The organism is Bartonella sp. B1098, assembly GCF_944896145.1.
Classification (GTDB): Bacteria; Pseudomonadota; Alphaproteobacteria; order Rhizobiales; family Rhizobiaceae; genus Bartonella.
The window spans coordinates 57,672-115,342 of record NZ_CALYLP010000004.1; the positions used below are offsets into that span (position 1 = coordinate 57,672).

The 57,671-nt window shown below is 40.6% G+C and carries 44 protein-coding genes and 4 pseudogenes (2 of these 48 cut by a window edge); 18 read left to right on the forward strand and 30 right to left on the reverse strand.

From position 1 onward, the window contains the following. The 6 genes and pseudogenes from NNJ85_RS07770 to tkt form a co-directional block, all read right to left on the reverse strand. Window positions 1-210 (reverse strand): annotated as a pseudogene (locus tag NNJ85_RS07770) (class I fructose-bisphosphate aldolase); its annotated part reaches 356 nt to the left of the window's first position; the annotation flags it as partial. A 162-nt stretch (window positions 211-372) separates the two neighbouring features. Further along, window positions 373-732: pseudogene (locus tag NNJ85_RS07775) on the reverse strand (class I fructose-bisphosphate aldolase); the annotation flags it as partial. A 24-nt stretch (window positions 733-756) separates the two neighbouring features. After that, complete coding sequence (locus NNJ85_RS07780) at window positions 757-1,788, reverse strand: class I fructose-bisphosphate aldolase (RefSeq protein WP_254474995.1); 1,032 nt, start codon at window positions 1,786-1,788, stop codon at window positions 757-759. Between the two features lie 119 nt (window positions 1,789-1,907). Further along, entirely contained in the window at window positions 1,908-3,101 is a 1,194-nt protein-coding gene (gene pgk / locus NNJ85_RS07785) for a phosphoglycerate kinase (RefSeq protein WP_254474997.1), read from the reverse strand. A gap of 558 nt (window positions 3,102-3,659) precedes the next feature. Beyond that, the gene (gene gap, locus NNJ85_RS07790) at window positions 3,660-4,667 is read right to left on the reverse strand and encodes a type I glyceraldehyde-3-phosphate dehydrogenase (protein ID WP_254474999.1); all 1,008 of its coding nucleotides are present in this window, start codon (window positions 4,665-4,667) and stop codon (window positions 3,660-3,662) included. A gap of 180 nt (window positions 4,668-4,847) precedes the next feature. Next, complete coding sequence (gene tkt, locus NNJ85_RS07795) at window positions 4,848-6,854, reverse strand: transketolase (protein ID WP_254475001.1); 2,007 nt, start codon at window positions 6,852-6,854, stop codon at window positions 4,848-4,850. Window positions 6,855-7,191: 337 nt separating this feature from the next. On the opposite strand from tkt, the gene NNJ85_RS07800 reads away from it, so the two are divergent. Then, window positions 7,192-7,467 (forward strand): DUF4164 domain-containing protein, encoded by a 276-nt coding sequence (locus NNJ85_RS07800; protein ID WP_005774573.1) that lies wholly within the window; start codon window positions 7,192-7,194, stop codon window positions 7,465-7,467. Window positions 7,468-7,495: 28 nt separating this feature from the next. Beyond that, on the forward strand, window positions 7,496-7,879 hold the full coding sequence (locus NNJ85_RS07805) for a cell division protein ZapA (RefSeq protein WP_254475003.1): 384 nt from the start codon (window positions 7,496-7,498) through the stop codon (window positions 7,877-7,879). 234 nt (window positions 7,880-8,113) lie between these two features. Here the strand turns inward: NNJ85_RS07805 and NNJ85_RS07810 are convergent, their stop codons facing one another. The 3 genes from NNJ85_RS07810 to NNJ85_RS07820 form a co-directional block, all read right to left on the reverse strand. Then, complete coding sequence (locus NNJ85_RS07810) at window positions 8,114-8,251, reverse strand: hypothetical protein (RefSeq protein WP_254475005.1); 138 nt, start codon at window positions 8,249-8,251, stop codon at window positions 8,114-8,116. Window positions 8,252-8,696: 445 nt separating this feature from the next. Further along, window positions 8,697-10,133, reverse strand: coding sequence for a pyruvate kinase (pyk, locus tag NNJ85_RS07815; protein ID WP_254475007.1), 1,437 nt, complete (start codon window positions 10,131-10,133; stop codon window positions 8,697-8,699). Further along, window positions 10,130-10,618 carry a DUF1036 domain-containing protein gene (locus NNJ85_RS07820; RefSeq protein ID WP_254475009.1) on the reverse strand — a complete coding sequence of 163 codons (489 nt, stop codon included), beginning with the start codon at window positions 10,616-10,618 and terminating at the stop codon, window positions 10,130-10,132. The genes pyk and NNJ85_RS07820 overlap by 4 nt, the downstream gene beginning before the upstream one ends. 276 nt (window positions 10,619-10,894) lie before the next feature. On the opposite strand from NNJ85_RS07820, the gene NNJ85_RS07825 reads away from it, so the two are divergent. Beyond that, window positions 10,895-11,155 carry a DUF2312 domain-containing protein gene (locus NNJ85_RS07825; RefSeq protein ID WP_005774567.1) on the forward strand — a complete coding sequence of 87 codons (261 nt, stop codon included), beginning with the start codon at window positions 10,895-10,897 and terminating at the stop codon, window positions 11,153-11,155. Between the two features lie 606 nt (window positions 11,156-11,761). On the opposite strand, the pseudogene rimJ reads toward NNJ85_RS07825, so the two are convergent. From rimJ to NNJ85_RS07845, 4 genes and pseudogenes are all read right to left on the reverse strand, one after another. Further along, window positions 11,762-12,325: pseudogene (gene rimJ, locus NNJ85_RS07830) on the reverse strand (ribosomal protein S5-alanine N-acetyltransferase). Window positions 12,326-12,875: 550 nt separating this feature from the next. Beyond that, complete coding sequence (locus tag NNJ85_RS07835; protein WP_254475180.1) at window positions 12,876-14,741, reverse strand: ABC-F family ATP-binding cassette domain-containing protein; 1,866 nt, start codon at window positions 14,739-14,741, stop codon at window positions 12,876-12,878. Beyond that, entirely contained in the window at window positions 14,741-15,127 is a 387-nt protein-coding gene (locus NNJ85_RS07840) for a glycine zipper domain-containing protein (protein ID WP_254475018.1), read from the reverse strand. Before NNJ85_RS07840 ends, NNJ85_RS07835 begins: the two co-directional genes overlap by 1 nt. A gap of 103 nt (window positions 15,128-15,230) precedes the next feature. After that, complete coding sequence (locus NNJ85_RS07845) at window positions 15,231-15,866, reverse strand: thiamine diphosphokinase (RefSeq protein WP_254475019.1); 636 nt, start codon at window positions 15,864-15,866, stop codon at window positions 15,231-15,233. A gap of 148 nt (window positions 15,867-16,014) precedes the next feature. On the opposite strand from NNJ85_RS07845, the gene NNJ85_RS07850 reads away from it, so the two are divergent. After that, the gene (locus tag NNJ85_RS07850; RefSeq protein WP_254475020.1) at window positions 16,015-17,607 is read left to right on the forward strand and encodes a M48 family metalloprotease; all 1,593 of its coding nucleotides are present in this window, start codon (window positions 16,015-16,017) and stop codon (window positions 17,605-17,607) included. 136 nt (window positions 17,608-17,743) lie between these two features. On the opposite strand, the gene NNJ85_RS07855 is transcribed toward NNJ85_RS07850, so the two are convergent. After that, window positions 17,744-18,655 carry an RNA polymerase factor sigma-32 gene (locus tag NNJ85_RS07855; protein ID WP_254475021.1) on the reverse strand — a complete coding sequence of 304 codons (912 nt, stop codon included), beginning with the start codon at window positions 18,653-18,655 and terminating at the stop codon, window positions 17,744-17,746. Window positions 18,656-19,239: 584 nt separating this feature from the next. On the opposite strand from NNJ85_RS07855, the gene NNJ85_RS07860 reads away from it, so the two are divergent. The 3 genes from NNJ85_RS07860 (at window position 19,240) to NNJ85_RS07870 (ending at window position 22,078) form a co-directional block, all read left to right on the forward strand. Then, window positions 19,240-20,826: a hypothetical protein gene (locus NNJ85_RS07860; protein WP_254475022.1), complete on the forward strand. Its 1,587-nt coding sequence runs from the start codon at window positions 19,240-19,242 to the stop codon at window positions 20,824-20,826. Window positions 20,827-20,847: 21 nt separating this feature from the next. Next, on the forward strand, window positions 20,848-21,189 hold the full coding sequence (gene fdxA / locus NNJ85_RS07865) for a ferredoxin FdxA (RefSeq protein WP_254475023.1): 342 nt from the start codon (window positions 20,848-20,850) through the stop codon (window positions 21,187-21,189). Window positions 21,190-21,493: 304 nt separating this feature from the next. After that, on the forward strand, window positions 21,494-22,078 hold the full coding sequence (locus NNJ85_RS07870) for a CarD family transcriptional regulator (protein ID WP_005774557.1): 585 nt from the start codon (window positions 21,494-21,496) through the stop codon (window positions 22,076-22,078). A gap of 893 nt (window positions 22,079-22,971) precedes the next feature. On the opposite strand, the gene rpmF is transcribed toward NNJ85_RS07870, so the two are convergent. Next, window positions 22,972-23,151, reverse strand: coding sequence for a 50S ribosomal protein L32 (gene rpmF / locus NNJ85_RS07875; RefSeq protein WP_005774555.1), 180 nt, complete (start codon window positions 23,149-23,151; stop codon window positions 22,972-22,974). A gap of 442 nt (window positions 23,152-23,593) precedes the next feature. On the opposite strand from rpmF, the gene NNJ85_RS07880 reads away from it, so the two are divergent. Beyond that, on the forward strand, window positions 23,594-24,496 hold the full coding sequence (locus tag NNJ85_RS07880) for a polyprenyl synthetase family protein (protein ID WP_254475024.1): 903 nt from the start codon (window positions 23,594-23,596) through the stop codon (window positions 24,494-24,496). A gap of 203 nt (window positions 24,497-24,699) precedes the next feature. Here NNJ85_RS07880 and NNJ85_RS09770 read toward each other — a convergent pair. Further along, window positions 24,700-25,865: pseudogene (locus tag NNJ85_RS09770) on the reverse strand (MFS transporter). Window positions 25,866-26,692: 827 nt separating this feature from the next. Beyond that, window positions 26,693-27,934 (reverse strand): flavodoxin-dependent (E)-4-hydroxy-3-methylbut-2-enyl-diphosphate synthase, encoded by a 1,242-nt coding sequence (gene ispG / locus NNJ85_RS07890; RefSeq protein WP_254475026.1) that lies wholly within the window; start codon window positions 27,932-27,934, stop codon window positions 26,693-26,695. Window positions 27,935-28,858: 924 nt separating this feature from the next. On the opposite strand from ispG, the gene NNJ85_RS07895 reads away from it, so the two are divergent. Beyond that, a complete protein-coding gene (locus NNJ85_RS07895; protein ID WP_254475032.1) occupies window positions 28,859-29,146 on the forward strand; it encodes a hypothetical protein in 288 nt (95 codons plus the stop codon). Window positions 29,147-29,839: 693 nt separating this feature from the next. Here the strand turns inward: NNJ85_RS07895 and NNJ85_RS07900 are convergent. Next, on the reverse strand, window positions 29,840-30,001 hold the full coding sequence (locus NNJ85_RS07900; protein ID WP_254475034.1) for a hypothetical protein: 162 nt from the start codon (window positions 29,999-30,001) through the stop codon (window positions 29,840-29,842). 35 nt (window positions 30,002-30,036) lie between these two features. Here NNJ85_RS07900 and NNJ85_RS07905 point away from each other — a divergent pair, with 35 nt between their 5' ends. Beyond that, window positions 30,037-30,477 (forward strand): EexN family lipoprotein, encoded by a 441-nt coding sequence (locus tag NNJ85_RS07905; RefSeq protein ID WP_254475036.1) that lies wholly within the window; start codon window positions 30,037-30,039, stop codon window positions 30,475-30,477. A gap of 902 nt (window positions 30,478-31,379) precedes the next feature. Here NNJ85_RS07905 and NNJ85_RS07910 read toward each other — a convergent pair. The 9 genes from NNJ85_RS07910 to NNJ85_RS07955 form a co-directional block, all read right to left on the reverse strand. Continuing rightward, the gene (locus NNJ85_RS07910) at window positions 31,380-32,384 is read right to left on the reverse strand and encodes an HlyD family secretion protein (protein ID WP_254475038.1); all 1,005 of its coding nucleotides are present in this window, start codon (window positions 32,382-32,384) and stop codon (window positions 31,380-31,382) included. Window positions 32,385-32,408: 24 nt separating this feature from the next. After that, complete coding sequence (locus tag NNJ85_RS07915) at window positions 32,409-34,040, reverse strand: MFS transporter (protein ID WP_254475040.1); 1,632 nt, start codon at window positions 34,038-34,040, stop codon at window positions 32,409-32,411. Window positions 34,041-34,064: 24 nt separating this feature from the next. Continuing rightward, a complete protein-coding gene (gene atpC, locus NNJ85_RS07920) occupies window positions 34,065-34,481 on the reverse strand; it encodes an ATP synthase F1 subunit epsilon (protein ID WP_254475042.1) in 417 nt (138 codons plus the stop codon). Between the two features lie 125 nt (window positions 34,482-34,606). Then, window positions 34,607-36,214 carry a F0F1 ATP synthase subunit beta gene (gene atpD, locus NNJ85_RS07925; protein ID WP_254475043.1) on the reverse strand — a complete coding sequence of 536 codons (1,608 nt, stop codon included), beginning with the start codon at window positions 36,212-36,214 and terminating at the stop codon, window positions 34,607-34,609. A gap of 19 nt (window positions 36,215-36,233) precedes the next feature. Beyond that, window positions 36,234-37,172, reverse strand: a complete 939-nt coding sequence (locus tag NNJ85_RS07930; RefSeq protein WP_254475044.1) for a F0F1 ATP synthase subunit gamma — start codon at window positions 37,170-37,172, stop codon at window positions 36,234-36,236. 20 nt (window positions 37,173-37,192) lie between these two features. Continuing rightward, window positions 37,193-38,728: a F0F1 ATP synthase subunit alpha gene (gene atpA / locus NNJ85_RS07935; protein WP_254475045.1), complete on the reverse strand. Its 1,536-nt coding sequence runs from the start codon at window positions 38,726-38,728 to the stop codon at window positions 37,193-37,195. Continuing rightward, complete coding sequence (gene atpH, locus NNJ85_RS07940; protein WP_254475046.1) at window positions 38,728-39,312, reverse strand: ATP synthase F1 subunit delta; 585 nt, start codon at window positions 39,310-39,312, stop codon at window positions 38,728-38,730. Before atpH ends, atpA begins: the two co-directional genes overlap by 1 nt. A gap of 698 nt (window positions 39,313-40,010) precedes the next feature. Further along, the gene (locus NNJ85_RS07945; RefSeq protein WP_254475047.1) at window positions 40,011-40,280 is read right to left on the reverse strand and encodes a hypothetical protein; all 270 of its coding nucleotides are present in this window, start codon (window positions 40,278-40,280) and stop codon (window positions 40,011-40,013) included. Between the two features lie 414 nt (window positions 40,281-40,694). Beyond that, entirely contained in the window at window positions 40,695-42,890 is a 2,196-nt protein-coding gene (locus NNJ85_RS07955) for a primosomal protein N' (RefSeq protein WP_254475048.1), read from the reverse strand. A 737-nt stretch (window positions 42,891-43,627) separates the two neighbouring features. On the opposite strand from NNJ85_RS07955, the gene fsa reads away from it, so the two are divergent. Further along, window positions 43,628-44,281, forward strand: a complete 654-nt coding sequence (fsa, locus tag NNJ85_RS07960) for a fructose-6-phosphate aldolase (protein WP_254475049.1) — start codon at window positions 43,628-43,630, stop codon at window positions 44,279-44,281. On the opposite strand, the gene NNJ85_RS07965 is transcribed toward fsa, so the two are convergent. Both NNJ85_RS07965 and leuS read right to left on the reverse strand, forming a co-directional pair. Continuing rightward, entirely contained in the window at window positions 44,278-44,892 is a 615-nt protein-coding gene (locus tag NNJ85_RS07965) for an LPS assembly lipoprotein LptE (RefSeq protein ID WP_254475050.1), read from the reverse strand. The two genes, fsa and NNJ85_RS07965, sit on opposite strands and share 4 nt — an antisense overlap. Next, window positions 44,879-47,533, reverse strand: a complete 2,655-nt coding sequence (gene leuS / locus NNJ85_RS07970) for a leucine--tRNA ligase (RefSeq protein ID WP_254475182.1) — start codon at window positions 47,531-47,533, stop codon at window positions 44,879-44,881. Before leuS ends, NNJ85_RS07965 begins: the two co-directional genes overlap by 14 nt. Window positions 47,534-47,697: 164 nt before the next feature. Here leuS and NNJ85_RS07975 point away from each other — a divergent pair, with 164 nt between their 5' ends. The 7 genes from NNJ85_RS07975 to NNJ85_RS08005 all read left to right on the forward strand — a co-directional run bounded on the left by NNJ85_RS07975 (window position 47,698) and on the right by NNJ85_RS08005 (window position 55,418). Then, entirely contained in the window at window positions 47,698-48,387 is a 690-nt protein-coding gene (locus NNJ85_RS07975) for a YggS family pyridoxal phosphate-dependent enzyme (RefSeq protein ID WP_254475051.1), read from the forward strand. A 938-nt stretch (window positions 48,388-49,325) separates the two neighbouring features. Beyond that, window positions 49,326-49,571, forward strand: coding sequence for a hypothetical protein (locus tag NNJ85_RS07980; protein ID WP_254475052.1), 246 nt, complete (start codon window positions 49,326-49,328; stop codon window positions 49,569-49,571). Between the two features lie 663 nt (window positions 49,572-50,234). Then, complete coding sequence (gene acs, locus NNJ85_RS07985; RefSeq protein WP_254475053.1) at window positions 50,235-52,178, forward strand: acetate--CoA ligase; 1,944 nt, start codon at window positions 50,235-50,237, stop codon at window positions 52,176-52,178. Window positions 52,179-52,660: 482 nt separating this feature from the next. Next, complete coding sequence (gene ftsE / locus NNJ85_RS07990; protein ID WP_254475055.1) at window positions 52,661-53,320, forward strand: cell division ATP-binding protein FtsE; 660 nt, start codon at window positions 52,661-52,663, stop codon at window positions 53,318-53,320. Then, window positions 53,313-54,266, forward strand: coding sequence for an ABC transporter permease (locus NNJ85_RS07995; protein ID WP_254475057.1), 954 nt, complete (start codon window positions 53,313-53,315; stop codon window positions 54,264-54,266). Before ftsE ends, NNJ85_RS07995 begins: the two co-directional genes overlap by 8 nt. After that, entirely contained in the window at window positions 54,253-54,936 is a 684-nt protein-coding gene (locus NNJ85_RS08000) for a YdcF family protein (protein ID WP_254475058.1), read from the forward strand. The genes NNJ85_RS07995 and NNJ85_RS08000 overlap by 14 nt, the downstream gene beginning before the upstream one ends. A gap of 305 nt (window positions 54,937-55,241) precedes the next feature. Continuing rightward, window positions 55,242-55,418 (forward strand): hypothetical protein, encoded by a 177-nt coding sequence (locus NNJ85_RS08005; protein ID WP_254475059.1) that lies wholly within the window; start codon window positions 55,242-55,244, stop codon window positions 55,416-55,418. On the opposite strand, the gene NNJ85_RS08010 is transcribed toward NNJ85_RS08005, so the two are convergent. Further along, a protein-coding gene (locus NNJ85_RS08010; protein ID WP_254475061.1) for a type ISP restriction/modification enzyme crosses the window boundary here: on the reverse strand, window positions 55,401-57,671 show its end. 2,688 nt of this gene lie beyond the right edge of the window; only the last 2,271 of its 4,959 coding nucleotides appear in the window; the start codon falls outside the window, past its right edge; it ends in the stop codon at window positions 55,401-55,403. The two genes, NNJ85_RS08005 and NNJ85_RS08010, sit on opposite strands and share 18 nt — an antisense overlap.

The following is a 57,671-nucleotide window of genomic DNA, read 5'->3' on the forward strand; positions in this document are numbered from 1 at the left end:
TTCAGCCACCTCTTCAACACCAGCCTTGCGCGCATCTTTTTCATCAATCACCCTATTGGGTTTTAAAATCATCCCCTCTAAAACAACACGGGCTTCAAACAATTTTTTAAACACCGTGGTCAAAACAGCATGTGTCACCTCAAAGCAACAGGCAATGGAATGTTGGCAATACAACCCATCCACCAGCACTGACCATTCAAAAATCAGCACACTCCTATCTCGAAATTATTGAACCCAAAAAGAACTGTATTCTTATATCAAGAAGCATAATGCGCAAAAGCTTGTGCATTTTGATTGCCCTCTTAGCTAGCAAAACGTTTACATCAAGGACAATCACCGCACATCCTTATGGGAATTCAAATCTATGGCAATTCAAGCGCTTACCTTTTTCTGTTCTTTTGTCCCCTGTTCTTTTATCCATTGTCCTAAGGCTGCAAGATGGTTCATCCGCGCACGATGATGAAATGCCTTTTGCGCAATAGCAATATTTTCATCTTTTCCAGCCCATGCTTTTAAAGCAGCCGCTTGCAATGCACGTCGATCAAGAAAAGGTCAATGTCCAAGGCAATGCGCCCAAAGAATTCTTAGCAGACAAATGCACCGTTGCTTCCTGATCAGATTGCCCGCAAGACAAAAAAAGCAATTCTTAAGAACAGCGGCAAAAACAGTCTGTTTAAGCACACGGACCGTCTTTTCAGCCACTTCTTCAACTCCAGCCTTGCGCGCATCCTTATGGGAATTCAAATCTATAGCAATTCAAGCACTTACCTTTTCTTGGCTCTTTGTCCATTGTCCTAAGGCTGCAAGATGGTTCATCCGCGCACGATGACAAAATGCCTTTTGTGCAATAACAATATTTTCATGGCGACCAGCCCATGCTTTTAAAGCAGCCGCTTGCAATGCACGTCCGTAGGAAAAGGTCAATTTCCAAGGCAAAGCGCCCAAAGAATTCATGGCAGACAAATGCGCCGTTGCTTCCTGATCAGATTGCCCTCCAGAGAGAAAAGCAATTCCTGGAACAGCGGCAGGAACAGTCTGTTTAAGCACACGGACCGTCTTTTCAGCCACTTCTTCAACTCCAGCCTTGCGCGCATCTTTTCCATCAATCACCATATTGGGCTTTAAAAGCATCCCCTCTAAAACAACACGAGCTTCAAACAATTCGTTAAAGACAGTGGTCAAAACAGCGCGTGTCACCTCAAAGCAACGCGTAATGGAATGTTGACAAAACGGTCCATCCATCAACACCTCCGGCTCAACAATCGGCACAATATTGAGTTCCTGGCATAAAGCAGCATAACGGGCAAGAGCTTGTGCATTTTGATTAATGGCGCCTCTTGTTGGCAAACTATCGGCATTAATGGCAATCACCGCGCGCCATTTCGCAAAACGCGCGCCTAAAGCATAATAGTCTTTTAACCGTTCACGAAGACCATCCAACCCCTCGGTAATTGTCTCTTGAGGAAAAGCAGCCAAGGGCTTAGCACCGGTATCCACTTTAATTCCTGGCAAAGCGCCGGCATCCCGAATAAGATCCGTCAACATTTGCCCTGTTGATGCTTTTTGTCGAATGGTTTCATCAAATAAAATAACCCCAGAGATAGCGTTTTCCATAGCTTCTTTTGCGCTAAAAAGCATTTCACGATACGCACAGCGGCTATCTTCATTGGATTCAATACCAATGCTTGTAAAACGCTTGCCTATTGTCGCCGTACTTTCATCTGCCGCCAAAATACCTTTACCCGCCTGCACAAGAGAAAGTGCAATATCTTCAAGCCGTTCAGTCATAAAAATTTCCTCTTTATTTTCTCTATTTTGTCTTAAAACTTTCCAAAAGTGTGCCATACGCTTGAACACACTCTACACGAGCGACACACAGTTTAAAAACTGCTTTTCAAATAATCTCTTTAATCCTGCATAAGGGCAAGAATTCCAGGAAGAACCTTCCCTTCCATCCATTCCAAAAAAGCCCCTCCTGCAGTTGAGAGATAAGTAAAATCCTTGGCAACACCCGCATGATTAAGGGCAAAAACCGTATCGCCTCCTCCCGCAATTGAAACCAACTTGCCCGTTAAACTGCGTTCTGCAGCATGGCGTGCAACAGCAATTGTTCCTTTATCAAAGGGAGACATCTCAAAAACACCAAGGGGTCCATTCCACACAAGGGTCGCAGCCTTATCTATGGCGCTCTTGATATGAGCAATAGAGCGCGTCCCAATATCCAATATCATGCCATCTTCAGGGATATCGCCAATATCATAGAGACGATGCGGCGCATTTTTTTCAAAGCGAAATCCAACGATAGCATCCACAGGGAGTAGAAGTTCACAGTGACATTCTTGCGCTTTTTTAATGATTTTTTTGACCGTTTCCATCAATTCGTGTTCACACAGTGACTTCCCCACATGAATACCTTGCGCAGCTAAAAAGCTATTGGCCATCCCACCCCCAATAACCAAGGAGTCGACTTTTTCCACCAAATGATTGAGAACAAAAAGCTTACTGGAAACTTTTGCCCCTCCCACCAGTGCGACTACAGGATGCGTTGGATTTCCAAGCCCTTTTTCTAAGGCTTGCAATTCCCCTTGCAGCGATCGCCCCGCATAAGAAGGCAACAAATGGGTTATTCCCTCCACTGAAGCATGGGCACGATGAGAAACCGAAAAAGCATCATTAACATAAAGATCCCCATTATGGGCCAAAGCTTCTGCAAAAGAACAATCATTCTTTTCCTCACCGGCATAAAAACGAACATTTTCGAGCAGTATAACACCTCCGTTTTGCAATGCCTCCACCGCGACCTGCACCACCGAGCCAATACAGTCAGGAACAAAAGCAACCGGCTGTTTTATGATCTTTTCCAGCACTGGCACAACAGGGCGGAGTGAAAATTCTGACTCGACCTTTCCTTTGGGGCGACCACAATGAGAAAGCAGAATAAGCTTAGCTCCCCGCTTTTGCAGCTCAACGAGTGTTTCTTTATGTCGTTGAAGACGCGTCTCGTCACAAACTTTGCCCTGTGCCATAGGAACATTAAAATCCACGCGCACAAGGACACATTTACCCAAAACATCAACATCATCAAGCGTACGAAACCCCATTACTGCTTCCTCTTCACTTTCCATTGTTTCAAAGAAAAACGCATCGAACAAACCTGCTTAATTTCATTTCCACTAAAACCTCTTCTTTGCTTTTGCACGTTCTATTTTTGCTTTTGCATGAAAAGAACCCACGACACCCCTTCTCTCAACTCTCTGTCTGAAAATCCAAAGCGCCCATCGTCAAGTTTACAAAAGCCCCTCATTGCTCTTAAGCTTCTACATTCCATTGTTGCAAACAAATGCATTGGTTCCATTTTACTTTCACTAAAACGCTTTTTACTTTTATATAAAAGAGTTTACTTTTTTCGTTTTCTGACCTTTTCTCGAACATCATCTCGTGTCAGATGTTACTGTTTCATACAGCTTTTAAAAGCACATATCGCCTCGTATCAAAAAACGCCATCAATCTTTCAACAGCATCTTCTCTCTAGCACATAAAAACAAGAACCTCTCTCGACTTTCCCAAAAGAATGCGCCTTAATTTGCACAAAAACGAAGCTTTTCCTTAATAAAACTTTCTCCTATAAAAAGAGGCCCCTAAGGTCCTTCTTATGGTGTCTATATTGTCTTGGCAAAAGCCACAGCCGTATCACTCATACGGTTAGAAAAGCCCCATTCATTGTCATACCAGACGAGAACACGACAGAGCTTACCATCAATCACTTTGGTTTGATCATTGTGAAAAATCGCTGAATGCGGATTATGATTAAAATCACAACTCACAAGCTTTTCTTCTGTCGTATCCAAAATTCCTTTGAGAGGACCTCGTGCAGCTGTCGCAATAGCCGTATTAATTTCTTCAATTGTTGTGGAACGCTTAGCATTAAATGTCAAATCAACCACAGAAACATTAGGGGTTGGAACACGAATGGACACCCCATCAAGCAATCCCTTTAGTTCTGGCAGGACCAATCCCACAGCTTTTGCCGCTCCTGTTGAGGTAGGAATCATCGAAAGAGCAGCCGCACGCGCACGATAAAGATCACGATGCATGGTATCCAACACAGGTTGATCTCCCGTATAAGAATGGATTGTTGTCATAAAGCCCTTTTCAATGCCCACCGTGTTATGCAAAACTTGTGCAACAGGCGCCAAACAATTGGTTGTACAAGAAGCATTTGAAACAATGCGATGCTCACTGCTTAAAGACTGATGATTAACCCCATAGACGACCGTAAGATCTGCACCCTCTGAGGGAGCGGAAACCAGAACACGCTTTGCCCCCGCATCTAAATGCGCCTTTGCTTTATCACGCGCAGTAAAAATACCCGTACATTCCAATGCGATATCGATATCCAAATCTTTCCAAGGCAATTGTGCAGGATCACGCTCTGCACAGACCTTTATTAAACCAGCCCCCACATCAATGGCATCTCCCACCACCTTAACATCCCCAGGAAAACGCCCATGAACTGAATCATAGCGCAACAAATGGGCATTTGTTTCCACCGATCCCAAATCATTAATTGCGACCACTTCAATATCTTTTCGTCCACTTTCCATAAGTGCCCGTAAAATATTGCGTCCAATACGACCAAACCCATTAATTGCAACACGAACTGTCATTTCACATGTTTCCTTATTTAATTTTTTAAAGCATAACATTTAAAACACAACAAATGGGCATTTTCTAATCCCAAACTATGAATTCCCAAGACGTCAATATCTCGATCAATCAATCACTTATCCACAACTCCACACAGAGTATGATACCTTACACCCCCCCACGCATGACAACACACGCTGTCATTTTGTCTTTTTCTTTTCGATCTTTTCCAGCTCTCTTTCAACAGTCGCAACGACATTTTCAAAAGTAAGACCAAAATGTGCATAGAGGTCATCAATTGTTCCACTTGCCCCAAAGCCCTCCATACCAATAAACACCCCATCACAGCCAATAAAACGGTCCCATCCTTGAGCAACAGCAGCTTCAATCGCGATTTTAATCGGCGCATCGCCAATGAGAGCCCGTTGATAAGAACAAGACTGTTGAGAAAAGAGTTCAAAACAAGGCACAGAAACCACACGGGTTGGGATACCTTTTTCTTCTAAGGCTTCACGTGCCTTGACCGCAATTTGCAATTCTGAACCAGAAGCAAACAATGTCACTTTCGCCTCATCACTGGCTGTTAACAATTCATAAGCCCCAAGCGTACACAGATTTTCTTCTTCATACTCTTGACGCAACAGTGGTAGATTTTGTCGGCTCAAAGCCAAGGTAGAAGGCGTCCCGCGTGCTTTCAAAGCCAATTGCCAACACTCAACTGTCTCCATAGCATCAGCAGGGCGGAACACCAGATGATTAGGCATGGCGCGCAGGCAAGCCAAATGTTCCACGGGTTGATGAGTCGGGCCATCTTCCCCAAGCCCAATAGAATCATGGGTCATGACATAAACCACCCGCAACCCCATAAGAGAAGACAAACGCATGGCAGGACGCATATAGTCAGAAAAGCATAAAAATGTTCCCCCATAAGGAATAAAGCCTCCATGGAGAGCAAGCCCATTCATGATAGCGCCCATGGCATGTTCACGAATGCCATAATGGAGATAGCGCCCTGCAAAATCATCTGCCGTGATACTTTTCATCTGACTGCTTTTTGTATTATTAGAGCCGGTCAAATCAGCAGAACCACCAATGGTCTCATGAACGACCTCATTGATCACTTCCAAAGCTATTTCCGAAGCTTTACGCGTAGCAACAACAGGAGATTCTTCAACAAGTTTCTGTTTATAAGCATCCACAGCGCCATCAAATCCCCCCACGAGATCACCACGCATCAACCTTTCAAATTCCACCCGCTCTGAGACAGGAAAAGCGGCCAATTTTTCTTCCCACTTTTGTCGCTTTTTAGCAGCATTAAGCCCTGCCAAGCGCCAATTATCGAGAATATCGGCTGGAATAACGAAAGGCTCTGCCTCCCACCCTAAGGCGATACGGGTCTCAGCAATTTCTCGCACACCTAAAGGGGCTCCATGGACTTTATTGCTTCCCGCTTTATTGGGCGCTCCAAAACCTATCGTTGTTTTACAGGCAATCAATGTTGGTTTATCACAATTTCGTGCTGCTTCAATGGCTTGTGCAATGGCGGCTTGATCATGCCCATTCACTTTGAGTGTATTCCAACCGGATGCTTGAAAACGGGCGATCTGATCTGTACTATCCGCAAGGGAAATTTCTCCATCGATAGAAATATTATTATCATCCCACAATACGATAAGCTTATTAAGTTTCAAATGCCCAGCCAAGGAGAGTGCTTCTTGCGAAATGCCTTCCATCAGGCATCCATCACCCACCAACGCGTAAGTATAATGGTTGATAAGATCACCAAAACGGGCATTTAGCAAACGTTCTGCAAGAGCCATTCCCACGGCATTCGCCAACCCTTGTCCGAGAGGTCCAGTGGTTGTTTCAATTCCTGCTGCATGCCCATATTCTGGATGCCCCGCAAGCTTTGCCCCTAATTGGCGAAAACTTTTGAGATCCTCAATAGAGATATCTTCATAACCAGAAAGATACAGCAGAGCATAAAGCAACATAGATCCATGCCCTGCTGATAAGACAAAACGATCACGGTTAGGCCAACGAGGATTTTTGGGATCATGAGCAAGGAATTGTGTATAAAGAACCGTCGCAATATCAGCGGCTCCCATTGGCAAGCCGGGATGACCAGAATTGGCTTTTTCAATCGCATCAATAGCAAGAAAACGGATAGCATTGGCCATCTGATTCTGTTGGTGGGTGTTTGTCATGAATGATCGACCATTTCGTTAATTACGTTATACTGTTGCTTTTTCCGTATTCTCTTAAAGTTCCTTAAGAAATACTCTTTTTTAACCATCAGCGTGAGACTTTTTGTCATCACTTCCATAACATTAGTAACACATTCCCCTCACGCATCCTGTATATCCATGTCATTTATGCCAATACGCGCAAAAAATCCAGCTTTTAATTTATATCTCACCCCTGCTTTGCTTGCTAAAATATCCTACATACTTAAAAGTAAAAGAGACACAATATGAGAATGTAAGTGATTCGTTTTTGCATAACGCATTGATAAAGGATACAATTACCCAAAGGACAAAAGCAATGAACCAAGAGACTACGGTTCTGCAAGATGCTCTAGAGCACCTAGAAAAAGCACTTAGAACCTTAGAGATCACCATAATAAATCGCAACGCCGTTATTGATAAAAATAACGAATGGGAAGAAGAAATTCAACGAATGAATGCTGACCGCAGCCATCTTGCCCAAGCGCTTGACAAAGCTGAAGCTCAAATTGAACGCTTAGAATCTGTTAACAAAGAAGTTTCCAAACGTCTTATTAAAGCAATGGAAACAATTCGTGTCGTCATTGATAGATAAAGGTTTGGATAAATAAAGGTTTGAATGTATGGAAACAGTTTCCGTTACCATTGATGGTAAGAATTATCGTATGGCTTGTAATAAAGGACAAGAAAGTCATCTTATTGCGCTTGCAGCACAATTGGATCAATATATTTCCCATTTAAAGAAAAATTTTGGAGAAATTGGCGACCATCGTTTATCGGTCATGGCGGGCATCATGATTATCGATGAAATGGAAGAAATAAAACGAGAAAATAAAAAATTACAAGAAAGCTACGATGCTCTTTTACGACTCCACAATGAAAAGGAGCGCGCCATGGGAAGAATTATGCGTGACACTACACAACGCATTGAAAAACTCACCAACCAATTGCTCAAAGATGATCAAAACAGCAAAAACATTCAAGAACAAGAACAGGAAGACTTTTAAACACTCATCATCGCGCACTCAGCAAGCAGATTTAACTTACCTTCCGCGCCTCAAAAGGCACAAAACTCTAAAAAACGCATACACATAAACAGTTCGATTTCTTATCAAGAGGATTCCAATAACTGATCACGCATAGCTCTCATGGTATTGACTTCAATTCTCCTCAAAAAAACTCTCTTGAATATTTCATTGACACACAAACACTTCATACTTCAAAGAATCCGCCTTATACCACTAGGCTTCCAATGAAATATCTTGCACAACAAACGACCAAAACCAACCCCATTTAAAAAAATCATAATGCATAAAGCCAACTGCTTTTACATAAAAACGATGCATGCAAAGCCTATTTTTTAAAACACATTCACCCATCACTTTATTCTCATACCTGACCTTCATGATTTTTGGGAACACATAATTTTATTCAATTCTATTTGCAAAAGTCTCACCCATTCACAAAAGCTTAAAGTGAGAAAAATTTTAAAGCTCTCATTCAAACAGCAAAAGAATGAATTTTCATGATCAATGAATCTCTCGCTTGTAAGAGATCAATAAAGCGATCTGAAACATATCTAAAAAGATGATAGAAAAAAAATTTTTCACCATAGGCAATCATCTTCAAAACGAACAGTAAAATTACAACATCACCGCACCCCACCCCAAAACTTAATACCCAAACCCCATACGACCATACTGTTTCCATGATGGGCGATCAAAGCAATAATGAGGGGCTATTGGGACGCTCACGAGAAGCGCGAACCTCCGTTGTTCCTGAAGCCTGTTTAAAGGCGCGTAAAAAACACTATGTTTAAACGGATCAAATCCCCTTCATTCCATCTTGAGAGACAGAAGCAATACGCAACAGGTTTGTTGCGCCAGGCGTTCCAAGGGGAACACCGGCTGTCACAAGGAAGCGATCTCCCCCTTGGCAAAAACCTTCCTGAAAGGCAATGGTAGCTGCACGATCAACCATATCCTCTAAATTCTTTGCATCCTCGCTCACCACACAATGAAGCCCCCAAACGAGTGCCAAACGCCGTGCTGTTTCCACAATGGGCGATAAAGCAATAATCGGTCTATTAGGACGCTCACGAGAAGCGCGCACCCCTGTTGTTCCTGAAGCCGTATAGGCAACGATCGCGGAGAGTGAAAGTGTTTCAGCAATCTGACGCGCTGCAAGAGAAATCGCATCCGTCCCGGTTGATTCTGGTGTTGGATGTTGTGCTCCAACCTGAGCAGCATAAGTATGATCTTGTTCAATTTGCCGCGCGATTTTGTCCATCATAAGCACCGCTTCTTCCGGATAACGACCAGAAGCAGATTCAGCCGACAACATCACCGCATCTGTTCCGGCATAAACCGCTGTAGCAACATCCGACACTTCTGCACGTGTTGGCACAGGAGATGTGATCATTGATTCGAGCATTTGTGTTGCCACCACCACCGGTTTTCCGGCTAAACGGCAAGCTTTGATCAACTCCATCTGAAGTGTAGGAACTCTTTCCAGAGGCATTTCCACCCCGAGATCTCCGCGCGCAATCATAATACCATCAGAGACTTCAATAATCTTTTCTATATGTTCCAAGGCTTGAGGCTTTTCGATTTTAGCCATCAAAGACACCTTGTTTTTTGTTAACCTGCGCACCGCTATAATATCTTCTGGACGCTGAATAAAAGAAAGGGCAACCCAATCCACAGGCTGCTGTAACAGCGCCTGAAGATCAGCCTTATCTTTTGAGGTCATCGAATCAAAAGGCAAAATTGTATCCGGAAAACTCACACCTTTTCGATCAGAAATACGGATTCCAGCAACCACGCGACACTGAACAAAATGATCATCACACACTTCAGCGCGCAGTTCCAACTTTCCATCATCAATTAACAAGCGATCTCCTGGTTTAAGTGCTGGAAAGACATCCTCATGAGGGAAAAAAACACGCTGCGCATCGCCAGCCACATCGCGATGATCTAATGTAAAGCTCTGCCCGACACGCAAATCTTCTTGACCTTTGTCAAAACAACCAATACGCAGTTTTGGTCCCTGAAGATCTACTAAAATACCAATGGGTCGACGAACCGTTTTTTCAACCTTTCGTATTGACTTGACCAAAGCGCCCAGTGTGTCACGATCCGTATGACTCATATTAAGGCGAAAAACATCTGCACCTGCCCTAAAAAGCTTCTCAATCATTACACGAGAAAAAGAAGAAGGGCCAAGAGTCGCAATAATTTTTACTTTACGGGCCCGTTTCACGGTAGAGAATTTCCTGAAAGAGAAGAGGAAACTGAATTGTTGGACAAAGAATCATCCGTCAACTGTACCATCCAACTGGTTTGATTACCGGTATCGATTTCCTTAAACTCAGCCTTTTGATATCCTCGAGGGAAACAATCATGAACCCCTTGAATAGTAAATTGGCTATCTTGCACACACATGGTGACAGAGCCTGCCCAGTTTCCTTTTTTTTGTGCTCCTTCTGCATAAAAATAATAAAACCGCGAAGCAAGAGGTCCTTCGATTAAAGTTTTACATTCTGTCACGGGAACCACCCACCAGCCTTCGCTCACCCACCCTGAAAACGTACGATATCCAAGAGCAACCCCTACAGACTGTTGGGTTGTATTACACACCCTAAAGTCAGCCTTTGCACAAACAACAAGGGGAAATAAGAGCAAAATGCTCAAGAGAAAAACCTTTAATCTTTTCTGAAATGCCCAATATTGTTTTTTCAAAATCACAAAACTTCCTCTATAATGTCAATTCTCAAAACAAATCATACATCTTTTTTTTCAATTGTTTTTTCAAAAGCCTTTCAAATCTAAAACACATATTTTTATATTTTTCTTTTTATAGCCCTTTTATCAATACATATATCTTAAAAACTTTACAAAATATTTAAAGTCAATTTGTAAAAAAAACTGTGGTACTTGATTGATTTTTTATTTTTCAAGCTTTTCCAACATAAATTGGTCATCGAAAAAATAACGTACAACATATAACCTGGAGAAAATACAATGAATGATACAGTAACCGATCAAACACACGCTATATCCGTCAACCAATTACGCTCTTTTATCGAACGGATTGAACGACTAGAAGAAGAAAAAAAAACCATTTCCGATGATATTAAAGACGTCTACACGGAACTTAAAGGCTCTGGGTTTGATAGCAAAGCTGTTCGAAGCATTATACGGTTGCGTAAAAAAGAAGAGCACGAACGAATGGAAGAAGAAGCCATCATTGAACTTTATAAAAATGCGCTTGGGATGAATTAACAACATTGATAACATTGTAATTTTTCTTAAGAAAATGGAAAAAAAACGCGTGAATGCACAAAAATTCTGCCCACCGTAAGCAGTTTGTATCAAATATGAAAAGTTCATATAACTTGTGACAAGACGACTTCACAAGATGCATAAGATTTTAACAGCCCTCACATTTGAAAGGATTCATGCAAGGTGAAAGGATTCATGAAAAGCGCATTTTTACGTCTTATTCTTCAATTATTTTCATCCACAGGAGCGTTTGTATCCATAGAGAGGGTATTTTATCTATACGGATCTCCCTTGTAAGCCAACCCCACTCATACATGCCAGCAAAGCGTTTTTGAGTCCTTCAACCTAAAAACAGGTGTGAAATGAAGAAAGTCTTACGAGATTGAAGACTCTTATTTAAATTGAAAAACAATGAATAATGATGATCAATCAATTCATTATCTAGAATAAAAAACATTTAAAGAGGTCAGCAGCAGAAATTCGCTAAACAAAGGTCTGAATTGTTTACAGAAGAGAGATGGTTAAGGATCTTCATCTTATTAAGATCGTGAAAAATTCGGCATATTTAGACATCTGATAAAAAGCCCCTAGCTTTATTAAAATCTTTTATTCAAATCTATTGACGGGCTCATAACGCTCATTGATTCGAGAAATTAGAATATGATCTCTCCATTTTCCAGAAATCATCAAATAATCTTTGGCATAGCCTTCTTTTTCAAAATGAAGGCGCTTTAATAAAAGTTCGCTTTTTATGTTCTCAGGTCTATAATTTGCCATCACTCTATGCAGGTGATAGACTTGAAAGATATGGCGTATAAGAGCCGATAAACTCTCAAACACAAGACCTTTGCCTTGTTGTTTCTCATCAAGAGAAAAACCAAGATGACAGGCTTGAAAAACACCACGAACCACATTTGTGAAGTTTACAAACCGATGATTTTGTTTTCATTTTTGAGTCGTACGGCATATCGATAGGCTTGCCCTTGTGCGCTTTCATAAGCAAATGCATTGGCGCGTGCTTGCCAAGCTGTTAGAGTGTGGTAATCATCAGTTCTCAACGGTTCAAAAGGATGCAGATGATTCGCATTCCGCAAGTAATAAGCAGACAGTTCAGCAGCATCTTCTACACCAAGTCAATGTGGAAATTGTTCGCTTTGTTTTAATTGCCATCATTTTCTCCTCCTAGAAATGTTACAATCACACGTTGATTTGTCGTGACATATCATCATTTTTAAACTTAAACCGTAACATCGTATACCTTACGCTTTTCGCATCACAACGCTTCTCACATGAGAATCAATGAGGCTCATTTGCTTGTTTCTTCATAAGCGAGGGTGCTTGGTTAGAATATAAGGTAAAGACAAGAAAATGCTTTTTATCAATGCGCTCAAGTGCCACGGGTGATAGCAACATTGGGAACTGGCAAAATGTGTGAGGGTGCTGCCCTACTTGCATACAGGACATTTTGAAAAACGCACCGTACCAATAATTTTTTCTTTATCAAGAATTGTGCAAAAAAGCCAAACATAAACAGTAAAGCTTGCTTCAAAGCCCCATTAACCAGCCCTATGACTTTGAACCGCAGTCAAAAGTATGTTTCTACAATCTGCTCTTTATGAACTCATAAGGCACTGTGGTCGTTTTTTAATACACTCAAGCGCTTCTACATAAAGTGATGAGACAATAGGAATCTCTTAAAATGCTGAGAAATGATGAGACATTAATGTGAACACGCTTCTATTTCTTCGCGTAAAATTTCAAGTTCTAGCCATTCTTCTTGCTTTTGCGTGCAAATCATTTTCTTTTTCTCCAACGCTGTTGATAAATGTTCAAAACGTTCTTTATCACTGCGATAAAGAGTTGGGTCAGAGAGCTCTTGTTCAATTTTTTTTATTTCATTTTGCAAAACAGCGATTTCTTCAGGCAATTTTTCCAATGCATAAACCTGCTTATAGGACAATTTTTTTCGTGTTTTTTTCTCTCCCGGGCTATCCAAGCTAGGATCTTTTGATGAAGCACTTTTTCCGCCCTCTCCTGCGCAAGATTTTGCAGATGCTTTACGGTTCGATAGTTCTATTTCTTTGCGTTGTAAACGGAGAGCCTGCTTATTTTGCGCCATCATATCACTATAGCCGCCTGCATACAAAACCCAATGACCATCGCCTTCCGGTGCCAACATATGCGTTACCGTACGATCTAAAAAATCTCTGTCATGGCTAACCAACAACACAGTTCCTGCAAAATCAGCAATAAATTCTTGCAACAAATCCAAAGTTTCCATATCCAAATCATTGGTTGGTTCATCAAGAATTAAAAAGTTTGCCGGACGCGAAAGAAGGCGCGCAAGCATAAGACGTGCTCTTTCTCCCCCAGAAAATTCTTTAAGGGGAGTGCGCGCTTGTTCCGGCAAAAATAAAAAGTCTTTCATATAAGAAACCACATGCCGTTCTTGTCCATTGATCACGAGAGTATCGCCCCTTCCCCCCGTTAAATAATGCGCCAAAGTTTCTTCTTCATTGAGAATACGTTGCTGATTAAGCAATGCCATGGAGAGGTTATAGCCATGCCTCACCGTCCCACTATCCACGGCTTCTTGCCCAATCAATGTGGAAAGGAGTGTTGTCTTTCCGATGCCATTAGGTCCTACCAAGCCAATTCGATCCCCCCGCTGAATGCGTAAAGAGAAATCTTTCACGATAACGCGATCCCCATAGGATTTTGAAATTTTTTTTGCTTCGAGCACCAATTGACCAGAATCATGACTTTTAGCAGCGCTCAACAGTGCACTTCCAGGCTGCCCCTGATAAGTTTGATGACGCTGTCTTAAGTTTTTTAATTCACTCAAGCGTCGTACATTACGCTTACGGCGTGCTGTTACCCCATAACGCAACCATTGCTCTTCACGGACAATTTGGCGCCCCAATTTGTGCTGCTCGAGTGCTTCTTCTTCCAGCGCTTTATCGCGCCAACTCTCAAATTCTGAAAAACGCTTTTCCAGTCTTTTTGTTGTCCCACGATCAAGCCATACTGTTGAACGCGTAACATTTTCCAAAAATCGTCGATCATGGGAAATCACCACAATCGCTGAACGCAAAGAAGACAAAACCCCTTCCAACCATTCAATGGTGGGTAAATCAAGATGATTAGTTGGTTCATCTAAGAACAAAATATCGGGTTTTGCTGCAATGGCCCGTAACAATGAAACACGCCTCTTTTCCCCCCCCGAAAGCGTTTCTAATTTTTCCGCACCGGAAAACCCTAAATTTGTGCGAAGCATATTGATCCACTGAACATCAGATGTCTGATCCAATCCTGCTTCCATATAAGCTTTAATATCGGCAAAACCTGAACAATCCGGATTTTGAGCGACATAACGAAGTGTTACGCGAGGGTGGCGAAAAATTTCGCCACCATGAGGCTCTAATATTCCTGCGGCAATCTTTAACAGGGTCGATTTTCCACAACCATTACGGCCTACCAACGCAATACGCGCTCCCTGCTCAACCGATAAACAGGCTTGGTTGAGCAAAGGCGTTATCCCAAAGGCTAGGAAAATGCGGTCAAGCCGCAGCAATGGCACCGCCATTAACGAACGCGGCGCGGACAAGGTGCTTGATACATCACCCCTTTTGCATCACGATAAGTACATAATTGACGTACTGGGACACTTTGTGCACAAGGTGCTTGGTAAACATGTCCTCTGCGAGAGCGATATGTGCACAATTGTGAAGCCTGTCTTTGTTGTCTTCTTTGATTTACAGCCTCACCGGTTACTGTTCCAGCCAACGCACCAAATGCCGCACCAGTAAGCGCTGCTCCAGGCGTACTTCCAGCAATGGCCGTTCCAGCCAAGGCACCGATTGCCGCTCCCCCTACACCGTAACGCGCAACGCGTTCATCAGTTGTCGTACAAGCCACCGAACTGAAACCAATCGCAGAAACGACAGCCACTTTTAAAATTGATTTTAACATAGCAAAACCTTTCCTTCTCAAGATCAATACATAATATATCAGTTATGTCGGCACTTAATCACTCAGCCCCCCCCTGCCTTATTCAAAATATATTGGAAGAGCTTTACGGAATAGGCACAGACGCTAACAATATAGCTTTTCCAGAACCTAAATGGCAAGAAAAGGTTCCACAAATACGGTTAGAAAGTGTTAAAGAAGAGCCAAATGACACATTTTTATCACAAATTGGCCATTTTGCCCCTTCAAGCGTTAAGCCTTGTAAGTCAGAAAACCCAATAAGACTAAACAAACACTCTTGAGGCAAATCATATGACGCAAGTTTTGGCACAACCGGCCACCCTTCTTCCAAACCGCTTGTTAACAACACTGAAATGCCTTTCTCAGCCATCATCAACGCTTGTGTCATATGAGAAAGACTATGATCACTTCGCTCCCCTCCCAAAGCCCCACACAAAATCAGCTTTTTAGCCCCCTTTTGTAGCGCTCTTTCACAAGCCAAAGCACTATCGGTCATATCTTTATCAGAGGGAAAAACCTCACGCGGAATATGGCTGTATTTGTCGATCAGAGTCTGATCAGACGAATCGAAATCCCCTAACCACAACTCAGGTATCACGTTAAGTGCGGCCGCATGACGCATCCCACCATCCGCGGCAATCACTCGACTGTTTTGAATTTGATTAAGCAAACGATCAGTGATAAAAAGGTCTCCGTTTAACAATATCGTAAATGTTGTCATGCCATATTTTGCCTTTCACAAAATTTTCCTCTCTCGCATCCTTTTATTAATGCGCGCTATTTTTTATAAACAATCACCGTGATACAGCCAAACAAATCCTTATCCCTAAAACTTCTCTAAAAAAAACACACACGACACAAAAATACACATGAAATTTGCCAAATTACCCCGCAGAAACAACCTGCACCGCGACCCAACATACCGCATTTTTCAACGAAATTTTCTTTTTCGCTCTCTGCCTTATAAAGCAACTTTCCTCAGTTTAATGTTTCTCCTTTCAGCTTGTCATACGCCCCTTTTTGAACATAATAGGCTTTCTTCCAGATCTTCTGAAACAATCAAACGCACCAACAATAACAATATCTATGTCACATTAAGCGCTCTGCAACACCCCCGTATTTTGCAAATGTATGGTGGCGCTTATTATGATGCAAAACTTGAACGCTTTTTAGCAAAAATTATTCGTAAACTAACCATTGCCTCCCACCATTCTCCTCAAAGCTATCGTGTCACAATTTTAAACTCAGAAAATGTCAATGCATTTGCACTCCCCAATGGCGCGATCTACATCACCCGTGGTATGCTAGCACTCGCCAATGATTCTTCAGAAGTTGCTGCCATTTTAGCCCATGAGATGGCCCATATCAGAGCTAATCATGGCATTTTACGGCTACAAAAAGAAGCCCAATTAAAGAAGATGACACATCACCTGTCTCCACGCTTTCTTTCTTCTATGGGCAAAAATCACAATCCCATACACAACAAGCAACAACTTGCGCAATTTTCCCGCAATCAAGAGCTAGAAGCTGATTCTCTTGCCCTCGAAATGCTCCAACAAGCAGGGTATGATCCCTTTGCTTCACCGCGCTTTCTTCAAACAATGGAAGCCTATAGTGCTTTTCAGAATATTTCTGGTACCCCAAATGCTTCCTTAGACTTTCTAGCTTCTCACCCCACCACTCCTCAACGCATTCGACTTGCGATAGAAAAAGCCCGTAAAATCAGTAAAGAGAACCATCAAATCATCGATCGTGATTCTTTTCTCAAAAGCATTGATGGCATGACTTTTGGAGGAAGCTTTTACACAGGGTTTGTACGAGGCAACCAATTTATTCACCCACAATGGCGCATCGCTTTTTCTGTTCCCAACAATTTTACAATAGAGCATTCAGCACACACAGTTTGGGCGAGTGGCCCCAATAAAATTGCGATTCGTTTTGATGCTGTCCCCTATATTGCTGGAATGTCTGCAAGTGATTATTTGAAAAGCGGGTGGATTATCGGTCTAGACCCATCATCTATCCGCCCCCTCACCATTCAAGAGCTCCCTCATCAAGGCTTCACGCGTCAAGGTCTCCCTAATCAAGGACATCTCAGCCAAAACTTACTTGGAGCACAAGCCCGTGCGATTCATGAGCAATGGCAATTTGATGTGGTTGTCATTCTGTTTAATAATCATATTTTTCGTTTTCTGACGGCAGCGCCCTATAATTCTCAAAATTTTGCAGAAATTGCCCAAAAAACGATCCAAAGCTTTCACCCTCTTTCAACTTTAGAGTTAAAAAAAATAAACCCCTTAAAGATCAGTATTGTCCGCGTTAAACAAGGAGAAAATGTTGCAAACCTTGCCAATAAAATGCAAGATACACCAAACAAAGAAAAACTCTTTCGGATTCTCAATGCCCTCTCACCAACTCAAACGTTACGTGCTGGTACAAAAGTGAAAATTATCACCGAATAAAGCTCCTTTTTCATCTGCGACAATCTTGATTTTTGCCTCTCTTTAATCACGCCTTCCCCACACCTATTCGCAAGTGCAACCAGCTTCCTCATGCCCTACGCCTCCGCACCTCCCCCCTCACAAAGCCTTTCATGGCTTATATATCGTAAGCATCTTCTGAATGAACCGTAAGAAGAGCAGAACGCAATTTCTGCAAAGCCCGTGCTTCAATTTGACGCACGCGTTCTTTCGAAATTCCTAATTTTTCACCCAAAACTTCTAAAGTAGCCCCCTCTTCATTTAAGCGACGAAAGCGAATAATTTCCAGCTCCCGTTCGTTGAGAATTTGCAACGCATCGTAAAGCCATTGCGTACGTCGTTGACCATCAATCACTTGCTCAATTAAAGCATCAGGAAGAGGGCTCTCATCGACCAAAACATCCATCTTCGCAATGGGATTATCACTGTTCTCAGAAACAGAAACGCTCAAGGAATTATCCGAACTGGAAAAACGAAAATCCATTGTTTCAACATCGCGTACGGAAACACCGAGCTTTTCAGCGATTGTACGAAAAATATCCTGTTTTGACAAAGCACTATCATCTTGCACCAGTTTTGCGCGCAAACGCCGCAGATTAAAGAAAAGTGCTTTTTGCGAAGAACTAGTTCCCCCTCGAACGATTGACCAGTTTCGCAAAATATAATCTTGAATAGAAGCCCGTATCCACCATGTTGCATAAGTTGAAAAACGCACTTCCCGATCAGGTTCAAAACGCGCAGCCGCTTCCAACAGTCCCACATACCCTTCTTGTACCAAATCCCCCAAGGGCATTTTGAAACGTTTAAAGCGGTTCGCAATAGCAATCACCAGACGCATATGAGCTGCGGCAATTTGATGCATGGCATCATCATCGCGTTTATCTTTCCATCGCAGAGCCAAATCATGCTCTTTTTGTCGTTCAAGATAAGGTGCTTGCATAGCAGAACGCATCATATTCCGTCCTAGGCTTTTGTCTGCATCGCCATAATTTTTGCTGCTTTTATAAACAGCATTTGAAAGATTACCCATAATAACCCCTTGCGATTAAAATTATCAAAATTGATTTGGTAACGACATCATTCTTCTTTCTTAAAAAGAACTCAAAAGTTGTCCGCTTGTGTGTGTGCTACTTTAGCGTGTAAATTTATAATCGCAATTGTTTTTTTCATGATCATGGTAAAACTTCTTGTCATAAGACATAATTTCACCTGCAAAATGCCCCTACAATATGCCTTTTAGCCTATGAAATATTTGAAAAAAACTTTCTCTTCACTTTTCATGACAAAATAGTAAAAAAAATAAAATGCTCAGACAAAATACATGCTGTTTTTTTTGATGACCGATTCCATTTCCTTTTAATTTTAGAGAATCTGTTTATGCTTTTTACGCTTTCAGCTTTACATTACAACCAATAAGTGTAATCTACAAATATAAACTATCCCAACTGAATAAAAACTGAATAAAAAAGCAGCCTCTAAGTTTTAAAGACGCAAAAAGAAACATCAAAAAACGACAAGAATGATTGAAGCAAGCGCAACAAACGTGTTAAAGAAAGAACAGCATTATGGAGTTGTCGCAAAAGGCTTTTTACCAGTGTCACACTGAGAAAGAAAATGATCATGGATAGCAAGATTGTTCAACAGAATGAGATTCTTCAGGATGATATTCTCATTGAAAAATACGGAAGGGGTAAATTTGAAGGTTTTCGTTTTTATGCCAACAAAAACAATAGCGATCAAACAGGTGAGCAGCAATGCTCAACAGAGAATGAGAATTTGATTCTTGCGTTTTCCAAACGCGCGACACGTTTTTGTGCTTGTGCAAATGGTGATTTTACCCTCAGTTCAGATGGTATTGTGCGCTGGATTGGCCAACCTGTGGGGCAACTTGTTGCGACAGAAGATTTTTTCAAACCCAAACTGATTGTTTTAGCAGACACACAACTCACCGGAGAATCCCGTGACAATGTCATAAAACGATTAGAACGCTTTGTAACCTTTCATTTTGAGACAGCTTTAAAGCCCCTTTTTGATTTACGCAATGCCGATAATTTAACAGATTCAACCAGTAATCTTGCCTTACAACTGTTTAACGCTTTAGGGGTTTTACCCCGTCGCGAAGTTTTAGACCTTGTCAAAAACCTTGCGCAAGAATCACGTGCCGTACTTCGGCGTCTAGGGGTGCGTTTTGGTGCTTTTCATATCTATGTTTCCGGAATGCTTAAACCCGCTCCAGTTCAAGCCATTACCCTTTTGTGGAATCTTCAAAACGCGGGACAAGACCAAACGGGTTTGGGTGAAATTTTTACAGCATTGTCTGCTGGTCGTACCTCTTTAATTGTTGACCCTACCTATAACCGCCAATTTTATCAATTAGCCGGTTACCGGATTTTAGGGCAACGTGCCGTACGGATTGATATTTTAGAACGTCTTGCCAATCTCATCCGCCCCGCCCTTCAGTGGAAACAAGGAAGTGATTCCAAACCTGATGGTGCCTATGATGGTAAAAGTTTTTTTGTGACCCCAGCCATGATGTCCATTCTTGGAGCCAATGGAAACGATATGGAAGAAATCCTCAAAGGACTTGGCTACCAATCATACAGCATAAGCAATACTGTTTTTGAACAAAATCTTCTTGCAGAGCAAAGCTCTTTTCCTGTGGCTGCGACAACACAAGAGGTTCGGCCCGCAGAATGCGTTGGTAGTCTATGGAAAACAATCAGAACTTCACAAACAATACATGAAGAAACAAATACCTCATCCCTGAAGACTTTATCCTCTCATATTGAAAAAGCCCCCCATAAAACCAATTGTTTACCAGCCGCTGAACCTATTGGAAACTTTTCCAAGCCTGCCCTCTCTAAAGCAGAAGATAAAGTTATTTTATTATGGCATTATAAGCATCAATTTCACCATCACACACAAAAAAAACGAGATAAATCTGGACATAAATGGAAAAATAAACTGAAGAGTTCTGTAAAAACAGGGGACAACGCGAATGGAAATTTCCTTCAAGAAGCCCCCTCACCAACAAAACGTTCTCATAAGTTTTATAAATCCCAAGACAAACGTGCAAATTATAAGCCTTTTCGAACAGAAAAACGTCTTAACCCTGATTCACCTTTTGCAAAATTAGCTGTGCTACGCGATCAACTCACCAATCATCAAAACACACACACACTTTCCTCTAAAGAGCATTAAAGTAACAAATGGAGTTTGATCTTGACCCACGTCGTAACCGACAACTGCATTCACTGCAAATATACGGATTGCGTTGAAGTTTGTCCTGTTGATTGTTTTTATGAAGGTGAAAATATGTTGGTCATTCATCCTGATGAATGCATTGATTGCGGTGTTTGTGTACCCGAATGCCCAGCAGAAGCCATTATACCGGATACAGAACCAGGACTCGAAAAGTGGTTAGAACTTAATCTTCATTACGCAAACAAATGGCCCAATTTAACCACAAAAAAAGAGCCTCTTCCTCAAGCCAAAGAAATGGATGGCGTTCCAAACAAATTCGAAAAGTATTTTTCAGAAAATCCAGGAAGTGGAGAAAAGTAATGCTACAGTGTACAGCGCTCTCCTTCAACAATTGAAAGACTTCCCTTGTAAAAATAAAAAATCCTCAAGCGAAATGATTGATTCTTTTGAAGTTTGATGTTAGTGTTATTCTAGCATGATCATCTTTCTAAGTATTTTTCTTTGCTTTTTTTATTAAAGCAATGTATTTTTTTTGGATTTAAAAGTACTCGGCTTTTATGCTCACTTAATTGGTATAATATACTTGGTTAAAGAAAACTCAACCCTCAGGTTTATAACCTGTTTTCCGATGCATTTGTTGATCATAAGGGAGTAAACTAAAATTATGGCATCCCAACATGGAACATCCTCAAAGACTAAAGAATTTGCAACCTCTGAATATATCGTCTACCCCACGCATGGTGTAGGACAAATTATAGCGATTGAAGATCAAGAAGTTGCAGGACATAAATTAAAACTTTTTGTCATTCATTTTGCGAAAGATAAAATGGATGTCAAAGTCCCTATTGCCAAAGCCCTTTCCGTTGGAATGCGTAAATTATCTGCTGGAGATTCCGTCGAACGCGCGTTAAAAGTTTTACGCGGAAAAGCACGCGTTAAACGAACCATGTGGTCCCGCCGCGCTCAAGAATATGATGCGAAAATCAACTCAGGAGATCTTATTTGTATCGCTGAAGTAGTCCGTGATCTTTTTCGCTCTAACCTACAGCCTGAACAATCCTACTCTGAACGTCAACTTTACACTGCTGCCCTTGAAAGAATGGCTCGTGAAATTGCGGTTATTAATAGCCTTTCTGAAACAGAAGCGATTAATCTCATCGAGATGCATCTCTCCAACAAGCCAAAACGCGAATTTAAAACTGAAAGAGAAGAAACAGCTGAAAACAGCGAAGCTGTCTACGCTGCATAATACACTCTATACACTCTTTCATAGCAACAAGATATTTTGATAAAACCAGCTTTTTGCTGGTTTTATTTTTTTATAATCCTCTGTATTCTCAAGAATAAAGCTTCTTAAAGCACCAATAAACACTCTAACTTTTCGACAAATCACAATCGCCACTGCTTCATGCGTTTTATTTCATAGCGAGCTCATTGACTCATCATCATAAGATATCATTTTTATCTTCAATCATCAGTCTAAATACAGAAAGCTTCTCTCCCATTAAACCATTCAAATGCCCCCTCACACATCCCATGTAATTCAAAATATTGATTTATAAAGATAATTTATCATTTTGTCTTATATTGAATTAAAATCTCGACTATCGTAAAGTTCTTTTGTTTCCAACCTATTCTATGTTGAATCAATTAAAAACACTCGCTTACCCGTTACAAGCGGAAAGGTTGCGTGAGTAAAAACTTTACAAAAAAGGCATGTCTCTTATGAATCGTTTCAAGAGTTAAAAGCTATTTGCACACCCACGAGCTCGCAAAGTGTGACAGTACTAGCTTGCGCTTTTATGCAACTTAAAGGTAAATAAATTTTATATTATTTTAGGAGCTCTATCATTATACCCTTAACGAAGCACTGTCGTGAAATGAGCTAAAAAACACGTTACAAGAAGTTCTTAAAAAAAACACATAGATGTACATACAAGGATATCCTTTTTGGGGCGTTTTATTTTACATGATGGTTGTGATCTCATCAAAGAACAAGAAAAGCATCCCCCCAATAGAATCATCTCTCCCAACAAAAGCTTACCCTCTATTCTAGGAAATAGCAGAAAATGCACGCTCGAGAACGCACATTCACCCATCAATCAAAAGGATCTTACCGGTATAGACAGAGAAATAAAAGACTCAGTCCTTAACCACTAAAACGGAACGTCCACGATACATTCCGGTTTTCAAATCGATGTGATGAGGGCGACGCAATTCACCAGAATTTTTATCCTCGATATAAGTCGGCGCCTTCAGAGCATCAGCCGAACGGCGCATGCCCCTCTTCGCTGGAGAGGTTTTTCGTTTAGGTACAGCCATAAAAAGACACTCCAAATCCATTAAAATAGAAAAAGCAATGTCAAAAATGACAATGCTTCATTTAAAAACACCATAAAATTTAAGGGCATTATATACTGATAAAAAAGAAGAGGCAATGTCAAAATGATCTTCCTCTTACCAAAAATAACCTTCCTTTTATCAAAAATGATATCACAATGACCAAATGAAGAGCAAAAGCACCACAAAGTTTATGAGTTTTATACACCCATGAAAGTATTTTCATAAGACTAACATTTAATTTTTTATTTAGCATTATTTTATTTGGCTTTAAAAGGAATTTGTGCATACAGCAAAGATACGCATAATAAAGAGAAATTGATTTTTAATAAAAACCTACATCCATTGATGAACACAAGAAAAAGCAATAGTCTCTCTCTTTGAACGTCATCATTTCATTTTCATAAAAACAAAGGAAGCAAGAATGCACGAATTTACCACTCTTCTTGCAAAACATGGTCAAAGCGTTGAAAATCGACTGAGCACACTGTTAAGTGATCACCTCCAAACTGGTGAAATTTCACGCCCTGAAAACTTAATCAAAGCCATGCGCTATGGGGTGCTGAACGGAGGAAAACGCCTGCGACCTTTTCTTGTGATTCAAAGTGCTGCACTTTTTGATATCCCTGTAGAGCATTCGCTTGATGTTGCATGTGCCTTAGAATGTGTTCACTGTTATTCGCTCATTCACGATGATCTTCCAGCCATGGATAATGATACCCTCCGGCGTGGAAAACCCACTGTCCACATAGAATTTGATGAAGCAACAGCAATTCTAGCAGGCAATGCACTCTTGACATTTGCCTTTGAAATCATTGCCCATAAAGCCAATGCGCTGTCGATAGAGATGAGAATAAAATTGATCACAGCACTTGCACAAGCATCAGGACTTGGTGGTATGATAGGGGGACAGATGCTTGACATTGAAGCAGAAAAAAGACCACAAGCAAGTACTGACATCATCACACTACAACGCATGAAAACAGCTTCTCTGATAAACTTTGCTTGCCAAGCAGGCGCCATCATTGGCAATGCGTCAGAAGAATTATCAACAAAGTTGACGGCTTTTGGAACCTACCTTGGTCTAGCCTTTCAATTAACGGATGATCTTCTTGATGTTACTGCCACCACACAGACTTTAGGAAAAACCGCTGGGAAAGATGAAACAGCACAAAAAGCAACTTTTGTTCGTCTCTATGGCATTGAAGAAACCCAAAAAAAGCGAGATGCCCTCATCACAAAAGCAGAAGCCCTCTTACACCCTTTTGGTATCAAAGCACTCCCTCTCCAACAGGCAGCTCGCTTTAGTGCAACACGCAAAAATTAACATCATCTGCCCTATTATATTCCGCTCTATTGTACAGAGCCTACACCCATCCTCTTTGTTAAATATCCAAGAGATTTTTTCAAAAATCTTACCATTGATTTCCATGATATTATTGGTCCCATCATTTAATGAATATGACAAACTTTGAAGAGGTACATTAAAACAAGCACATGAATTTACAAAACACACGTGTAATAATAATCTCATTGAACTTTTTTGCGCGTTCCTTCTAAAAAAAATACGGACAACAAGTAAATCAATAAATAAAGAGCAAAAATATAAACGAGTGAGAAAAAGCCAAACCTATTGACCATAGATGCACTCATGTAAAAAAATACCAAGAGACTCAGTCTTCCAACGGTTGACAAGAAAGACTCGTATGTCGCCCTGAAATGATCACTCATACAATCATGCAGAATAACTTCCACACGAAGACAATTATACTTAATAAGATAAAAAATCATACAGACTAAAATGACAGCAATTTCTTTTCTTGGCTCAAAGAAAGCCATTGTAAAAATAAGAGAGGCTGAAAGAAACAACAATAAAACAAAATTTATCTTCTCACTGAGTTTTGTAAAGAAAAAACTCGCCAAGAGCTGAGAGAGCAATATCAGTGAAAATGTCACCCCAAGATCAAAATAAGTGACATGAATATGATGATCTTTAAAGATCCACTGCCAATATTGTGAAAAGATATTGAAAAAAATCAATGACAAATAAAAGCATAAAGAGATATAAGGAACTTGAACAAAAGTAGAGACCATCTTTTTAGCTTCACAAATGAAAGAATGTGTCTGAAGTGAATTGACATGACTAGGTCTTTTTTTCCTTTGAGGTTATCAAGAAAAAATAAACCAAAGAATGTTGTCATCAACATTAAAAGTGCTGCGATATACCATATAGATTGGCTCGAATAATCAGCAAAATAAGCACCAATCAAACTAAAGATAAACATGCCAATATAATTATATTGAGAACTTAATCCCAACACTTTTTTAGTCGATGTCACTTTTGCTTTTGCATATTGAACAAGTAAAGCATTATAAGCCCCCGCAATCAATGTCAGCGACACTGCATTAAAAGATTCTGCCACAAGAAAACCGTAAAAGCTTGTCGAAACGCCCATAAGAAAGAGCCATATAGCAGCAAAAGCCGCCGCTAAAACGATTGATATTTTATAACTTTTTCGATCGGCAAAATACCCCAAAGGAATATCGGTAACCATCATAATAAAAGCCTGAAATGACTTAATGATCCCGATATCAATAAGCGTTAAGCCTTTTTCAAGCATATAAAAGACAATAAAGGCGCCTGTTAAAATTCTTACACCGTTAAATAAAAAGCCAAAGGCTAATATACTTGTCATTCATTCCCCCAATAGCGCCAAAAAAGGCATCCATATACATCATTTATATAAATATAAAAGCTCACATTTTATTACAAATAGGGCAATAACCGCTATAAGGATCTTCAGTTTTATCAATTTTATATCCGGAAAAATGCCTGAAAATATCGGAAGAATGCTCCCCAAAATACCGAAAGAAAGAATGAATAAATCACGTTCTTTCTATAATTTTTCTTTTGTCAAAATCTATTATTCCACGAACGCAAGAACCGCCAAAGAACCAGCCACCGCATTATACGGATCTATCAAAGTCTTCATATCGTTTTGCTGAATAGTCTTAACAAACTCAAACGCATCGATATTCGTCATAGGCTTCTGATAAAATGCATAACAGCTGGTTTTATTTGAAATAATAAATGATCCAAGATCTTTACGGTAGTCAAAGCAAGCTATAACAAACAATACATTGATTTATAATCATCATTCATTGTTTTGCATGTCGAATGAGCATCCTGAATATTGTAAAATTCTTTCCCCACTCATAGTGCATCAATTCAAATCACTTAACTGACCCTATTACAAACGGAGATAGCATGTGAGTAAAAACTAAAATACCTCTTATGTAGCGTCTCAGATATTAGAACTGTATGGGAAGCAAGCGTAAGCATATGCAGCTGGTTGTTCTTTTATTAAACTTAAAAGATGAAAGGATGCTCGCTCTATAAGTTTTATATCCTTCACGAGAACTTTACCATTATAGCATTTCATAAACCCCATCGTGAAATGGAAACCTTAAGAGATACCTTTTAAAACAACTTATCCTCTTTACCTCAACCTTGTGCAATTATTTAACCTTGTCCAAAGCGTTTATGAATATAATCACTCAAAAGCCCCTCGAATTCTTCAGCAATATGATCACCCCGCAAAGTTTTTACCTTTTGTCCATCAATAAAAACGGGTGCCACTGGATTTTCTCCCACTCCGGGCAATGAAATTCCAATATCCGCATGTTTTGATTCTCCCGGTCCATTGACGATACATCCCATCACAGCAACCTTCAAACTTTCAACTCCAGGGTATTTTTCACGCCAAACGGGCATATTTTTGTGTAAGTCCGTTTCAATTTTTTGCGCCAATTCCTGAAAGACCGTTGAAGTTGTACGCCCACATCCAGGGCAAGCTGCAACTACGGGCAAAAATTGCCGAAACCCCATCACTTGCAAAAGTTCTTGCCCCACTTTTACTTCTCGTGTCCGATCCCCACCCGGTTCCGGCGTCAAAGAAATCCGTATTGTATCGCCAATCCCTTGCTGTAATAAAATGCCCAAAGCCACCGAAGAAGCCACAACACCTTTTGTTCCCATCCCTGCTTCCGTTAATCCCAAATGAAGAGCATAATCACAACGTTCTGCCAAGGCAATATAGACAGCAATAAGATCTTGAACATCACTCACTTTAGCAGAAAGAATAATTTTATCACGCCCCAATCCCATCTCTTCAGCCCAAAGAGCCGACTGTATAGCCGACTGCACAACTGTTTCCCGCATCACTTCAGCAACCGATAAAGGGTTTTCTTGTCTCGCATTTTCATTCATAAGCTGTGTTAACAACGCATTATCAAGAGAACCCCAATTCACGCCAATGCGAATAGGTTTATGATAACGACAAGCAATCTCAATAATTTCTGCAAATTGACGATCTTTTTTCGCACCAAAACCTACATTTCCAGGATTGATGCGATATTTGGCAAGCGCCTCAGCGCATGCCGGATGCTCTGATAAAAGCTTATGGCCAATATAATGGAAATCTCCAACCAATGGGACAAAAAATCCTAACCGCTCCAATCGCTCACGTATTTTTGGGACAGCTGCCGCCGCTTCATCACGATCAACCGTAATACGAACCAATTGTGAACCCGCTCGCCAAAGAGCAGCCACTTGAGAAACGGTTGCATCAACATCAGCAGTATCTGTATTGGTCATTGACTGTACAACTATCGGGCTCTGCCCCCCAACCATTACATCACCAACAACGACGCCAACAGAGTGACGACGCTCAAGAGGTTTCGATAAAAAATAGGTCGTGCTCATCAAGTCCTCAAACTTTTAAAATCCGCACTATCAGTCATCATTGACATTGACTTTCTCCGTGCTTCAAAGGACGAACATACACCGCCCACCAATCTTAACAGATTGCTTAAAGTCCCATCTGTTACCTCTGATGCAATTTAAGCCCATAAGCGAGATCCATTTCACAGATGCCCAGATAAATCCTACCACGCCTGTTCAGATTCACACTTTTACACTTGGTTGCTTCAAAAAGAAACTGAAATCAAACAAGGATAAGACTATACCTTTAGTGGCATCCTATACTTTACATCCACGTCACCAAAAAACAATATTTTACAATACGCTTATCAAAGCACAATTTTTAAAAATGCATAAAAAATACCACCTAATTAAGACAACATATTGATTTATAATAATCTCTTTTTTACAAATTCGAATAAAAAAACTTAAACATCATCAGCTTCTCTCATTTTAAATCTGTTCATCATCAATACAAACCATGTCCCTTACACACCTAAAAGCGACCATGGAGATAAAAACTAAAAAAGTAAAAATGCTTGAAGAACTGTCTCCAAAAGCGATCGCAACACTTTGAAACAAGCACAAGAAAATGAAGAGACCAACTTAATCCCTTTAAGAAGTAATGATGGGGGAATATACGCATCGGGCTTGATACCCCTCACGAGGGATTACTCTTTGCAAGAGATTTTATCTTATATCCTTCACCCCCATCATGAAATAAATGCAAATCCGTTGAGAAATGCCTCATTAAAAGCAAAACGCTTAAATTTTTACCTCACGCCCGAGCCACATAATCCCCCCCCAAACAATATACCCCCAAGCCGCATAATCAATGCAACCTTTCAAATTTTAAGCCGTTATAGCAAAACCCCAAATACAATTCCAACTGTCATGAACAATTTAATACATGAAGGAGTCAACTAGATGTGCCTATTTTCAACCAATGCCAAAAATACTAAAATTAAAAAACGTATTGCACAATTAAAAAGAGAACTCGTTCCTGTAAATCGCTGGAGTTCTCAAAATGATAACTTTGAAAATATTTCTGAGCTTTTTAACACGTGGAAACAAAAGGGCCGTCATGCGCTTTATCACCTCAACGAACAGGCAACAGAATTAAAGAAAAAAGCAAAAGAAAATCCTAAAAAAACCCTCGCATTAGCTGCAGGATTAGTTTTAGCAAGCGTCTTACTCATACGCAAAAATTACTAACACCAATAATTTCCCCCTTTTCATGCCCGATTCAAAGCGGGCATTTTTTATCGTTGATAAAGCATATACTTTACGTCCCCTAACCTTACGCACCAAAAGGATAAATTTTTCACCCTACAGTCTATCATTCAGCTTTTGATCTAGCGGGATCACTGCACGCATGCAATCCACACCACCACACTAAAAGAACAGTATTTCTAAAGAAAGAAAACTCTGCCATTGATATGCACCCCATACGAATATTTAGTGTGTTAAACACATCTGATCCCTTACCTCAAAGGAGGGAATATTCACTGTAAAATAACAACCCAATTTAATTTCAAACTTCTCCAAGCTTCATTGTAGATATAGACTTAAAATAACAAATTAATAATGGAAAACATTATAATTTTACTCTATGTATTTTTATTTATCATTGTAATTGGGGAAAGGGGGATATTTTGATATTGAGAACTTACACGTCTCTTACGAACAGATCTTGTTTACAAAAATTTTCCTTTAGACAAAAAGAATGTTTTGCAACAGCCGTCTGTACAACATCCTTTGAATTTCAAATACATTCCTTCGCAGCAATTCTTCCATTTTTTTTCAACGCATTTTGCCAAAACATAGAACAAATAAGACAAGCTATTTACAAAAAAGTGCGTGAAAAACAAAAAACCATTCAACAGCTCATTGACCAACTTAAAAGTCCTAAAAATGATCGATTTCAACCCATTCAAGCACAATACGCAGTCCTGCAGATTTACGAACGCGAGTTCTACAAATGCAAGCTTCAGCAATAATCCAACAAGCAAAAGAAGAACGTGAAATGAAAGAATGATAGAGAACGACACAAAGATTATACCCAATCACTTCGTGATCATTAAACTGAAAAAAGGAGCAAAATCATGAACAAAACCATTATCACAGCACTGCTGTTGTGCACTGCCATTATCACTGCTGCTTGCGAAAAAAACTACAGCGTAGCAGAATTTAAAAAAGATAAAAAATTATTCGAAGAATGGGCAGTGAGATGTGGATGGTCAGGAACTTCAAAAAATTGTGAAAACGTACGAATAGCCGATCACGAACTAGCTATAGAACGTCAGAAAAAAGCTGCAGAAGAAAACCGTAAACGTAGAGAAGAATGGGAAAAAAAGCAAAAAGAAGAGGAAGCTACAAGAAAAGAAGAAGATGAAAAGTGGAAAGCTGACGCTGAAAAACAGAGAACTGAAAGTGAAGCTAGAGGACGAGCTAAACTTGAAGAATTACAGAGAATACAAGAAGAGAATATTCATAAAATATTTGAACCTAAAGAACAAACTGAAAAACAACAAGAAAACGACTAAATCAGAAAAATATTTATGGCAACATTGCCTTTAGCTCGATTGATCAGAATTGATTACAAAAAATCATAATAGAGCACAATTTAAAAATTGTGCTCAAGTTTCATAGAAATAAAAAAGGGGAAATAGATTATCAGCAACAGAATAATGCCTTTAAGCGCCCTTCAAGAACTTATCAAAACACACAAGTGAAGAGAGGAGTATTTAAAGAACGATAGAAATAAAAGGTATATTGACCCAAAGAGATAACAGTTTAATCCCTTACAATTATGATATACAACACCACATCTTTTATTTGTTTTATCTACTCGGATAACCGCATCTTGTACACCCTACTTATAGATTACAATATTATATTATACGTTCGTCACTGTAAAACTATAGCAATACAGGTTTCAAACTTAGCATCATTGTTACACACATAGTACACATTGCTAATGACAACATACATATCAGAGATATATTAATGACTTGCCTCATGCTATTGCAAATGTCCCACAAGGAATACACTCGAATAAAAAAGAAGCACCTCCCCCGCACCTGAAAGGAAGAGAATTTTACCCAACTGAAATACTCATCTGGCATTTTTCCAGCCAAGCCCTTCTCACTGTTCACCCATACCGCCCCACATCACAATACCTCAAAGGACGCTGTTGCGAGAGTATAGCAAGCACCTTATCAATTCTCCCCTCGACTGAGTTATTTCAAAAGAAATGGAAGGAATTAAAGAGACATGCGCTTTAATATTTTGTAGAGCATTATTTCACATCATAACCAATAAGAGTTTTAAGAGCTTTAAGAGCTTTAAAAGATAGATCATTACAAACCAAACAAAATCTTCTAAAGTGAACAACCACTTGCTATAAGAAAACGGTATAAAAATTAAATTGAAAAAACCCAAAATTTTATCCTCCAGAATCAACCCGCTGCGAAGTATCCACATATGTCACCACAGACATCCCAGGAATGAGCTTTTCAATCCCTTCCTGACCAGGATCTAAAGCAATCCGTACTGAAATACGTTGCGCAATTTTGATAAAATTACCAATTGTCGTATCTGTTTTTAACAATGAAAACTCTGAACCTGTCGCTGGAGCAAAACGAACCACACGCCCTGTTAACTTTTTGTTGTTCAATGCATCAACAGAAAAAACAACCGGTTGTCCCACACGCATCTGAGAAAGTTGCGTTTCTTTATAATTAGCAATAATCCAAATATCATCAGAAATGACGGAGACCAATTGCGTCCCCGGCATAACATATTGTCCTACCCTAGCGCCAACCAATCCAATATAGCCTGTTCGAGGCGATAAAATCTTTGTATGATCGAGATTGAGTTTTGCCAACTCAACACCCACTTTTGCGCCCGCAACTTCTGACTGTAAACTTTGCCGTTCAAGATTTAATTGTTTTTGCAATTGCCGTTTTGTTTCCAATGCCGCCAAGAGTTGTGAAAGAGGACGAGAAACAGCACTTGCCGCATCACCAAAGCCTAACTTTTTATCAGGAACAACATTGGAGAATGCTCGTGAACGGGCCAATTCGACTTCTGCTGTATTAATTTCACCCTGCAAAAGCTGTGCTTGCAATTCAATACTGGCCAATTTTGCATTTTTTGAATCGAGAACAGCCTGTGCTCGTGCAAGCTGCTGACGAAAAAGAGAATCATCAAGCTCAAAGAGCAGCATTCCCTTTTCAACGCGTTGATAATCTTGCACATAAATACGTGCGATCACCCCAGAGATCTGTGAACTCACCAAAGTAACATCGCCTTTAATGGAAGCATTATCCGTTATTTGAATATTGCTCACAAAAGGAGGAAGTCTCCAAGCCCACAAAATCAGCAAAACCCCCGTAATACCTGACAGGAATGCAACAATCGTAGCCTTTGACCGTAATGCTTTTATCATTTTTTGCACCCCTCTTCTATGACATCACTCTTTTTCTAATGCACGCACAGAGCATGACTTAACAATCATTGTGACAAGAAAAATAACGAATACAACCATTGAAATATAAAAATAAAGCCGAAAAACGTCATCATAAGCAAAAATATTTGCTGTTAACTTAAATTTCTCTATTAATAGAGAAGTCCCCTGATCTTTTCCCAAGCCATGAGCAACAGAAGTACCATAAGAAGGTGAAAATAAAGTATTCATCTCACCAGAAATAAGCGGATCAGTCACAACAATATTTTGTGTTAAGGACTCAAAGTTTTTATGGGCAAAATAAAACTGCAGGCTGCCAAAAAAAGCCGACCCCATCAATCCCCCCGTTACTTGTGTGAGCAAAAAAACAGCAATAAAACTCAAAACATAACGCGGTCCTCGCTCACCAGCGATCGCAAACCCTTTAAAAAGCGCAGGAGGCAAAAAAAGCGCATAACTAAAACTCACCAATCCTTGGCTCAACATCATATCTTGCGGACGCGTTAAATAATTTACACGGCTATCTAAATAAGCGCCAAGAGCCAAGCAACCCAAAGATAACAAATAAAAATAATCCTCACGCCCTGCTCGTAAAAAAAACACACAAACAGCCCCCCCTAACAGAGTCCCCAATGTCACTGCAAAATACATGGACGCCATCTCACGATTGAGCAAACCAAAAAGATTAAAAAAACCGAAGGGCAAATTGGATCGTTCCAACAAGAAAACATGAAAAATCAATAAAATAAAAACAGATTGAATCATTTCTTTACTGAAAATCCAACGCAGATCAATCAATGGTTTTTCTCTATTAAGCTCAATCATAATAGCAACAGCCAAAGAGAAAATAGCCAGTGCAAGCCCCCAACCAATCCATGGCGCTTCATACCACCAATACAAGATGCCAACAGACATAATCACGGCATTAAGACCAAGACCAAGAGCAATCAAACCATAGCTTATCCAATCTAACTTTTGAATAACCTTACTCCGGACAACAGGGGTCAGAGGTAAAGTATAGATACAGACCAAACTGATGAGAACCAACCCCATTTCCAAAGCAGAAAGACTGGAAAAACCACCATTTTCCAGCAAATCAGGAGAAATCAAATGCGATAAAGGTGCTGCTAAAGCCGCATTCATATAATTCAAACTAAGAGCAACAGTAAACTTTTTTGCTGGCGCAAAAGCCTCCATCATATAAAGCAACGCAAGCGAAGCCAAAGGCGCAGCAGCAATCCCAGCAAAAAAGCGAATAATCAGCGCAGAACGCAAATCAGTCACAAAGAGCTGCAACGCGCAAACCAAAACGAAGCCAAGGATTGACAGTTCAGCAAAAGCACGCAATCCAAATTGATAGCGAATTTTGATCAACATAATCGCCACACTGACATTTGGTGCCATATAGGCTGCAACCAACCATGTTGTTTCGGCCAAAGTTGCGTGAAAATCCCCGGTCAGATGAACAATATTAGACTGAACAATATTGGCTCCCAAGCCATAAGCCCATTGCAAAATAAGAGAAGCAAAAATATAAACAAAACATTTCGGCAGAGGTCCCGCAAAAACACGACCAGGACGAGGAAAAGGCTTTCCGCCCCTTTTGGCAGACACAACCGTACTTTTTTTTCCGCTCATGTCACCTTTTCCTAATATACCCTGCTACGCTTCTATCAACACAGAACCATCCGCTGACAATTGCTGGAAAAAAGCCTCGATTTTAGGATTATCCGCATCACTCGTTCCCCCTTCTAACGTTGCTTGAACCTGCAAGATTTGCTGTTCTAAGACATCAAAAGAAAGATGCTCCACAGCCACAACATGCTCGACCAATAAAGAGCAACCCGAAAAGGTAATATTTGCAACACCTCCGCAAACAGCAAAAAGCTTTTCTCCCGCAGAGGTGCGAACACGAACACCCCCCAACACAATGCTTGCCACCAATGGTGCATGATGTGCCATCACGGTCAAAGCCCCTGAAGCTGAAGGAAGAACAACAGACACAACCTGCTCTGAAAACACAATTTTTTCAGGCGATACAAGCTCAAACAAAAAATGCTCTTCTCTATTGTTTTCCACAAAAGTCTCCACACTACCCAGAAGGGCTTTCCGCCCTTTTTAACAACTTACCTTTTTCAACAACTTGCCCTTATTTAACGACAAATATTCACGACAGATTTCTCCTTAAGTAAGAAGCTTCTAATTCAAGAAGCCTCTACCATGAGACGTTTTCCCTTTTCAATGGCTTCATCAATCGAACCCACCATATAAAAAGCAGCTTCTGGCAAGTCATCATAATCGCCCGCACAAAGACCTTTAAAGCCTTTGATTGTGTCTTCCAAAGGAACAAGTTTCCCTGGCGAACCCGTAAAGGCTTCCGCCACATGGAAAGGCTGCGAAAGGAAACGTTCAATTTTACGCGCCCGTCCCACCAGCAGTTTGTCATCTTCAGAAAGCTCATCCATCCCAAGAATAGCAATAATATCCTGAAGGGCTCTATAACGTTGTAAAATGGTTTGCACTTGACAAGCAACCGTATAATGCTCTTCCCCTACAATCAATGGATCCAACATACGCGAGAAAGAATCAAGCGGATCCACAGCTGGATAAATCCCCTTTTCCGCAATAGAGCGCGAAAGAACAGTTGTGGCATCCAAATGGGCAAAAGATGTTGCCGGTGCTGGATCTGTCAAGTCATCAGCCGGAACATAAATCGCCTGAACAGAAGTAATAGAGCCTGTTTTTGTACTGGTAATACGTTCTTGCAAAGCACCCATATCCGTTGCCAAAGTAGGCTGATACCCGACAGCAGAGGGAATACGTCCTAAAAGAGCAGACACCTCAGCCCCTGCTTGTGTGAAACGGAAAATATTATCCACAAAGAAGAGGACATCTTGTCCTTCATCACGGAAGCTTTCTGCAATGGTCAATCCTGAAAGAGCCACACGCGCACGTGCTCCTGGTGGTTCATTCATTTGCCCATAAACAAGCGCACATTTTGATCCTTCTGTTGAACCATTGTTTTCTTTTGGATTCACATTCACGCGACTTTCGATCATTTCGTAATAAAGGTCATTTCCCTCACGTGTCCGTTCTCCCACACCAGCAAACACGGAATATCCACCATGTGCCTTTGCAATATTGTTGATAAGCTCCATAATGAGAACGGTTTTTCCAACACCAGCACCACCAAACAAGCCAATTTTACCCCCTTTTGAATAAGGGGCTAACAAATCCACGACCTTAATACCCGTAACAAGAATCTCCGAAACGGTCGATTGTTCAATATACTCAGGTGCTTCTTGGTGAATAGAACGTGTCTTAGTTGAAGGGATTGGACCCACATTATCCACCGGCTCTCCAATCACATTCATAATACGTCCCAAGGTCGCTTCTCCTACAGGAACGCTAATCTGTGCTCCTGTATCCACAACCTTTTGTCCTCGCATCAGACCATCGGTCGTATCCATTGCAATCGTACGCACAGTATTTTCACCCAAATGCTGTGCAACTTCTAACACCAAGCGATTGCCTAAATTCTCTGTTTCCAAAGCATTGAGAATATTTGGTAATGCCCCTTCAAATTGCACATCAACGACAGCACCAATAACCTGCTTGATCTCACCAACAGCGCCTTTTGCACGTTGTTCTTTTTTCACCGGCGTATCTTTAGCAACACGACGTGCAGGCGCAGATGAAACCTTTACATCCACTTGAGATTTCGAAGCATCTTTTTTCACACCGGAACGAGCAGCTGGTTTCTTTTTTTCACCTTTTTCTGCTCCTTTGCTTGAGGTTACTGCTTTTGCCATCAATCCTTACCTTTTCCATTTAAAGCGCTTCAGCGCCCGCAATAATTTCGATTAATTCTGTGGTAATTTGTGCCTGACGTTGACGATTATAAGCCACCGTCAATTTATTTATCATTTCACCCGCATTACGCGACGCATTATCCATAGCTGTCATCTTTGCGCCCATTTCACCAGCAACATTTTCGAGTAAAGCTCGAAAGATTTGCACTGAAAGATTGCGTGGCACCAGCGCCTCTAAAAGAGAAGCCGCATCAGGTTCATACTCATAAACAACCGCCTCATGAACAATTGCCTCAGACACAATCCCTTGTGAACCTTTAGGCTCTGTCTGCTCCCCAACATCTATTGCTTCAACAGCTGCTTTTGGAGCCCCCATTGGAATCAAGCCAAAAGCTGTTGGGCGCTGATTAATCACGGAAACAAATTCAGAATAAAATAACGTACAGACATCGAAAGCGCCTTCATTGAACAAATCAACAATGCATTGACTAATCATCATCGCCTCTGCAAAACCAATTCGCTTTACAGCATGTAAATCAATGTGATCAATCATCAAACTTTTGTAATCACGCGATAAGATATCCGCACCTTTTTTGCCCACAGTGATAATTTTCACAATTTTACCAGCAGTCAACAGCGTTTTAATTTGCTCACGAGCACGACGAGCAATTTGCACATTAAAAGCACCACATAAACCGCGCTCAGCCGTACACACCACCAAAAGATGCACATCATCGCGCCCTGTCCCACGCATAAGAGCCGGTGCATCAACACCATCCACATCAGCAGCAACACTGGTTAAAATATCGGCCATTCTCTTTGCATAAGGACGTGCCGATTGTGCCACCTCTTGCGCACGATGCAACCGCGCTGCTGCAACCATCTGCATAGCTTTGGTAATTTTCTGTGTTGCTTTAACCGAAGCGATACGGTCTCTAAGATCCTTTAGTGAGGCCATTCAAGCATTCCATCAATTCATCACGAAAAATTTTTCGCATAGGTGTTAAGAACAGTTATCAACTTATCTTTTAGCTCATCTGTTATCTGCTTTTGCTCAGCAATTGCTTTTAAGAGATCTTGATAATCACTCCGCAAAAGCACCAAAAGCCCTTGCTCAAACCGTGCAACATCAGAAACCGCTAAAGAATCAAGATAGCCATTCACCCCTGCGAAAATAACCACCACTTGTTCTTCTGTTTTGAGTGGAGAAAATTGTGGCTGTTTTAAGAGCTCTGTCAAGCGTGCTCCCCGATTTAAAAGGCGCTGGGTTGATGCATCCAAATCAGAACCAAACTGCGCAAAAGCAGCCATTTCACGATATTGCGCCAATTCCCCTTTAATCGATCCAGCAACCTGTTTCATTGCCTTAATTTGTGCTGCCGAACCAACACGCGATACAGAAAGACCAACATTCACAGCAGGACGGATACCCTGATAGAACAAATTGGTTTCCAAGAAAATTTGCCCATCAGTAATGGAAATCACATTTGTTGGAATATAAGCCGAAACATCATTTGCTTGCGTTTCAATGACCGGCAAAGCTGTCAATGACCCTGATCCATTTTCCGCATTCAATTTTGCCGCCCGTTCTAAAAGACGTGAATGAAGATAGAAAACATCTCCCGGATAAGCTTCACGCCCCGGCGGACGACGCAGCAAAAGAGACATTTGACGATAAGCCACTGCTTGTTTTGACAAGTCATCGTAACCAATCAAAGCATGTTGCCCATTATCGCGGAAATATTCACCCATCGCGCATCCAGCAAGAGGTGCAATAAATTGCAAGGGAGCAGGATCAGAAGCAGTTGCCGCAACAATAATAGAATATTCCAGTGCCCCACGTTCTTCTAAAACTTTAACGAATTGTGCCACCGTCGAACGTTTTTGACCGATAGCCACATAAATACAATAAACTTTGTCCTGCTCTCGTCCAGCCCCTTTTTCATGAAAAGGCTTTTGATTTAAAAAGGTATCGAGTAAAATCGCTGTTTTTCCTGTTTGGCGATCACCAATCACCAATTCACGCTGTCCCCGTCCGATGGGGATGAGCGCATCAATAGCTTTTAATCCGGTTGACATAGGCTCATGCACAGACTGACGCGGAATAATCCCTGGGGCCTTAACATCAACACGACGACGCTCTGTTTCCTTAATAGGTCCTTTACCATCGATAGGATTTCCAAGAGCATCAACCACACGACCAAGCAAAGCGGGCCCCACAGGGACATCCACAATAGCGCCCAACCGCTTGACACAATCCCCTTCACGAATCTCGCGATCTGAGCCAAAAATGACCACACCGACATTGTCAACTTCCAAATTGAGCGCCATCCCACGCACACCATTTGGAAAAGCAACCATTTCCCCAGCTTGAACATTATCCAAACCATAAACGCGAGCGATACCATCTCCCACAGAGAGAACCCAACCAATTTCTGAAACCTCAGCCTTTTGGTCAAAGTTTTTGATTTGCTCTTTTAAAATTTTTGAAATTTCAGATGGTCTAATATCCATCAGCTGACCTCTTTTTTCAATGCAAGCTTAAGCGAAGACAATTTTGTGAGAAGAGACGTATCAATTTGAGACGCCCCGACACGAACGATTAATCCACCAAGAATTGTTGGATCCACAATGATGTGGAGCAAAACTTTTCCCCCAACGACACCTTCCAAAGCCTCACACAACTCTTGTTTTTGTTGAGAATTCAACGGATGTGCAGAAACAATTTGCGCAGTAACTTGCCTACGAACGCGTGCGACATGACGCTGAAAAGCCTTTAAAATACCAAATACGGCACTAAGCCTACGGTTTGCAGCAATAACACGTAAAAAATTACCAACAATCTGTCCTGCGTCTTTATCAGCAAATTTGATGTTTTCACAAACAGATTGTATCACCTTAATTTGCTCTTTGACTGAAAAGAATGGACTGAGCACAAAGTGTTTTAAATCCTCATTTTGCTCTAAGACAAGCAAAAAATCCTCCACTGCCTTTTCAACTTTTTCAACGTTTCCTGCTTCTTGAACGCAATTAAAAAGCGCTTGCGCATAGCGTTGATCTACCAACGGCAGCGGTATGAGAGAAAATGAATCCGACACGAAATACCGCCTCTTTCCCTTGAGCGATTCTCTGATATTTATCAGATGATAATGAAACAGACATTCTCAATCTTAAGAATCTTCTTCTTAAAACCTAGAACAAAAACCATTTGGTTTCTAGCATAGACATAGCCGACTCGCAACACCACAAATCGCTGCTTTTTAAAAATTTTAAATAAAATATTCAAAATATTTTTGAAAAGGATTTTTTTTAGATCTGCAGGATAGCATCACGGTTTTTTTATGCCTCTTTTTGACATTTTCATAAGCAATTTTCACGTTTTTTATTGTACTTCAAACGCTCTTGCCACCCCCAAAAACGGTTCTTCTTTAAAGATTATTCCTCTTATTCTACAAAAGTTTTGCGAGAAGCGAGAAGCGACTAAAAAAATCTATTATTTCAAATGGACAAGCAAAAAATAATAACGGATATCTCCTTAAAATTAACAAAAATGATCCTTTTGTTTTAAATGCCCACTCTTTTTAAAACATTTCACCAAGTATATTTTCTTGCAAAAAAACTTTCCAAAAACACTCTTATGTATACAGAACTTCTAGAAGGTGCCAACTTATATTTTGTGTGAAAAGATAGGGAGCCTTAACGGCTTTATTCATTTATGCAAAGCGTTTACATTATTGATGAGCAACATCATAAAATGAATACCAACACTCTGAGAAATATTTGCTCAAACAATGACTCAAACAAGCAGATGAAAGTAACCATAATGACATTCTGTTTTGGGAATACTCGATTGGGAGCGTTCTGCTTTGTATGAAAAATCTTCTTCCATTAAAAAACGAAAGGAACAAAAGTGTAAGAAATGGAGCATCTCCATTTCGTGACAGCACCCATGAATGCGATAAACCTCCATTGAGCCCCCATCTTTACGTTTGATCAGAAGCAAACCAACGGCTCTCACCCATTGCCTTAATGTTGCGATAAACCCTTGACACTTGAGACAGTTCATAAGAGGCATGCCTTTCTTGGATAATTCCACGCCACACGAGCGCCTCACCTGTAACCTGTAAAAGTGAAAACTCTTAATAAATCAACATGTTGTACGAATAAGGGTGATGTCTCTGTTGGTTTATTAAGCAAGATATTTTCCTCCCGCGGTGCGGCTTGACACAATGCCACGCGCATAATGTTCTGCGGCTTGGTGCTGCTTAAAAGACACAATCAAAGAGGCAAAACGCCTATAGGGGGACAATGATCATGCTGACGTGCTGCAATCTCCCGTGTATAAAAAAAATCTTCTGGTTGGCATGAAAGTAAAGCTTTTATGACCGGATGGATCGGGTTAACCGATTTGCAATAATCCTAAAACTTTCCAATCCCACCCGCCCTGCTCTTCCAATCACTTGAAAGAGAAATTTTATTTTTAAAAAAAGCTTTGCGGATCGATATCAATTTGAACCCGAACGGAACTGGGCATTTTAGGGCTATTTCTCAGCATTGCCCGAATAAACCCTTGTATATCAAAAGAGCGCTGACCTTGCAATAAAAGCCGAAAACGATAACGCCCCCGAACCAGAGCCAAAGGCGCCTCTGCCGGTCCCATAACTGAGATATTTTTCTCCCGCGGTGCGGCTTGACGGAGTGCCCGCGCATAATGTTCTGCGACTTGGCGCTGTTGTGCAGACACAATCAAAGAGGCAAGACGCCCATAAGGGGGCAAATGATACTGTTGACGTGCTGCAATTTCTCGTGTGTAAAAATCTTCTGATTGGCATGAAAGTAAAGCCTTTATGACTGGATGATCCGGTTGATAGGTTTGCAATAATCCTAAACTTTCCAATCCCACCCGCCCTGCTCTTCCAGTCACTTGAGAGAGAAGCTGGAAGGTTCGTTCACTGGCGCGTAAATCGCCATTAGCAAGACCAAGATCAGCATCAACAACCCCCACCAGAGAGAGCTTGGGAAAATGATGTCCTTTAGCGACCAACTGTGTTCCAATAATAATATCCACATCACCATTGGCAATAGCTTGCAATTCGCTTCGCAACTGCCCAATCCCCCCTTTGAGATCCGTTGAAAGAATCAATGAGCGCGCTTGTGGAAAAAGCATTTGTGTTTCTTCTGCAATTCTTTCCACACCCGGTCCACAAGCCACGAGATGGTCTAATGTTCCGCATTCAGGACAGGCTTCTGGAAGTGGTTGATGATAACCACAATGATGGCATTTTAATTGCCCTTGCGCGCGATGTTCGACCAACCAACTTGAACAATCGCTACACTGAAAACGATGTCCACACACTCGGCATAAAGTTAAAGGCGCATAACCACGACGATTAAGAAAAAGCAGCGCCTGCTCACCTTTTTCAAGCGTTTGTTTTAAAGCCCTTTCAAGGGTAAAAGAAATAAAGCGCCCCTTTTGCACTCCTCCTTGACGCATATCAATGACCCGCAACTGTGGAAGGGCAACTTCTTTAAAACGGGAGGGTAAATGCACCTTTTGATAACGCCCTTTTAAAACATTGGCTTGGCTTTCAATCGACGGTGTAGCTGAGGACAAAATAACAGGAAAATGCTCAAAAGAGCCCCGAGCAACAGCCATATCACGCGCATGATAAAAAATGCGCTCTTCTTGTTTATAAGCGCTATCATGCTCTTCATCGACAACAATCAAGCCCAGTGAATGAAAGGGAAGAAAAAGTGCCGAACGAGCCCCCGCAACGACATGCACCCGCCCTTCTGCCACTTGCCGCCAGACACGTTCTCTACGACGCGGTGTCAAATCGGAATGCCATTCTGCTGCTGCAGCGCCAAAGCGTGCATAAAAACGATCTAAAAACTGCTGTGTTAAAGCAATTTCTGGCAATAAAATCAAAACTTGGCTACCCTCTTTGAAAGCTTGAGCAACCGCTTCAAAATAAACTTCTGTCTTTCCAGAGCCCGTCACACCATCGAGCAAAAAAACTTGAAACTGAGAAGACAAAACACCTTCCCGCAACAGTTTTGCTGCTTCACTCTGTGCGCCCTGCAACTGAGGAGGACAAAAGTCAGGATCGGGCATGCTCACAAGATCAGGAGCAGGAATTTTAACATCTTCAAAAATTCCTAGTGCTTTTAAACCTTCAACGACAGAAACAGATGTTCCAGCCGCATGCGCAAGACCAGAACGTGTCCAGATCTTCTCACTGCACACCAATTCCAAAACCCGTGACCGCGCTGGTGTAAGACGTTCCACATCTCCTCCACAATAGCGTAATCCCAGCATCTGCGCTTCCGGCTCTAAAGCAGCCGGTACAGACAAAACCAATCGTGCAACAAGACCAAAAGGCGTCATGGTATAACGGCTAACAAACCGCAAAAATGCGATCATTTCTGCCTTTAATGGCGGACAATCAAAAACATATAAAAGAGAACGTAATTTTTCACGCGCCACCGAAGCAGTTTCTTGACCATCTTTTGTCTTCTTTCCAACATCCACCACAAAACCGCAAAGTTCACGCCCCATCACCGGAACCCGAACAAAAGAACCAATTTCCACCTCCATAGAAGACGGAACTTTATAACTATAAGCATGCGCAACAGGAAGAGGAACCAAGACAGAAACAACCTTTTCCTCTATCATGTTTGAATTCACCCTTTTAACCAATCCATGATCTCCCCCTTATCTACAATCCTTTTGTCTACGATCCTCTTGAACCCCAACAAGTCTACACCTTATCTTTAAACACTCTTATAAAATTCATGGCGGGCTTCAATCACTCCCCTTTTCACAACAAGCTTCTCCCCAAAATTCTTTTTAAGACGCATTCCATCACCAAAACGCCAACAATCAATACAATGTCATCCTCTCTAACAAAAAAACAACGCCATTCTCCAGTGCCAATTAAAATCCATCACAATTAAGCATTCCACCCAACATTATCCCTGCGCTCCCTAGCAATCCATAAGTGTAATTTCATGCCCAACATATACATTTTTATTTTTTCCAGCTCAATGCTCAACTTATTCTCAATAGATTGATTTATAAAGATAAATCATTTTTACATATCGTCATAAAAACGCTCAATATGAGAATTTTTTCGTTATAAATAAATTCTTTGAACATAAGAAAAACTTCATGCGTAAAACACATAACTTCTTCAATGGTAATTTATGACACAAAAATCCATTCACTGACACGCGATCTTCCTTTACAGAAAGTAAATACATGATGAACACCATCGTATCCTTTTTTATGAACATCATGGCATTCCTAATTTTCACAAGGATATTTATTCTTACTCTTGCTTTTGCAGTCAACAATAGCGCATAACAAAAAAACAGGCTACAACATAAAAAGCTAAAAGGAAGAGGTTAGAGATGAAATTTTTTGTGGACAGCGCCAATATTGAAGAAATACGAGAATTACAGAATTTAAGTCTTGTTGATGGTGTGACCACCAATCCCTCTCTTATCCTCAAATCAGGACGCAATATTCTTGAAGTGACAAAAGAAATTTGTTCCCTCGTTAGTGGGCCTGTTTCTGCTGAAGTTGCCGCAACAGAATTTGAAAAAATCATGAAAGAAGCGGCTGTTTTAGCAAAGATTGCCGATAATATTTGCATCAAGCTTCCTTTAACACTGGATGGATTAAAAGCTTGTAAAGCCCTGACAGCAGAAGGACTAAAAACAAATCTCACCCTTTGTTTTTCTGCCAATCAAGCCTTACTTGCAGCCAAAGCAGGTGCAACATTTGTTTCACCTTTTATTGGGAGACTCGATGATTGCGGACTCAATGGAGGTGAACTCCTTCATGAAATTCGCACAATTTATGATAACTATAACTATAAAACACAAATCTTAGCCGCTTCAATCCGCACCGTTAATCATGTCAAAGAAGCAGCCCTAAGCGGTGCTGACGTTGCAACAGTTCCACCCGCAATCTTAAAAGCCCTCGTCAACCATCCGCTTACAGATAAAGGGTTACAAATATTTCTCAACGATTGGCAAAAAACAGGACAAAATATTGCCTAAGGACTAGAAGTTTTATTGGAAAGATCTCTCGAAAGTAACAAAAAAATCTGTTCAGCCAGCTCTTCTGCCACACGCTTTTTTGCATCTTCTTCTGCTTGCATCGTTGCATATTCTTGACGAAGTCGCTCAAAAGATGCATTCATTATTGCTGTTCCTTTTGCAACAGGTCTATTTTTCATATCCTGCAAGGTATAGGAAGCTTTGCTCATAACAGTTCCAACAGAAGGTCGTCCCTTTCTCTTTTTCTCAAAATCAACCTCTATCTGCATCGATTCTCTTGTCAAGACGGATATCTGCAATGCCAATCGATAAGCCGGTTGAGAAGGTTTTCCACCCTTTCCATACAAAAGGAACAGCAGATGATTGCGCACCATTTGTCCAAAACGATCCGAAGGCTCTTCCACAACAATAGAGCTAAGCTTTGCTGTAAGCCCCAAAGAAGCTTGCTCAGAAAGAGAATTCTGATGCGCGTAAGACCCCTCATAAACAGCAGAATTCATTACTCTTAAACTCTGCGACTCTTGACGGTAGAGCGGTTCAATTTTGCACCCATACAACAGTGTGAAGACACCCGCTAAAACAACAAGCAGAAAACTTTTAAAGAACGACATTCACAATCCTTTGTGGAACAATAATAATTTTTTTCATAGGTTTTTCACCCAGCTGCGCCTGTACGAAATCTAAAGCCAAAACTGCTTCTTTAATCATCGTCTCATTCGCAGTTGCAGCAACGGTGACCTCACCGCGTTTTTTACCATTAATTTGCACCGGCAAAGTATAACTTTCTTCAACGATTAATGCGGGGTTATAAACAGGCCAAGCAAGTTCAGACATTAAAGTTTTCTCCCCTAAAGCAGCATGACATTCCTCAGCTAAATGCGGCATGATCGGTGCAATCATGGCAAGGAAAAAATCCATAGCTTGACGTAAAGCCGCTTTCATTTCATCCTCAACATCCGTCACCTTATTTAACAAAGGTGCCATAATATTCAAGAATTCATAAAGACGTGCAATAGCTCGATTAAAAGCGAATTTTTCTAAATCATCTTCGACAGCGTGAAGCGTGCGATGTGCAACCTTTGACAGTTCCAAAGCCGCCCCCTGATGCCCTGCACAAGGGGGCACATCCTTTAAAACAGAAGCACTTAAAGCCACATGGCGCCAAACACGCTGCACAAAGCGATACGCGCCTTCAACACCCGATTCTGTCCAGATAACATCCCGCTCGGGCGGTGAATCAGACAACACAAACCAGCGTACCGTATCAGCGCCATAGGAGGCAATAATATCATCAGGATCAACGACATTCTTTTTTGATTTTGACATTTTCTCAATCAAACCAATTGTCACTTCGCTTTGATCGGTCAATTTATAAGCACATCGTTTTCCATCTTTTTCAACAATCGAAATCTCTGCTGGAGAAACCCACCCTTGATCATCGCGATAGGTTTCATGCACCACCATCCCTTGCGTAAACAGCCCCTTAAAAGGCTCATCCACACTCACATGACCAACCAATTTCATAGCACGCATAAAAAAGCGCGCATAAAGAAGATGGAGAATGGCATGCTCAATTCCACCAATATATTGTTGCACAGGCAACCATTCAGCGATTGCTTGTTGCTCAACAGGTTCTGCGGCAAAAGGAGCCGTAAAGCGCGCATAATACCAAGAAGAATCCACAAAAGTATCCATGGTATCCGTTTCGCGTTTGGCAGATTGACCGCAGGAAGGACAAGCAACATCCTGCCACTTTTCATGGCGCACAAGAGGATTGCCCGGTTGATCAAAAGTAACATCATCAGGCAATATAACCGGCAAATCAGAACGGGGGACAGGCACAACACCACACGTTTTACAATGGATTATCGGAATGGGGCATCCCCAATAACGTTGACGCGAAATCCCCCAATCACGCAATCGAAATTGCACTGTTTTTTCTCCCTGTGGTTGCCCATTGATCACTTGCCCCTCAAGCCTTTTGGCAGCTTCTTCAAAGGCTTGTTGAGGTGTCAAACCATCCAAAAAGTGGGAGTTAATCATCACCCCATCACCCACATAAGGTGTTTCAGCAATGACAAAATTTTCTTCCTTCGTCCCTTTTGGCAAAACTACAGGTTTTATCGGAAGATCATATTTACGCGCAAAATCGAAATCTCTCTGATCATGGGCTGGACAGCCAAAAACAGCCCCCGTTCCATAGTCCATCAACACAAAATTAGCGATATAAACGGGGATATGCACCGTTGAATCAAAAGGATGCACCGCCACAAGTGATGTGCGAAACCCTTGTTTTTCCGCTGTTTCAAGTGCTGCTGTTGTTGTTCCACCACTCCGACAACTCTCAACAAAAGCTGCCAAGGCTTTGTCTTTTTTTGCAAGAGCTTGCGCAATAGGATGATCAACAGACAGGGCTAAAAAAGAAGCACCAAACAAGGTATCAGGACGTGTTGAATAACAAACAACCTCATTAAAGGACTGACAAACATCATGAGCATCCTTTGCATCATCAGCTGTTACCTTTAAAGCCCAACGAATCAGCAAACCTTGGGATTTTCCAATCCAATTTTTTTGCATCGTGCGCACTTTTTCAGGCCATTGATCCAGTTCTTCAAGTCCTGCGAGTAAATCTTCACTAAAGTTACTAATTTTGAAAAACCACTGGGTCAATTCCCGCTGTTCAACTAACGCGCCCGAACGCCAACCCCTTCCATCCACAACCTGTTCATTGGCCAAAACCGTGTGGTCAACGGGATCCCAATTGACCTTAGCCACTTTACGCGCCACCAACCCCTTTTGATAAAAATCAAGGAACAGCATTTGTTGGCGGTGGTAATAATCCACATCACACGTTGCAAATTCACGCGCCCAATCGAGTGAAAGCCCTAATTGCTTTAATTGCCCACGCATCACGGCAATATTTTCATAGGTCCACGTTTTAGGATGCACTTTACTTTGCAAAGCAGCATTTTCAGCCGGCATTCCAAAAGCATCCCAGCCCATAGGATGAAGCACATTAAACCCCTTTGCGCGTTTATAGCGTGCCACCACATCTCCCATGGCATAATTGCGCACATGCCCCATGTGAATACGGCCTGACGGATAAGGAAACATCTCTAAAACATAATATTTTTTACGACCATCCTCCCCTATAGTCTGAAAAATTTTCTTTTCATCCCAAATTTCTTGCCATTTTTTTTCTCGCGCACGTGGATTATAGCGTTCACCTATCTTATAATGCTCAATCGTCATTCCCATGATACTCTTTTAATAAAACTGAACCAAAAACTTGTTTTATTATGCTTGACCATGGATTAACCTCATCGTCAACATTTTCGTGCAATATTTCCCTAAGTATTTTATAAAAATACCCCCCCCTGAATAAAACTCGAATAAAAACGGTAAAGCACAAAAATATGAAGACACACACACTCCCCCAAGCCTCTTCCACTGAAGCATTGCAAAACCTTCAAAAAGACATCGCAATACTATGCCAAGAGTTACAACGCCCTGTGGAAGAAGTTGAACTGATTGCTGTTTCAAAAACTGTTTCTGCTGCTGATATCCGCCCTCTTTTGCAAGCCGGTCACTCTCAATTTGCAGAAAATCGTGTGCAAGAAGCAGCACAAAAATGGCTAGAGTTACGTCAACAATTTGAAAATATTAAACTTCATCTCATCGGTCCTCTACAATCCAATAAAGCCGCTGAAGCTGTTAAAATTTTTGATGTCATTCAAACGGTTGATCGTGAAAAAATAGCCAAAATTTTGGCAGAAGAAATGCAAAAACAACAAAAACATCTCCCCTGCTATGTTCAAGTCAACATTGGCTTAGAATCGCAAAAAAGTGGTGTTGCACCGCAAGACGTGATCCCTTTTGTTTCTCAATGCAAAAACAACTATGGACTTGATATCATTGGTCTGATGGCCATCCCCCCCGTTGAGGAAAACCCTGGACCCTATTTCGCTCTATTAGCAAAACTAGCAAAACAAGCCGATCTTCCAAAGCTTTCCATGGGCATGTCCAATGACTTTAAAACAGCCCTACAATTTGGCTCGAATGTCCTTCGCATTGGCTCTGCTTTATTCGGCAAACGCCCTGTATGAAGCCATTTCCCTTCATATAAATTCATGCCCCCCTCCATACAAATTTCCCTTGAAAACGCTACGAATAAGCCCAAAACAACAGAAATGAAAAAATATTCCCCTCAATAAAAGAGAAACTCTAGCAGAAAATATTCCCCTCTCTCTTTCATCCCATAAGCAAAATGAGCAAAAATGCTCTTCAAGAGATTCTCACCAGCCCATCCATAACATGACTTCAAGACAGCTCTGCTTTGTCTTTCATATTCTCACACATCGCCTCTACTTCGCCCCCTTTGATCAATTCCCCGCCAAAGCACCCAAAAAAAATCCTTATATTAAAGACAAAATAATGAGAATAGATACGTTACACATAAATGAAAAAACTGTCGCCAAATAAATAATAGCAAAAGAACATTCAAAACGATTATCGTAATGATTTCCATTAAAAACCACGAATTCTCTCAACTTCCCCAACACGCGTAAACAATTCCCCATTTGTCAATGGCATAAAGCAGATAAGAAAAGGCTTTCTACGTACTAAAAAGGGGTAAGATGCACTTGGGCAATCGCCTAAAAAAGTATTAATCCCAATACATGCGTACAAACAATAACAACACAACTAAATTCAATGATAGCACAAATCTATTTCTTGGTGATCTTTGTAAATCAAGAGAAAAACACCAACTTTTCAGATGCACAATTTTTCTCATTTTAAACTAAAATTAAAAAAAATGTGGACGTATTTCTTATATTTAAACACTATAAATAATATTTTCATCTTATTAAGAAGAATATTTCAAAATATAAATAGTATATAAATAATGTATTCATCATTTATACAGTATTTTTGTTTATATTTTGAAAAATTATATTTAATATTTTTTTAAAACACGTGATAACCATCTGAAATGTATCATTATGATACTATTTTCAATAGAGATAATTCAAGGAGGAATAAAATGAGAAATTTTTCAGGTTTAACTTATACGATACATGACTCAACACCTATCATTTATGGAAATACATATAATCCTAATGATTTTATAACTCACATAGGTATAGGAGCGTTGCATGGAGCTTTTAATGGAGGAGGAGTCGGGGCAGTTACAGGTGCTTATACTGGAGGACCGGCAGGAGCACTTTCAGGTGGCGCCGTAGGTGGACTCTTAACAGGTGGTCTTTGGGCTTTTGGAGAAAAAGCTTGAGCGTGTTGGCTCTAATTTTTAGAGAATAGCTTAAAGATATCTCTGAAGTTAGTAATTTTGTAACTATATTCGAAAAAATATATCATGGATAAAATAATTTTCAGAGATATCTACTATACAAAATGTTATAATTAGGATTTTTTTATAATGGATATTCTTTATAAAATTGCAAGATTGTTCTTAATACTTATTGTATTTATCCCTATATATGCTACTTTTGTTAAAACATTCGGTGGTTGGAGTTGAAAACTATCCATAATAACAGGATTATTGGGAGGAATTCTATTTTTTATTTCTGATAGTTTATGTAAATATTTTGGTTTATATTAATCTTTATTGGATTTATTCTTTTAAAACGAATGAGTACAAAATAAAAAATATTCTCATCAAGAAAGCAGTCTCATTCCCTCTCCTAGGGTATTTTTTAATATCTTTATGCTTTTATAAAAAGCTCTGCACGACAATAGGTTCTTCCGCATGTGCGTGCCCTAAATGAGCATAAAATACTCATCTGAAGACAAACGTATCAGATTTTAAAAATTGACTATTCCAATCTTTGTCATTTAGTCTACCCTCACAATGAAAAGCTTTTGGGAAAAAGCTGCCACAAATATAAAAACACCATGGCTAATTTTTCCAAACAATAAATTAAAAGAGGGAAACATGACTGAAAAAATTTATCCGATATCAGAAGAGATCAAAAAAAATACTTTACTCAATGAGGAAACTTATCAAAAATGGTATCAGGAAAGCATCAATGATCCAGAAAGCTTTTGGGCAAAACATGGTCAATGTATTGAATGGTTTAAGCCTTTTACAAAAGTAAAAAACACTTCTTTTAATGATGATGTATTAATTCAATGGTACGAAGATGGGATAACAAATGTTGCCTATAATTGCATTGATCGCCACCTGAAAACCCATGGAGATAAAATCGCTCTGATTTGGGAAGGGGATAACCCCTATCATGATAAAAAAATAACCTATAATGAGCTTTATGAACATGTTTGTCGTTTTGCCAATCTCTTAAAAAGCCGTGGCATTAAGAAAGGCGATAAAGTAACCATTTATCTTCCCATGATTCCCGAAGCAGCCTATGCCATGCTCGCTTGTGCCCGCATTGGTGCTGTTCATTCGGTTATTTTTGCGGGCTTTTCTGCTGAAGCCATAGCAGGACGCCTTGTTGACTGTGAATCGACCTTCATCATTACCGCTGATCATGGCTTGCGTGGTGGCAAAAGGATTAACTTAAAAGACAATGTTGACCATGCCATTGAGATTGCCGCCCGCCCAAATATGTGTGTCGATCAAGTTATGGTTATACGGCGAACTTGTGAACCAATTGATTGGGTAGAAGGACGTGATTTTTGGTACCATGAAGAAATTGCTCATGCCAAAACAGACTGTCCAGCAGAACCCATGAATGCTGAAGATCCACTTTTTATTCTTTACACCTCAGGCTCAACCGGCAAACCCAAAGGTGTTTTGCATACCACAGCGGGCTATCTTGTTTTTGCTGCAATGACCCACAAATATGTTTTTGATTATCACTCCAGTGAAATTTACTGGTGTACAGCCGATATTGGTTGGATTACGGGGCATTCTTACTTGGTTTATGGACCTCTATGCAACAAAGCCACCACTTTAATGTTTGAAGGCACCCCAACCTTTCCTGACAAAGGCAGATTTTGGGAAATTGTTGACAAACACCAAGTTAATATATTCTACACCGCACCAACCGCTATCCGCGCCTTAATGGGAGCAGGCAATTCATTCGTTGAATGCTCGAAAAGGACATCCTTACGCCTCTTAGGAACTGTCGGGGAACCGATTAATCCAGAAGCATGGGAATGGTTTTATCACACAATTGGAAATAACCATTGTCCGATTCTCGATACATGGTGGCAAACAGAAACAGGAGGGCATATGATCACCCCCCTCCCCGGTGCAATACCCCTCAAAGCAGGCTCCGCCACACGTCCCTTTTTTGGTGTTCAACCCCAAATCGTTGACGCCCAGGGCAATGTTTTAGAAGGTGAAGCAGAAGGCAATCTTTGTATCAGTGATTCATGGCCCGGACAAATGCGCACGCTCTATAAGGATCACGAGCGCTTTATTCAAACCTATTTTTCCACCTATAAAGGAAAATATTTTACAGGCGATGGCTGTAGGCGCGATAGTGATGGCTATTACTGGATTACAGGACGGGTTGATGACATTCTCAATGTCTCAGGGCACAGATTAGGAACCGCTGAAATTGAATCCGCCCTTGTTTTGCACCCCGCTGTATCAGAAGCCGCTATTGTTGGTTACCCACATCCCATTAAAGGACAGGGGATCTACAGCTTTGTCACTCTTATGGAAGGCAAAACATCCAGTGACCAATTACGTAAAGAGCTTATTCAGCATGTCAGAAAGGAAATAGGCTCCATTGCCATCTTGGATAAAATTCAGTTTGCTCCGCAACTTCCCAAAACGCGATCAGGAAAAATTATGAGACGCATTTTACGCAAAATTGCTGAAAATAATTTTGATAATTTAGGAGATATTTCAACCCTTGCCGAACCACAAGTTGTTGAAGATCTGATTGCCAATCGACAAGATTAAAGAAAAACGACAAAATACAACCATACGGTGGTTTTTATTTTTTGCACAAATATCTCGGCATTATTATGAAAACCACCGATAAGAAGAAAAACTTCCTAACTGGAATATGCTCTTAATGGGAATATGCATGTGAATAAAAAAATAAGATAATGAGATAAAAAGAGCAATAGAGCCTTTTTAAATTGCCTTTTTAATGGCTTCATGCCCCCTCAATGCAAAAAAGTCTCTGAACAAAAAGGAAAGATAATTCTGATGTTTATGCTAGAATCACTTTGAAATTCCTGCTAAAATCATAAATAAAGGGAGAAAGAGCAAGTATAAATGATAATATTTTTGAGCAAGAATATTTATCGATAACAAAAGCGCAGAAAAAAAACATGAAATCTAAAATGAACAAGCTTACAACAAAAGCCTAACGCTATGAAACGGCAAAAATTTTTAAAATAAATGCTACAAGATAAAATCAGGAGTAAGAACAAAAAGTGATTCATTTTGAAAATGTCGGTCTGCGCTATGGAATGGGCCCAGAGATCCTTCGTGATATTAGCTTTCATATTCCTGCTGGATCATTTCAATTTCTCACGGGAGCCTCTGGAGCAGGTAAGACATCATTGATGCGTCTGATGTTTTTAGCACTCAAACCAACGCGTGGTCATATTGATTTATTTGGAATAGACACAGCTTTACTTAGACGACAAGAGCTCCCTGCGCTACGACAACGTATTGGGGTGGTTTTTCAAGATTTTCGTCTCCTTGACCACATGACCACTTATGAAAATGTCTCTTTGCCCTTACGCATTAAAGGGCAAGAAGAAGCAACCTACCGCAGTGAAGTAGAAGATCTTCTCTGTTGGGTAGGTCTTGGCGATCATATTCATGTTTTACCACCGGTTCTTTCCGGTGGGGAAAAGCAAAGAGTCGCCATTGCACGTGCATTGATTGATCAGCCTGAAATTCTTCTTGCGGATGAACCAACAGGAAATGTCGACCCGCCCTTGGCAAAACGCCTGTTGCGTTTGTTTATTGAATTAAACCGTTTTGGAACGGCTGTAATCATTGCCACTCATGATATCGCCTTAATGGAACAAGTTGCAGCACGACGTATGCTTCTCCATAATGGACGGATGACGATTCATGAATAAATTTTTTTCCATTTTTACCAGCAATAAAAAAACCACAACGGCGATTATTCCCAGTAGCAACATTTCTGGGCAAGCGCTGGTTGCCGTCATTGCTATTATGACATTTCTCTCAAGCCTCACCTTAATTGGTGTTGATTTAGTCCAGCGTTCTGCCAAAAATTGGAGCAATCAGATTAGCTATGAAGCTACAATACAAATACGCCCCGTTGACAATGTTGATATCAACAAAGCACTTCATGATGCAGTAACATTAGTTAAAACCTTTTCTGGTGTACAAGATGCAAAAATTGTTGACCAAAACGCCACCGAAAAGTTACTCGAACCATGGCTTGGAACAGGTTTTAATTTGAACGAATTGCCTCTTCCCCGCCTTATCATTGTCACCTTAAAAGAAGATGAAACAATCAATTTTGCCGCCATCAATCATGCCATTAAAACTCAAATTCCAGGCGGTCAATTTGATGATCACCGTGTTTGGGTCCATCGCTTTGCAACCATGGCATATACCACTGTTTTTATTGGTTTTTCAATTTTAGCATTGGTTTTAGGCTCTCTTATCCTCACCATTGTTTTTGCCACCCGCAATGCATTGGCAGAAAACGCCCATATTATCAATGTGTTATATTTTCTTGGTACTGAAACCCTTTTCATTGCGCGTCAATTTGACTGGCATTTTTTTAAAACTGCGCTGCGCGGTGCTTTATATGGTGGTCTCACAAGTATATTTCTGTTCTCAACCTTTTGTCTGTGGACGAATTATAACTTAGGAAGAGCAGAAGCCAGCCAAGTAACCGCTTTATTTGGACATATTTCCATAAATTCCATTCCTTATGGAAAAATTATTCTCCTGATTATTTTCGTTTCTTTTCTCACCACTTTGACAAACCGCATGACTATTTTAGCGCAATTGAAAAAAATCGATCAATGTGAAAATGGTTTATTTTAATTTTATGACTCACAACAGCTCCAACTCATTGACTCAAAATAATTTAGAACGTCCTGTTTCAAAACAGCCCCACCATAGCTGGTCTCCCCGCCGCTTATTTCGCTATTTTCCACCAACAACCCTTACTCTTGCCGTCATTGTTTTCATTTTTTGGGGTGGTTTTATTATTTTTTCTGAAAAAACCGAACGGCTTTCTCCTCCAATGCCTCTTCCCAAAGCCGATGCCATCATTGTGCTTACAGGCGGAGAACACCGAATAGAAACAGGACTCCATCTCTTACAAAAAGGGCTGGGTTCACGACTCCTCATCAGTGGCGTAAACGCCTCAACCAATCTAAAGGGGTTTATGCATAACATGCATATTAGCCCACAACTTATCTCCTGTTGTATTGATATTGGGCATCAAGCAATTAACACCAGAGGAAACGCCGAAGAAAGCGCCGCTTGGATTAAAAAGCATCACTATAAAACCCTTTATATCGTCACCCATGATTACCACATATGGCGCTCAATGCGTGAACTTAAATATCTCATGCCTGATATCCATTTCATTGCTTATCCTGTGAAAAAGAGCGATGCTGAAAGTACAATACAACAGATCAAGCAAGCCCGCATTCTTATAGTCCAATATATTAAAACGCTCCAAGTCTATATCAGAACCGCCTTCTGATTTTCCCCATGATCCTTTACCCTTGTGACTTTAAACCTTGCCATCTTCTGACCACTTCCTAGCGTTTTCTCCATACCCTTTCACACGGGATTCCTCCATAAAGGTTCGACAAACAAATCCTCATGCCAAGCAAACGCCCCAATACACTTATGCATTCATTACAAGACATTGATTTATAATGATCATCTACCATAATTTATCTTAAATAAGAGTCTCAAATACCATAAGATTCCCTCACTTTAAATCTGTTCTCTATTGAATCAATCAAAACTGTTTTGTTTGCACATCACAGGAAAAGAGAACCTGTGTGGCGTAAAACTGTCCCAAAACAACATGCCTCTTATGAAAAGTCTCAAGTGACAAGGGCTCTTAACACAAAATTGGGAGCAGTGGATAATGGTGCCGGCTTGGATCATGCTCCCTTAAAGAAGAGTGTTTTATCACCGCCCCCAAAGACTCTCATTTTACCGTACAATGGATAATTGAACCTTTTCAGTTTCTCGCACTTCCAATTTTGGAAGATTACGCACAATTTTCATGGTTTCTAAGCTTACCGTAATAACTCGTTGAAACAATTCTAGAGGATAGGCTGGATTACCCACCGTCTCAACAGCATAACGATTAGCATCATTCACAATCCCACTTGCTTTATCCGTTTTGACAATCTGCCGCTCCATCACCCATTCAAGAGCGGATCGACCATTCACCACATACGTATAAGCTTCAAGAGGAATATTTTGCATGGTAATATTGCTATTATAAACCACACTACTTTTATCAATAGCCCCGCGCTTACCGGCAAATTTCATCGCTTGAACACGATAGAAACTCTTTTCATCAGAAATCACCCAAGTTTTTGGATCCCCCTGTTTATAGGTCACCGGATAGGGCTCAACCTCTTCGTAGTTCATATGCAAATCACCAAGCTTTCGCCCCGCTTCCACAAAAGCCCAAAAGTCTTCTGCTTTTTTGACCGTTGGAATTCGCGGCAATTCTTTAGACAGATTATGCACATAACGCGCACAGTAATCCTCAGAGTGCAAAATCCCATAGACATAATAAAACAAATCATCTTTTGTAATCACTTCACCAGGATAAGCTGCCTCAAAATGCGCCAATCCTTCATCGGTGAGTGCATCACGCCGCTGCAGACCAGCTTTTTTTCTGCCTTCTGCAAAATTTGTAAATAAATGAACCTGACCATCCTCTTTATCCTCTAAAGACTTAAAATCCTCATAAACATACCGTGGAAAACATTGACCTTTTTCCATTGCATCATAGCTAGGCAAATTTTTAGTCATAAGAACAGAAAAACCACTGTTTGCTCCAACTCCTGTAACTTGTATAACCCTATTTTCAACTGCTTGTTCCATCGGAAATATCCGTGGCATTTGATAAACCATTTCATTAAAAGTGCGATTATAATAGAGCCATTGCTGTGTAAAAGGACGATAAAGACTCTGAACTACGCAATCACTTGCAAATTCGGAAATTTTTCCTCTAGCTAATTGTTGTTTGATAGCACGACTCCAACTGATTTTTTTAGTATCTGTATTGATAAAATCGTTTACAGCATTTACACGCGCTTTTCGATTAGAATGTGCATAAGCATTATTAAAACGTTCTACTTCATTATTATAGAAAGCAATCATACCGCTCATATTGCCCGCTAAAGCTTCATGACTTGAATTATAAGCCCAAGCATCACGATTAGTTTTTATCCCACAAGAAAAATTTTCAAATAGTTTTTTATCACCCCTCTTCTTATCACCTAAGGCTAAAAATTTCTCAAAATCACTGTTGCGCTGATCCAGCCAATCACCATGCGCATCTGGCGTAATCATTTGCCAACCGTGTTCACGCTTGATACCACCAACACTGCCCAACCGCTGAAGCTCATGTAGTTTTTCTTTTGTCGTGAGGTTATTGCCAATATCATGATAGTAAATTTTACAAGGTCCTGTGGCATTGGAATTTTTAACAAACAGCGTCACGGCAATTCCTGTCATACTGCCATTTCCGAAAACATTTTGTCCTTCTTGCGCACGCCCTTTACTCAACATATTTTTGCGAATATCACCACGCAAATTGAGAACATAAATGTTTGAGAATTCTTTACTCAATTCTTTTCGTAAGCCGTTCGTAGAATATCCATTGATAAAACCTGAATTTGTGACAAAACCAATAATGCCACAGTCTTTTATGCGATCACTTGCCCAACGAATGGCACGAATATAACTGTCATAAAGTCCATTAACATTGCTCGCACTAGATTGAGCAGCATAAGTTTCACGGATACGCCTATCCAATTTAGGATAACCGATATTTTTGGCATTATCGTTTTCGCTTTTTTGTCCAGAAGAATAAGGAGGGTTTCCCACGATAACACGAATATCCAGTTCCTTCTGGCGTGACCTGCGGGTGCTGTTAGCCGCTAGCAAATCGCTAATCAAATCTTTGTCTTGCTCATAAAGCTGAAATGTATCGGTCAGACAAATTCCTTCAAAGGGAACATAATCACCCCCCATCAAACCATGATAGATTGTCTCAATATTAATAGCAGCGATATAATAGGCTAAAAGCACGATTTCATTGGCATGAATTTCATGACAAAATTTGTGTTTCATTTCTTCTGGTTTGATCAAGCCTGATTGCAAAAGCCGTGTGATAAAAGTCCCTGTTCCCGTAAAAGGATCCATGATGTGCACACCTGAAGAGCCAAGCGTTTGGCCAAA

Excerpts from the sequence above, each read along its gene's own strand:
- NNJ85_RS07780 (WP_254474995.1), bottom strand. The coding sequence starts at position 1,788 with ATGACTGAACGGCTTGAAGATATTGCACTTTCTCTTGTGCAGGCGGGT.
- pgk (WP_254474997.1), bottom strand. The coding sequence starts at position 3,101 with ATGGGGTTTCGTACGCTTGATGATGTTGATGTTTTGGGTAAATGTGTC.
- gap (WP_254474999.1), bottom strand. The coding sequence starts at position 4,667 with ATGACAGTTCGTGTTGCAATTAATGGGTTTGGTCGTATTGGACGCAAT.
- tkt (WP_254475001.1), bottom strand. The coding sequence starts at position 6,854 with ATGACAAACACCCACCAACAGAATCAGATGGCCAATGCTATCCGTTTT.
- NNJ85_RS07800 (WP_005774573.1), top strand. The coding sequence starts at position 7,192 with ATGAACCAAGAGACTACGGTTCTGCAAGATGCTCTAGAGCACCTAGAA.
- NNJ85_RS07805 (WP_254475003.1), top strand. The coding sequence starts at position 7,496 with ATGGAAACAGTTTCCGTTACCATTGATGGTAAGAATTATCGTATGGCT.
- NNJ85_RS07810 (WP_254475005.1), bottom strand. The coding sequence starts at position 8,251 with ATGGGTGAATGTGTTTTAAAAAATAGGCTTTGCATGCATCGTTTTTAT.
- NNJ85_RS07825 (WP_005774567.1), top strand. The coding sequence starts at position 10,895 with ATGAATGATACAGTAACCGATCAAACACACGCTATATCCGTCAACCAA.
- NNJ85_RS07835 (WP_254475180.1), bottom strand. The coding sequence starts at position 14,741 with ATGGCGGTGCCATTGCTGCGGCTTGACCGCATTTTCCTAGCCTTTGGG.
- NNJ85_RS07840 (WP_254475018.1), bottom strand. The coding sequence starts at position 15,127 with ATGTTAAAATCAATTTTAAAAGTGGCTGTCGTTTCTGCGATTGGTTTC.
- NNJ85_RS07845 (WP_254475019.1), bottom strand. The coding sequence starts at position 15,866 with ATGACAACATTTACGATATTGTTAAACGGAGACCTTTTTATCACTGAT.
- NNJ85_RS07850 (WP_254475020.1), top strand. The coding sequence starts at position 16,015 with ATGAAATTTGCCAAATTACCCCGCAGAAACAACCTGCACCGCGACCCA.
- NNJ85_RS07855 (WP_254475021.1), bottom strand. The coding sequence starts at position 18,655 with ATGGGTAATCTTTCAAATGCTGTTTATAAAAGCAGCAAAAATTATGGC.
- NNJ85_RS07860 (WP_254475022.1), top strand. The coding sequence starts at position 19,240 with ATGATCATGGATAGCAAGATTGTTCAACAGAATGAGATTCTTCAGGAT.
- NNJ85_RS07870 (WP_005774557.1), top strand. The coding sequence starts at position 21,494 with ATGGCATCCCAACATGGAACATCCTCAAAGACTAAAGAATTTGCAACC.
- rpmF (WP_005774555.1), bottom strand. The coding sequence starts at position 23,151 with ATGGCTGTACCTAAACGAAAAACCTCTCCAGCGAAGAGGGGCATGCGC.
- NNJ85_RS07880 (WP_254475024.1), top strand. The coding sequence starts at position 23,594 with ATGCACGAATTTACCACTCTTCTTGCAAAACATGGTCAAAGCGTTGAA.
- ispG (WP_254475026.1), bottom strand. The coding sequence starts at position 27,934 with ATGAGCACGACCTATTTTTTATCGAAACCTCTTGAGCGTCGTCACTCT.
- NNJ85_RS07895 (WP_254475032.1), top strand. The coding sequence starts at position 28,859 with ATGTGCCTATTTTCAACCAATGCCAAAAATACTAAAATTAAAAAACGT.
- NNJ85_RS07905 (WP_254475036.1), top strand. The coding sequence starts at position 30,037 with ATGAACAAAACCATTATCACAGCACTGCTGTTGTGCACTGCCATTATC.
- NNJ85_RS07910 (WP_254475038.1), bottom strand. The coding sequence starts at position 32,384 with ATGATAAAAGCATTACGGTCAAAGGCTACGATTGTTGCATTCCTGTCA.
- NNJ85_RS07915 (WP_254475040.1), bottom strand. The coding sequence starts at position 34,040 with ATGAGCGGAAAAAAAAGTACGGTTGTGTCTGCCAAAAGGGGCGGAAAG.
- atpD (WP_254475043.1), bottom strand. The coding sequence starts at position 36,214 with ATGGCAAAAGCAGTAACCTCAAGCAAAGGAGCAGAAAAAGGTGAAAAA.
- NNJ85_RS07930 (WP_254475044.1), bottom strand. The coding sequence starts at position 37,172 with ATGGCCTCACTAAAGGATCTTAGAGACCGTATCGCTTCGGTTAAAGCA.
- atpA (WP_254475045.1), bottom strand. The coding sequence starts at position 38,728 with ATGGATATTAGACCATCTGAAATTTCAAAAATTTTAAAAGAGCAAATC.
- NNJ85_RS07945 (WP_254475047.1), bottom strand. The coding sequence starts at position 40,280 with ATGAACTGTCTCAAGTGTCAAGGGTTTATCGCAACATTAAGGCAATGG.
- NNJ85_RS07955 (WP_254475048.1), bottom strand. The coding sequence starts at position 42,890 with ATGATAGAGGAAAAGGTTGTTTCTGTCTTGGTTCCTCTTCCTGTTGCG.
- fsa (WP_254475049.1), top strand. The coding sequence starts at position 43,628 with ATGAAATTTTTTGTGGACAGCGCCAATATTGAAGAAATACGAGAATTA.
- NNJ85_RS07965 (WP_254475050.1), bottom strand. The coding sequence starts at position 44,892 with ATGTCGTTCTTTAAAAGTTTTCTGCTTGTTGTTTTAGCGGGTGTCTTC.
- leuS (WP_254475182.1), bottom strand. The coding sequence starts at position 47,533 with ATGACGATTGAGCATTATAAGATAGGTGAACGCTATAATCCACGTGCG.
- NNJ85_RS07975 (WP_254475051.1), top strand. The coding sequence starts at position 47,698 with ATGAAGACACACACACTCCCCCAAGCCTCTTCCACTGAAGCATTGCAA.
- NNJ85_RS07980 (WP_254475052.1), top strand. The coding sequence starts at position 49,326 with ATGAGAAATTTTTCAGGTTTAACTTATACGATACATGACTCAACACCT.
- acs (WP_254475053.1), top strand. The coding sequence starts at position 50,235 with ATGACTGAAAAAATTTATCCGATATCAGAAGAGATCAAAAAAAATACT.
- NNJ85_RS07995 (WP_254475057.1), top strand. The coding sequence starts at position 53,313 with ATGAATAAATTTTTTTCCATTTTTACCAGCAATAAAAAAACCACAACG.
- NNJ85_RS08000 (WP_254475058.1), top strand. The coding sequence starts at position 54,253 with ATGGTTTATTTTAATTTTATGACTCACAACAGCTCCAACTCATTGACT.